At 59.5% G+C, this 56226-nt stretch carries 59 protein-coding genes, 2 pseudogenes and 1 other annotated feature (2 of these 62 running past the window's edge); of the genes and pseudogenes, 24 read left to right on the top strand and 37 right to left on the bottom strand.

The window, feature by feature from the left end:
- Positions 1-127, bottom strand: the 5' portion of a protein-coding gene (locus GF111_RS04180) for an ogr/Delta-like zinc finger family protein (protein WP_071845399.1). It extends 89 nt beyond the left edge of the window; the window shows 127 of its 216 coding nt (coding positions 1-127); its start codon is at positions 125-127; its stop codon lies off the left edge, out of view.
- Here GF111_RS04180 and GF111_RS04185 point away from each other — a divergent pair.
- Both GF111_RS04185 and GF111_RS04190 read left to right on the top strand, forming a co-directional pair.
- Positions 111-1186: pseudogene (locus GF111_RS04185) on the top strand (terminase large subunit domain-containing protein). The gene GF111_RS04180 and the pseudogene GF111_RS04185 sit on opposite strands and share 17 nt — an antisense overlap.
- Positions 1186-2208 (top strand): phage portal protein, encoded by a 1023-nt coding sequence (locus GF111_RS04190; protein WP_047728002.1) that lies wholly within the window; start codon positions 1186-1188, stop codon positions 2206-2208. Before GF111_RS04185 ends, GF111_RS04190 begins: the two are co-directional and overlap by 1 nt.
- Before the next feature lie 37 nt (positions 2209-2245).
- Here GF111_RS04190 and GF111_RS04195 read toward each other — a convergent pair whose 3' ends face one another.
- From GF111_RS04195 to GF111_RS04210, 4 genes are all read right to left on the bottom strand, one after another.
- Positions 2246-3451, bottom strand: coding sequence for an ISL3 family transposase (locus tag GF111_RS04195; RefSeq protein ID WP_071845277.1), 1206 nt, complete (start codon positions 3449-3451; stop codon positions 2246-2248).
- Between the two features lie 119 nt (positions 3452-3570).
- Positions 3571-3915 carry a type II toxin-antitoxin system HicB family antitoxin gene (locus tag GF111_RS04200; protein ID WP_223294898.1) on the bottom strand — a complete coding sequence of 115 codons (345 nt, stop codon included), beginning with the start codon at positions 3913-3915 and terminating at the stop codon, positions 3571-3573.
- Positions 3912-4166, bottom strand: coding sequence for a type II toxin-antitoxin system HicA family toxin (locus GF111_RS04205; protein ID WP_071605322.1), 255 nt, complete (start codon positions 4164-4166; stop codon positions 3912-3914). Before GF111_RS04205 ends, GF111_RS04200 begins: the two co-directional genes overlap by 4 nt.
- Positions 4167-4819: 653 nt before the next feature.
- Complete coding sequence (locus tag GF111_RS04210) at positions 4820-5521, bottom strand: hypothetical protein (protein ID WP_038881175.1); 702 nt, start codon at positions 5519-5521, stop codon at positions 4820-4822.
- Between the two features lie 156 nt (positions 5522-5677).
- Here GF111_RS04210 and GF111_RS04215 point away from each other — a divergent pair, with 156 nt between their 5' ends.
- Positions 5678-5938 (top strand): hypothetical protein, encoded by a 261-nt coding sequence (locus GF111_RS04215; RefSeq protein ID WP_139145145.1) that lies wholly within the window; start codon positions 5678-5680, stop codon positions 5936-5938.
- Positions 5939-5970: 32 nt separating this feature from the next.
- Here the strand turns inward: GF111_RS04215 and GF111_RS04220 are convergent, their stop codons facing one another.
- The 10 genes and pseudogenes from GF111_RS04220 to GF111_RS04260 all read right to left on the bottom strand — a co-directional run bounded on the left by GF111_RS04220 (position 5971) and on the right by GF111_RS04260 (position 14009).
- A complete protein-coding gene (locus GF111_RS04220) occupies positions 5971-6153 on the bottom strand; it encodes a hypothetical protein (protein WP_370633538.1) in 183 nt (60 codons plus the stop codon).
- A gap of 80 nt (positions 6154-6233) precedes the next feature.
- Positions 6234-7209: pseudogene (locus GF111_RS04225) on the bottom strand (replication endonuclease); the annotation flags it as partial.
- 166 nt (positions 7210-7375) lie between these two features.
- Positions 7376-8119: an ankyrin repeat domain-containing protein gene (locus GF111_RS04230; protein ID WP_224217814.1), complete on the bottom strand. Its 744-nt coding sequence runs from the start codon at positions 8117-8119 to the stop codon at positions 7376-7378.
- 89 nt (positions 8120-8208) lie between these two features.
- Complete coding sequence (locus GF111_RS04235; protein WP_038881165.1) at positions 8209-8982, bottom strand: ankyrin repeat domain-containing protein; 774 nt, start codon at positions 8980-8982, stop codon at positions 8209-8211.
- Positions 8979-10067, bottom strand: a complete 1089-nt coding sequence (locus GF111_RS04240; RefSeq protein WP_224217815.1) for a phospholipase — start codon at positions 10065-10067, stop codon at positions 8979-8981. The genes GF111_RS04235 and GF111_RS04240 overlap by 4 nt, the downstream gene beginning before the upstream one ends.
- A gap of 53 nt (positions 10068-10120) precedes the next feature.
- Positions 10121-10249, bottom strand: a complete 129-nt coding sequence (locus GF111_RS26695; protein ID WP_255606627.1) for a hypothetical protein — start codon at positions 10247-10249, stop codon at positions 10121-10123.
- A 380-nt stretch (positions 10250-10629) separates the two neighbouring features.
- Positions 10630-10980 (bottom strand): hypothetical protein, encoded by a 351-nt coding sequence (locus GF111_RS04245; protein ID WP_134267038.1) that lies wholly within the window; start codon positions 10978-10980, stop codon positions 10630-10632.
- A gap of 184 nt (positions 10981-11164) precedes the next feature.
- On the bottom strand, positions 11165-11857 hold the full coding sequence (locus GF111_RS04250; RefSeq protein ID WP_038881156.1) for a 4-hydroxythreonine-4-phosphate dehydrogenase: 693 nt from the start codon (positions 11855-11857) through the stop codon (positions 11165-11167).
- A 38-nt stretch (positions 11858-11895) separates the two neighbouring features.
- Entirely contained in the window at positions 11896-12897 is a 1002-nt protein-coding gene (gene pdxA / locus GF111_RS04255; protein ID WP_048233216.1) for a 4-hydroxythreonine-4-phosphate dehydrogenase PdxA, read from the bottom strand.
- Positions 12894-14009 (bottom strand): four-carbon acid sugar kinase family protein, encoded by a 1116-nt coding sequence (locus tag GF111_RS04260; RefSeq protein WP_038881149.1) that lies wholly within the window; start codon positions 14007-14009, stop codon positions 12894-12896. Before GF111_RS04260 ends, pdxA begins: the two co-directional genes overlap by 4 nt.
- A 112-nt stretch (positions 14010-14121) precedes the next feature.
- Between GF111_RS04260 and GF111_RS04265 the strand changes: the two genes are divergently transcribed.
- The gene (locus tag GF111_RS04265) at positions 14122-15027 is read left to right on the top strand and encodes a LysR family transcriptional regulator (RefSeq protein WP_050572064.1); all 906 of its coding nucleotides are present in this window, start codon (positions 14122-14124) and stop codon (positions 15025-15027) included.
- A gap of 55 nt (positions 15028-15082) precedes the next feature.
- On the opposite strand, the gene eco is transcribed toward GF111_RS04265, so the two are convergent.
- Complete coding sequence (gene eco, locus GF111_RS04270; protein ID WP_038881146.1) at positions 15083-15595, bottom strand: serine protease inhibitor ecotin; 513 nt, start codon at positions 15593-15595, stop codon at positions 15083-15085.
- A 140-nt stretch (positions 15596-15735) separates the two neighbouring features.
- Positions 15736-16581 (bottom strand): 5'-methylthioadenosine/S-adenosylhomocysteine nucleosidase, encoded by an 846-nt coding sequence (locus tag GF111_RS04275; protein WP_038881209.1) that lies wholly within the window; start codon positions 16579-16581, stop codon positions 15736-15738.
- 147 nt (positions 16582-16728) lie between these two features.
- Between GF111_RS04275 and GF111_RS04280 the strand changes: the two genes are divergently transcribed.
- Positions 16729-17463, top strand: a complete 735-nt coding sequence (locus GF111_RS04280) for a phosphatase PAP2 family protein (protein ID WP_038881142.1) — start codon at positions 16729-16731, stop codon at positions 17461-17463.
- A 5-nt stretch (positions 17464-17468) separates the two neighbouring features.
- Entirely contained in the window at positions 17469-18074 is a 606-nt protein-coding gene (gene ybjG / locus GF111_RS04285; protein ID WP_038881139.1) for an undecaprenyl-diphosphate phosphatase, read from the top strand.
- A gap of 37 nt (positions 18075-18111) precedes the next feature.
- Here the strand turns inward: ybjG and GF111_RS04290 are convergent, their stop codons facing one another.
- Positions 18112-18948 (bottom strand): hypothetical protein, encoded by an 837-nt coding sequence (locus tag GF111_RS04290; RefSeq protein ID WP_038881136.1) that lies wholly within the window; start codon positions 18946-18948, stop codon positions 18112-18114.
- Between the two features lie 213 nt (positions 18949-19161).
- On the opposite strand from GF111_RS04290, the gene deoC reads away from it, so the two are divergent.
- The 4 genes from deoC to GF111_RS04310 all read left to right on the top strand — a co-directional run bounded on the left by deoC (position 19162) and on the right by GF111_RS04310 (position 24498).
- Positions 19162-19842, top strand: a complete 681-nt coding sequence (deoC, locus tag GF111_RS04295) for a deoxyribose-phosphate aldolase (protein ID WP_038881133.1) — start codon at positions 19162-19164, stop codon at positions 19840-19842.
- Between the two features lie 153 nt (positions 19843-19995).
- The gene (gene deoR / locus GF111_RS04300) at positions 19996-20760 is read left to right on the top strand and encodes a DNA-binding transcriptional repressor DeoR (protein ID WP_038881131.1); all 765 of its coding nucleotides are present in this window, start codon (positions 19996-19998) and stop codon (positions 20758-20760) included.
- 979 nt (positions 20761-21739) lie between these two features.
- Positions 21740-23038, top strand: a complete 1299-nt coding sequence (locus tag GF111_RS04305) for an HAAAP family serine/threonine permease (protein WP_038881129.1) — start codon at positions 21740-21742, stop codon at positions 23036-23038.
- 92 nt (positions 23039-23130) lie between these two features.
- Positions 23131-24498: an L-serine ammonia-lyase gene (locus tag GF111_RS04310; RefSeq protein ID WP_147191452.1), complete on the top strand. Its 1368-nt coding sequence runs from the start codon at positions 23131-23133 to the stop codon at positions 24496-24498.
- Between the two features lie 54 nt (positions 24499-24552).
- On the opposite strand, the gene GF111_RS04315 is transcribed toward GF111_RS04310, so the two are convergent.
- The 9 genes from GF111_RS04315 to GF111_RS04355 all read right to left on the bottom strand — a co-directional run bounded on the left by GF111_RS04315 (position 24553) and on the right by GF111_RS04355 (position 32926).
- Positions 24553-25218 carry a helix-turn-helix transcriptional regulator gene (locus GF111_RS04315; protein ID WP_047728013.1) on the bottom strand — a complete coding sequence of 222 codons (666 nt, stop codon included), beginning with the start codon at positions 25216-25218 and terminating at the stop codon, positions 24553-24555.
- A complete protein-coding gene (locus GF111_RS04320) occupies positions 25215-26603 on the bottom strand; it encodes an FKBP-type peptidyl-prolyl cis-trans isomerase N-terminal domain-containing protein (RefSeq protein WP_147191455.1) in 1389 nt (462 codons plus the stop codon). Before GF111_RS04320 ends, GF111_RS04315 begins: the two co-directional genes overlap by 4 nt.
- On the bottom strand, positions 26600-27022 hold the full coding sequence (locus GF111_RS04325) for a hypothetical protein (RefSeq protein ID WP_046686746.1): 423 nt from the start codon (positions 27020-27022) through the stop codon (positions 26600-26602). The genes GF111_RS04320 and GF111_RS04325 overlap by 4 nt, the downstream gene beginning before the upstream one ends.
- Positions 27023-27046: 24 nt before the next feature.
- Positions 27047-27601, bottom strand: a complete 555-nt coding sequence (locus tag GF111_RS04330; protein WP_033642504.1) for a fimbrial protein — start codon at positions 27599-27601, stop codon at positions 27047-27049.
- 50 nt (positions 27602-27651) lie between these two features.
- Positions 27652-28290 carry a fimbrial protein gene (locus GF111_RS04335; RefSeq protein ID WP_033650638.1) on the bottom strand — a complete coding sequence of 213 codons (639 nt, stop codon included), beginning with the start codon at positions 28288-28290 and terminating at the stop codon, positions 27652-27654.
- A 74-nt stretch (positions 28291-28364) separates the two neighbouring features.
- Positions 28365-29129 carry a fimbria/pilus periplasmic chaperone gene (locus GF111_RS04340; RefSeq protein ID WP_080350172.1) on the bottom strand — a complete coding sequence of 255 codons (765 nt, stop codon included), beginning with the start codon at positions 29127-29129 and terminating at the stop codon, positions 28365-28367.
- A 79-nt stretch (positions 29130-29208) separates the two neighbouring features.
- Positions 29209-31743 (bottom strand): outer membrane usher protein, encoded by a 2535-nt coding sequence (locus GF111_RS04345; RefSeq protein ID WP_147191457.1) that lies wholly within the window; start codon positions 31741-31743, stop codon positions 29209-29211.
- A gap of 46 nt (positions 31744-31789) precedes the next feature.
- Complete coding sequence (locus GF111_RS04350; RefSeq protein ID WP_047728021.1) at positions 31790-32326, bottom strand: fimbrial protein; 537 nt, start codon at positions 32324-32326, stop codon at positions 31790-31792.
- 78 nt (positions 32327-32404) lie between these two features.
- Complete coding sequence (locus GF111_RS04355; RefSeq protein WP_025302212.1) at positions 32405-32926, bottom strand: fimbrial protein; 522 nt, start codon at positions 32924-32926, stop codon at positions 32405-32407.
- Positions 32927-33589: 663 nt separating this feature from the next.
- Between GF111_RS04355 and GF111_RS04360 the strand changes: the two genes are divergently transcribed.
- The 3 genes from GF111_RS04360 to GF111_RS04370 all read left to right on the top strand — a co-directional run bounded on the left by GF111_RS04360 (position 33590) and on the right by GF111_RS04370 (position 35480).
- A complete protein-coding gene (locus GF111_RS04360; RefSeq protein ID WP_047728024.1) occupies positions 33590-33910 on the top strand; it encodes a hypothetical protein in 321 nt (106 codons plus the stop codon).
- 141 nt (positions 33911-34051) lie between these two features.
- The gene (locus tag GF111_RS04365) at positions 34052-34969 is read left to right on the top strand and encodes a fimbrial protein (RefSeq protein WP_071934072.1); all 918 of its coding nucleotides are present in this window, start codon (positions 34052-34054) and stop codon (positions 34967-34969) included.
- A gap of 13 nt (positions 34970-34982) precedes the next feature.
- The gene (locus GF111_RS04370; protein WP_060435260.1) at positions 34983-35480 is read left to right on the top strand and encodes a fimbrial protein; all 498 of its coding nucleotides are present in this window, start codon (positions 34983-34985) and stop codon (positions 35478-35480) included.
- A gap of 101 nt (positions 35481-35581) precedes the next feature.
- On the opposite strand, the gene GF111_RS04375 is transcribed toward GF111_RS04370, so the two are convergent.
- Positions 35582-36787, bottom strand: a complete 1206-nt coding sequence (locus tag GF111_RS04375; protein WP_038881127.1) for a serine hydrolase — start codon at positions 36785-36787, stop codon at positions 35582-35584.
- Between the two features lie 466 nt (positions 36788-37253).
- On the opposite strand from GF111_RS04375, the gene GF111_RS04380 reads away from it, so the two are divergent.
- Positions 37254-38621, top strand: a complete 1368-nt coding sequence (locus GF111_RS04380) for a cystathionine beta-synthase (protein WP_147191079.1) — start codon at positions 37254-37256, stop codon at positions 38619-38621.
- Between the two features lie 12 nt (positions 38622-38633).
- Positions 38634-39779 (top strand): PLP-dependent aspartate aminotransferase family protein, encoded by a 1146-nt coding sequence (locus GF111_RS04385; RefSeq protein ID WP_047728035.1) that lies wholly within the window; start codon positions 38634-38636, stop codon positions 39777-39779.
- 59 nt (positions 39780-39838) lie between these two features.
- Here GF111_RS04385 and GF111_RS04390 read toward each other — a convergent pair whose 3' ends face one another.
- Entirely contained in the window at positions 39839-40861 is a 1023-nt protein-coding gene (locus tag GF111_RS04390; RefSeq protein WP_047728039.1) for an isopenicillin N synthase family oxygenase, read from the bottom strand.
- Complete coding sequence (locus GF111_RS04395) at positions 40806-41042, bottom strand: hypothetical protein (protein ID WP_071605323.1); 237 nt, start codon at positions 41040-41042, stop codon at positions 40806-40808. Before GF111_RS04395 ends, GF111_RS04390 begins: the two co-directional genes overlap by 56 nt.
- A 107-nt stretch (positions 41043-41149) precedes the next feature.
- Here GF111_RS04395 and GF111_RS04400 point away from each other — a divergent pair, with 107 nt between their 5' ends.
- Positions 41150-41806 (top strand): HAD family phosphatase, encoded by a 657-nt coding sequence (locus GF111_RS04400; RefSeq protein ID WP_004938759.1) that lies wholly within the window; start codon positions 41150-41152, stop codon positions 41804-41806.
- A gap of 89 nt (positions 41807-41895) precedes the next feature.
- The gene (locus tag GF111_RS04405; RefSeq protein ID WP_048233208.1) at positions 41896-42516 is read left to right on the top strand and encodes a glutathione S-transferase family protein; all 621 of its coding nucleotides are present in this window, start codon (positions 41896-41898) and stop codon (positions 42514-42516) included.
- Between the two features lie 13 nt (positions 42517-42529).
- Here GF111_RS04405 and GF111_RS04410 read toward each other — a convergent pair whose 3' ends face one another.
- Positions 42530-43630: a PQQ-dependent sugar dehydrogenase gene (locus GF111_RS04410; protein WP_147191078.1), complete on the bottom strand. Its 1101-nt coding sequence runs from the start codon at positions 43628-43630 to the stop codon at positions 42530-42532.
- Positions 43631-43761: 131 nt separating this feature from the next.
- Here GF111_RS04410 and GF111_RS04415 point away from each other — a divergent pair, with 131 nt between their 5' ends.
- Together GF111_RS04415 and GF111_RS04420 are read left to right on the top strand one after the other, a co-directional pair.
- Positions 43762-44181, top strand: a complete 420-nt coding sequence (locus GF111_RS04415; RefSeq protein WP_055312327.1) for a GNAT family N-acetyltransferase — start codon at positions 43762-43764, stop codon at positions 44179-44181.
- Positions 44182-44192: 11 nt separating this feature from the next.
- A complete protein-coding gene (locus GF111_RS04420; RefSeq protein WP_055312326.1) occupies positions 44193-45176 on the top strand; it encodes a magnesium and cobalt transport protein CorA in 984 nt (327 codons plus the stop codon).
- 63 nt (positions 45177-45239) lie between these two features.
- On the opposite strand, the gene GF111_RS04425 is transcribed toward GF111_RS04420, so the two are convergent.
- From GF111_RS04425 to speB, 4 genes are all read right to left on the bottom strand, one after another.
- Complete coding sequence (locus GF111_RS04425) at positions 45240-46052, bottom strand: nitrilase-related carbon-nitrogen hydrolase (protein WP_147191076.1); 813 nt, start codon at positions 46050-46052, stop codon at positions 45240-45242.
- Positions 46049-47476, bottom strand: coding sequence for a cytosine permease (locus tag GF111_RS04430; protein ID WP_147191073.1), 1428 nt, complete (start codon positions 47474-47476; stop codon positions 46049-46051). The genes GF111_RS04425 and GF111_RS04430 overlap by 4 nt, the downstream gene beginning before the upstream one ends.
- 34 nt (positions 47477-47510) lie before the next feature.
- Complete coding sequence (locus GF111_RS04435) at positions 47511-48896, bottom strand: sodium:solute symporter (protein ID WP_055312324.1); 1386 nt, start codon at positions 48894-48896, stop codon at positions 47511-47513.
- Positions 48897-48973: 77 nt separating this feature from the next.
- Positions 48974-49906 (bottom strand): agmatinase, encoded by a 933-nt coding sequence (gene speB, locus GF111_RS04440; protein ID WP_033637774.1) that lies wholly within the window; start codon positions 49904-49906, stop codon positions 48974-48976.
- 248 nt (positions 49907-50154) lie between these two features.
- Between speB and GF111_RS04445 the strand changes: the two genes are divergently transcribed.
- Complete coding sequence (locus tag GF111_RS04445; RefSeq protein ID WP_047728053.1) at positions 50155-51060, top strand: LysR family transcriptional regulator; 906 nt, start codon at positions 50155-50157, stop codon at positions 51058-51060.
- Here the strand turns inward: GF111_RS04445 and GF111_RS04450 are convergent.
- Positions 51051-52241 (bottom strand): MFS transporter, encoded by a 1191-nt coding sequence (locus tag GF111_RS04450; RefSeq protein WP_147191071.1) that lies wholly within the window; start codon positions 52239-52241, stop codon positions 51051-51053. The genes GF111_RS04445 and GF111_RS04450 overlap by 10 nt on opposite strands.
- 137 nt (positions 52242-52378) lie before the next feature.
- Between GF111_RS04450 and GF111_RS04455 the strand changes: the two genes are divergently transcribed.
- Complete coding sequence (locus GF111_RS04455; protein ID WP_055312322.1) at positions 52379-53263, top strand: LysR family transcriptional regulator; 885 nt, start codon at positions 52379-52381, stop codon at positions 53261-53263.
- A gap of 15 nt (positions 53264-53278) precedes the next feature.
- Here GF111_RS04455 and GF111_RS04460 read toward each other — a convergent pair whose 3' ends face one another.
- Positions 53279-54103, bottom strand: a complete 825-nt coding sequence (locus tag GF111_RS04460; protein WP_038881095.1) for an SDR family oxidoreductase — start codon at positions 54101-54103, stop codon at positions 53279-53281.
- Positions 54104-54332: 229 nt separating this feature from the next.
- Here GF111_RS04460 and hisL point away from each other — a divergent pair, with 229 nt between their 5' ends.
- From hisL to hisD, 3 genes are all read left to right on the top strand, one after another.
- Positions 54333-54380: a his operon leader peptide gene (hisL, locus tag GF111_RS04465; protein WP_100396937.1), complete on the top strand. Its 48-nt coding sequence runs from the start codon at positions 54333-54335 to the stop codon at positions 54378-54380.
- Positions 54356-54482 (top strand) — a sequence feature (His leader region). It overlaps the preceding gene by 25 nt.
- A 71-nt stretch (positions 54483-54553) precedes the next feature.
- Positions 54554-55453, top strand: a complete 900-nt coding sequence (gene hisG / locus GF111_RS04470; RefSeq protein WP_004938793.1) for an ATP phosphoribosyltransferase — start codon at positions 54554-54556, stop codon at positions 55451-55453.
- A gap of 4 nt (positions 55454-55457) precedes the next feature.
- Positions 55458-56226: the 5' portion of a histidinol dehydrogenase gene (hisD, locus tag GF111_RS04475; RefSeq protein WP_147191499.1), read on the top strand. The gene runs 539 nt beyond the window's last position; the window shows 769 of its 1308 coding nt (coding positions 1-769); it begins with the start codon at positions 55458-55460; its stop codon lies beyond the right edge, outside the window.

Consider the following 56226-nt stretch of genomic DNA (forward strand, 5'->3'; position numbering starts at 1 on the left):
ATTCCAGCGTCACAAAAGTACAACTGCAATTTATGTTTTGGCATTGATGATAACGCTCTTTAGTGTTCTCACTGAGAGATCCGATGGTGCTGCCGAACGGCGCCCGGCTGATGTTCCTCGGCACCAACGTGCGCACCGCGCAGAGCTACACCGGCAATCTGTATCTTGATGAGTATTTCTGGATACCGAAGTTTCAGGAGCTGCGCAAAGTCGCCAGCGGGATGTCGCTGCACAAGCGGTGGCGCACTACCTACTTTTCCACGCCGTCGAGTCTGGCGCACTCCGCTTATCCGTTCTGGTCGGGGGAACTGTTCAACAAAGGCCGCCGCAGCAAAGCCGATCACGTTCAGCTCGACCTCAGCCACAGCCACCTGTCAAAAGGCGTGCTGTGCGGCGATGGGCAATGGCGCCAGATTGTCACGGTTGAGGATGCGCTGACCGGCGGCTGTAACCTGTTTGACCTCGATCAGCTGTCGCTCGAATACAGCCCGGCAGAGTATCAGAACTTGCTGATGTGCGAATTTGTGGATGATACCGCGTCGGTATTCCCGTTCGCCGAGCTGCAAGGCTGCATGGTCGATTCGCTGGAAGAGTGGGAGGATTTCAACCCTTACGCCGTGCGGCCATTCGGCTATCGCCCGGTGTGGATCGGCTACGACCCATCGGAAGCAAACGGCGGCGACAGCGCCGGATGCGCGGTGATCGCGCCGCCAATGGTGGCCGGGGGCAAGTTCCGCGTGCTGGAGCGCCACCAGTGGCAGGGCATGAACTTTGCCGCGCAGGCCCAGAAGATTAAAGACCTTACCGAAGAATACTGTGTGGAGTACATCGGCATCGATGCGACCACCGTCGGCCAAGGTGTTTTCCAGCTGGTGCGCGAGTTCTTCCCAGCCGCGCGGGAAATCGAATACACCCCGGAAATCAAAACCGCCATGGTGCTGAAGGCAAAAGACACCATCGTGCGCGGCTGTCTGGAATACGACACCAGCCACACCGACATCACCGCCTCCTTATGGCGATACGCAAAACCATGACCGCCTGCGGTGCGCGCTCCACCTACACCGCCAGCCGCAGCGAAGAAGCCAGCCATGCCGATGTCGCGTGGGCGATCATGCACGCCCTTCTAAACGAACCGCTGACCGCAGGCAGCGGCCACAGCAGCCCGAACATTTTGGAGTTTTACTGATGAGCAAGCGCAAAGGCCGCAAGGCATTTACCCCCCCGGCGCCAGCCCCGACAGCAGAGCAGAAGCAGGATTTTGAGGCGTTCACCTTTGGCGAGCCGTCCGCGGTGCTGGATAAGCGGGAAATTCTGGATTACATCGAATGCACGACCAATGGCAAGTGGTACGAGCCGCCGATCTCATTCGACGGGCTGGCGCGCAGCGTGCGCGCCGCCGTGCATCACAGCTCGCCGATGTACGTTAAGCGCAATATTTTAGCGTCAACGTTTATCCCGCACCGGCTGTTAAGTCAGCAGGGGTTTAGCCGCTATGCGTTGGATTATCTGGTGTTCGGCAACGCCTATTTAGAGGAGCGTCAAAACATGCTCGGTGCCCCGCTGCAGCTGAAATCCTCCCCGGCCAAGTACACACGGCGCGGTGTTGAGCGCGGCGCTTACTGGTTTGTGCAGAACTGGAAAGAGGCGCACCGCTTCAAGACCGACAGTGTTTTTCACCTGATTGAGCCGGACATCAATCAGGAACTGTACGGCCTGTCGGAGTATCTCAGCGCGCTTAACTCCGCTTGGCTGAACGAGGCGGCGACGCTGTTCCGCCGCAAGTATTACCAGAACGGCGCACACGCGGGTTACATTCTGTATATGACCGACGCGGCGCAGAGTACAAGCGACGTTGACAGAATGCGCCAAGCCATGCGCGACACCAAGGGCTTGGGGAACTTCCGCAATCTGTTTATGTACGCGCCGGACGGCATCAAAATCTTGCCGCTGTCCGAGGTCGCCACCAAAGACGACTTTTTCAACATCAAGAACGCCAGCCGCGACGATCTGCTGAGTGCGCACCGCGTACCGCCGCAGATGATGGGGATTATCCCGAACAATACCGGTGGCTTCGGGGACGTGAAAAAGGCCGCTCAGGTGTTTGTGCGCAACGAGCTGACGCCGCTGCAAGAGCGCATGAAGGAGGTGAACGGCTGGATCGGGGAAGAGGTGATTAGATTCGCGCCGTATGAGTTACCGACTGAATAAGCAAAAAGCCGCCAGTGATTGGCGGCTTTTTTGTGGTTCATCGCGCTTTACCGGGGAACGCTGCTTTGATTTTCAGGAAGAAGTAAGCGTTATCCCGGTATCCATAGGCCATCCGCTTCATCACTTTTATCTTATTGTTCATCCCTTCCAGCACGCTGGTATTCAACCTGTGTCTGGCACTCGCGATGATGCCACCGGCATACCCTTTCAGTTTCTCGGCGAAGTGTTGCAACGCCTTGATTCCGCTTTCCTGAGACTGCCTGTACCAGCTTGTCCAGCGTCTCTGCGCCTCTTGTTCACTCGGGGCGTACCACAGTTCTTTCAGCGCTGTTTTCATCAGCCAGACCACATTCAACGGCTGATTCGCCTCCAGCAACTCCGTGAGCTTTACCTCATGCCCTTCGGGCAGGTTTTCGGGGTTGCGCAGCAGCAGCCAGCGGCTGCGTTTGATGACCTGACGCGATTTTGGGTTATCACGGAGTTGATTGGCCTGGTCGACGCGGACCCGGTCGATAACCTCCCGGCCATACTTTGCCACCACATGGAACAAGTCATAGACCACTTCCGCCTGCGGGCAGTGATGCCTGACTTCCAGGTCTAACGCCGTATTCATATCCATGGCGACAGACTGGATAGCGGCACAGCCTTCAGCGCCCAGCCAGACGAAGAAGGGGCGGAAGGCCGCTCTGCTGCGGCCTTCGCCCACCCACAACACCTGTTGCGTATCCGCATCCATCACCACGGTGGCATAACGATGTCCTTTGAACAGGGCGAACTCATCCATCACCAGACGGCGGAGGGTATGGCGCTGCGGCTCTGTCCGTTCCCGCAGCAGACGCCGGTAGTCGATATTCTTGACCGTATGCCAGTGCAGTCCGGTGAGTTGTGCAACATGTTTAATCGGCAGTAAACGGACCAGTGACTCAACCCATACGGATAGCGTCGTGGTATATCTCTGGCGTTCAGGCAACCAGCTGATTTTTTCGGTGGTGACCCCGCAATGGGGGCAACACAGGCGCCGGACGGGGACGTTGAGCCAGACGACCCAATCGAGCAGCTGGCGTTCACGCACTCGGCGGAAGGAAACATCATGCACAACAGGCACCCGCCGCTCACAACGACGACAACAGGGCATGACGGCAGCGTCAGGCTGGAGCTGGATAAGCAGGGAGTTGGCAGAAGGATGCGAGAAGGAATTGACGATAAAGCCTTCCCAGAACAGGGAGCAAAGGTTAGCATTCATAGTGACGGCAGTTTTGAAGGTTTAGGGTGTGTTTTGGCGAATACAAACCTAAACGTTCTGACTGCCGTTTTCTATTGGTTCACGCTAAAGCGCGATGAACCTTTTTTGTTGGCGCTGGATCAGGAATGCTTTTCGATAACCAGATCAACACCTTCATTCAGCAGTTCATTAATCGACTGCCCGGTGGCCTGAGCGGCAATGGCTAACGCCTGATGGCGTTCCGGCGACAGGCGGGTGGTTACTTTGCCGCTGTACGACTTGTAAGGCTCGATGCCGTCTTTATGGCACTCATCGAGAAAGACCGCGAGTGAGATCGCGCCTTCTTTCTTCAGCTCGTCCACGCTGTAGGCGTAGAAGTCGGCGCCACCGTTCAGCCCGACAAACTCGCCCCGGAACATTTCAATTTCTGGGTCGAAGTTGATGACGGCCGTATGGCCGTCAATTTTCAGTGTGTTATTCATCATGGTTTTATTCCTAAGCTATCCAACCAGATCCGAATAGAGTTAACCGCCCCCTTGTCAGTGGTAGGTCTGGGGTGTGGCCGGTGAAAGACTCTTTTTTCACCTTTCAACAGCACCGCGATCCTAGAACCTTCCCTTTCGTGAATCTCCGCCCCTAATGCGGTAAAAAGCGCCTCAATATCAGACCACTTTATAGAACCGTTGACAGGCCGGGCAAACACATCTGACAGCGTTTTTTGGTGTCGTTTGTTCATGGGGTTTATAGTATCACTTTATGACACCATTGCAAGAATATTATGGTGTCGTTTTTTGGTGTCATTGATTAGCAATGTTATGCAGTGCGCTGTAAGCGCCTGAGAGCGCCATCATGGCGCCACGACATCAAACCCCATTCTCATGCAAGTATTGCGATAAATCGCCATGACGGGACGCTGGCGGCTCTTTTGGGAGGGGTTCAACACGGCTTGCGCGCAATGCTATCCCCGCCTCGCCTGCCCGCTTCATGTATCGCTTTTCATGCAGTTGCATGATCCGGCGCGATCCGCGCCAATGCTGGAGCTGCGGGGGTAAAAACAACACTGGATCGTCATGCGATTTCATGCACTCAATGCATGCATGGGCTATCAGCAGACAAAAAGATATGTATTGTGCTGATAACGCCCCTCGTCAATCAGCCTGAAAACGTGGCCGGACTGGTGCTTGATGTAACAATTCGCCTCTTCAGTTGGGTACTTACATTCCTTTGGGCATATCAGATAAACAATAAGGCAAGTCACGTACTTTGTTAACAGGTAGCGAGGAGCGGACATTCTTCTGGTATACAAGTGACAATGCGGCTTACGTCATAGGGACTGCTTCTGTAATCTCGAGATATCTCTATGCCACATTATATCCTGGGCTAGGTGTTTCACTTCAACACCCCCCACTTTTTCAGTAACCAGTCCATCAGTGCGGCCTCATCTTTAAAAGAGTGATAACTAGGGTCCTTTCGGCCGCCACGCGGGCCAATCGTCACGACAGACACGGAAAACCCGTCGCTAGTTTCCGATTTACTGATCCAAATATGCAGGGTGTCGCCGTAGTTATAGCTATAGTGTGCATCACCATACTTACTGTTCTGACTAGGTTCCTGATAGTTCCAACTTCCTTTAAACTGCTCATTCTGCGCAGCCAAGTCACCAGACAGGCGTCTCGTGGCTTTTGCTTTCGGGTGATTAGCCAGATCCGCCGTGACATTCTTCATTTTACGGATTTGATCAGCAATAGATCCCTCATGTTGCTGCTCAGGGCCCTCCTGCGTCTCTGCGGTGCCATTTTCGGACAACGACTCTAGAGCTGCAATCTTCTCACCACGGGCCTTATAGGCACGTACAACAGTGTTATAACGGTCTACCATGCCGTTGTAATCTGTTTTCAGAACGGAAAGTTCACGACGTAATTCCACTACCAGCGCGCTGCTGGCCGAGTCGTTCTTCATTTGGAGTAAGCTGGCCGGGTTTACACCCTGCTCCTGCATCGTAATGGCCAGCATTTTCAATGCCTGCGCGGCCTCATTGCCGTTGGCATTGTTAAAAGCCATTTGAAGGTACTTGTTTAGTTTGGCATGCATGATCTATCTCACATCAACCCAAAGAGTTGCATCGTTGATATTGTGCTGATGACCGTCTATCGAATGTTTGATAACAATCGTTTTCATTCAGTCGGGGACACGGGGCGCTAGGTTATTGCTCACGAATTAAGCCCATGAAGCGGCAACGGTAAATTCATGTACTTGGCACACATCAGACCATTATACGAAATTATTTCACCTTTGGGTCTACAGTCAGGATTTGTTGGCGGCGGCCAAACAATTTTCAAACGGTCGCAAAGTAAAATGCAAATGGGTAATCAAGTCAAATGCAATTACGCTCTCAGACGTAATGTGCGTGCCGAGCCGGTTTGCGGCGTGAATGAAATCAACGGTCTTTATGCGGCGGCCTTTGCCGTTCTCGTTGAAGTTCAGCGCCTCCATAAACGCCCCGGCTAAGTTTAAATCTCGTCTCATACGTCACCTATGGATTAAGAGATCGCGGCAAGCTGCCTGATCACCTCTGCTTTTTCAGGGGCAATGCTGCTTTTCATCTCCCCCGCAAGTTCTGAAATCCATATCAGTGCAATGTCTTTGTCTTTCGCTTGGCTCTCATAACAACCCCCCAGACGGGCGATGAGTTCAATTCTTTCTAAAACAACCACTTCATCCACTGCTTGCACCCTTTCCCTCCGATGCTTAATTGCTGTGTGCATATACAGCACATGCCTATCGGATTTAATTGCGCAAGAAATTATTGGAAGCCCGCCCAATCGTTAACCGCCGGATAGTGCATTGAAATATCACCAAATTTAACTTTAGCGCCGCGCGCCAGTGCCTCAAGTTCCCATCGCGTCGGCTCTATGCCGTGTAGTGCCAGCTCTGAGTAAATTTTGGATACGCGATCGCGCTCGGCAGTGGTCAATCTGGCCGATGCAGCAGGCTCTATACGCTTATATGGGTCAATTCCTCTTTGCTGCCTGTTTATCTGTGGGGCATTTGCCCGTAAACGCGTCATAACAGACCGTGCAACGGTCATGTCATCCCAGTCAATCTGGGTTTCCGGTGCATGTTCCATCACCGCCACGGCCTCTACAGGCTCGCCATCCTGCGCATTTTCGGCGCCACCGCTGCCGACCAACCCACAGTTATTGACAGGACTCCGAGGCGCGCCGGAGGCGCTTTTCAAAGTCAAAGGCTCAACGGCAACGGCTTTAGCGACGATGCGCCATTGCGTGGTGCGGGTTTCATAAACGCGATCGGCGCCGATGTGAGGGGCAAAAATCCCCGCAGTTTTTCTGCACTTCTTCGTCATAGGCGTTGCGCTCGTCGGCAACCCGGCGGGCTACACGCACAGTCTGATCGTCACGGGCAACGTTAGGCCCCCCCTGCGCCAGAATGTAAGCGGCAAAGTCACCGGCATCAGCAGCAGCGCGCACCGCCTCAACGGTTTCGTCAAACTCATCGGCCAGACTGACAGAGCGGATCTTGCGGCACTCACGCCATGCGCCGCGCGACGGCAGGCCGATAAAGTGAAATTGAGGGATACGCCATGTTGACGCCCACGCGGTGACGGCGGCCGCCGTATCAGTCAACAGCTCGCCGGTTTCATGATCGCGTTCGCCGTCCAGCGCGTAGCCGTCGATGTTTTTTGCAATGTATTTGGCGATATAGCCCGCCGCACCGCCTTTGTTCAGGTGCTTGCAGTCAAACCGGTTTTTGGCGGCGCCGCTGTTCAAATAGATGGCGTCACAAACGATACTTAACAGCACCACTCTCGTCACCACCGGCTGGGTGCTCTTTGGTGGCACATCCCATCATCTTCCTGTATGCCATCACGTCATGGTACAGCTCTGGAGGAAGGCCGGCATTGTCCCCCATGAAAGTCGAGGCTAACTAATTCACCTGTTTTATTTTTTCTTTAATTTTAGTTAGCTTTTTTATGTACGCATTGCTCTTATCCCCTTTGGCTATTTCCGCAGAAATCAGAGAGAGGAAGCTGTCATTAAAATCATCTTTGGCTAAGGGGTTAGCGCCATGAGCCAAAAGAACCTCAATGTGCTCTGGGCAACTATTATACAACGCATTAATTAATGGCGTTCTGTTCATAGCACCTTTGAGGTCAACATCAACTTGGTATGCAATTAACATCTTTAATGTTTCGGTGTTCGCCGCATCAAAACTTTCAAATATAATGGGTTGATTATGAACCTTATCCCTGGCATTTGGAGAGAGCCCGCCCTCCAACATAGCTTGTATCCATACACCTTTATTCGCCTTCATAACAAATTCAGCCGGGCTACTTCGCCCTTCCGGCCTAGGCTGCAGTGGGTCTGCCCCCGCCTTGACCAAATCTGTAATGATCTTGAGCCGCTCTGGCGTGTTCTTGTCAAAGATAGCGTTATTTATCGCCCAGAATAGCAACGTCATCTCCGCCTTGGCCGGCCGATTTAACGTTTCTTTGCTTACCGTCGGTAAAACCTTATCCAGCTTTTGCCTGTCACCCTCGTAGATGATGTTGGCGATGTCCAGCTGCTTTCCTTCAAAGTAATCCTGTGGCTGTAGATCCCTACCTTGTTCGCATCCCTGCATCATGAGCATCGACAGCAACATGATAATGATAAGAGCGCTGTGCCTCATGCCATCTCCATTTTTAACATAACCACGGCCCAACTTTGCTTTATTACCGTCTCAGTATCCCTCTGCACCCTTGGGATACTGAGAACGGCTTATTTACTGACAGGAGCAGGCGGCCATTTCCCACCACGCTTAATTAGCTCGTCTCTGATGCGTTCAAGAGACTCTTTCGCCTCACTGCCGTCCTGACTCCTATTAATCAGCCGTTGCAGCTGATTGCCCATCGTCCAACCCGAGTTGCCTCTTATATCGCTATCGGCGCCTTTTTCTAATAGAAGAATGACGTGGTCATAGGAGTGATAGTCTAAAGCATCGATGAGTAACGTATCACCCAGTGAATTTCTTATATTTATATCAGCACCATGCTCCAACATGACCTCTAATGTTTCTGTGTTTTTTGCAAAGATGCTATTAAAAATAATAGGTTGATTATGAACCTTATCCCTAACATTTGGAGAAAGTCCGCCCTCTAACATAGCCTGTATCCAGATGCCTTTATCCGCCTTCATAACAAACTCAGCGGGGCTACCTGGCGTGTTGGGTTGAGGCTGTAAAGGATCTGCGCCGGCTTTTACCAAATCAGTGATAATTTTCAGCCTTTCAGGTGTGGTTTTATCATAGATGGCATTGTTTATTGCCCAGAACAATAAGGTCATTTCTTCCTTAGCTGGACGATTTAAGATCTCTTTGTTTACTGATGACAACAGTTTATCCAACTGCGGCCTATCACCATCATAGATGGCTTTGGCAATGTCCAATTGCTGACCGTCAAAATAATCCTGCGGTTGTAAATCCATACCTTGTTTGCACCCTTGCATGATGAGCGTAGACACTACCATCGTGATAATGAGAATAAGCTTTTTCATATTCTTCCCTTGATTGTGGCAATGTCATCGTCTTTTTCATTTTCAATGCACTGTATCGCCTGGTCTATACCGTGCTTATCCAGCAGTGAACCTGTTCCACCGGAAAGCGTGTGTTTTACTCCCACGGCGTCAGGCGCCAACATGGACAACCGTTCTTTCGCCACCACTGCGGGCGGATAAAATTTGAGGTCTTTAGCATCCTCCCACAAATCAACCTCCTGCAGCTTGGTCAACAGCTCCCCTTTCACGCGATACGCCTGAATATTATCGGTACTGCCTATAATCGAACCGCCGTATTTTTCTACGGTTCCCGCATGCAATCCAGCGGCATTAAACGTCCAAGCCGGCTTGCCGCTGGCCATGGAGGCAGCAGACGCCATGCCACCGCCTAATGAGTGACCTGCAACGTCGATATTGGATACCTTTGAAATTATCGCCTTACCAAAGACACTTTCGTCTGGCTGATAAACTCGGGCTAAAAAGTCAGGATTCATTGGTTTGTCATAAAGCATGTTACTGCTCAAACCAAGCCGGCCCAGCGCCCCATCATTGTTACTGATGTCCTTCCAGCCTTCAGGGATGTCTATCGTGTCCTTGAGCGGATTAGTGGTCTTGTAAACATTCTCAGCCAGCTTCGCCTTTTCGACCGCGACGTTGTTCTCCGCCAATCGCTGTGCCGCCATGCGCGCATCCGGGTAAATGCTGCGGTTGCCTCGCCCTATCAGGTACTGGCGTTCTTGCCAACGTTCCGCCTTGGTCATCGGACGGATGGCCTGCACCGTGGCGGCAACGGTTGCCACTGCGGTAGCGATGGCTTGCTGCAGAGGGGGATTCCGGGTCGTATTCTGCCTCGCCGGCAGCACCGTCGGTTTTGCCCGATGACCATAGCGGCTGACCATTTCTTCATAGCGGGCGATCACGCGCCCAGTAGGATAAAAGGCAGGAAGAGAGCTACCGGGATAGCGCTGTAATCGGCCTTCCGCGTCGATGTAAAACGCGTATTTGGTCGGCGTCCAGGCGCCCATTCCCTCATCAATCGCCAGCAAACCGCCCCGATTGAGATCATCGAACACGCTGCGCTTCACAGCCGCGTCCTCACGATAACCGGTGACGCCAATACCGGATTGAGTATTACGGGTTATGGAATACCGGCTGCGCCGCCGAACAGATAATGCCGTTCCAGCTCATGGCACGCTTGTGTCGGGGTGAGTATCCGGGAGAAGCTTTCCGGCGCCGTGTGTTCAGAAAAGAGAGAGAGCAGCTTCATACGGCACCAGCCCGTACGTCGCTTCCCTGGAGCGGCGTTCCGGCCCCTTTCCTTGTCATCTCGCCGAGATTTAGCGAACGATAACGCATTGGATATCCTTATCTTGCAAGTCACTGCATGTCCGTGAATGTTCGAAAAACTAGCATAATTCAGCAAAGATTGCTTTGTTGTCTTGCTGTTCACACCGTAACGCTCGGTGGAGGAAATCCATGCATGGCGTTTTTCGGCAGCGGCGTCTGGCAAACGCCATAGGAAAATAAATCTCAGATAAAAGCCTGGCGGAAAATCAGAAGGGATATAGAGAAAAAGAAAAATGGCACACCCGACGTTGCTGGGCTGCTTTTGCTGCGCCGGCCCCAGGCCGGCGCAGCAATGCCCGTCTAGAACCGCTGTTTGATAGGTTCATCACTGTTCAGGTTGCCGTTGGCCTGCGCTTCCCCGCAGGTGGTGGGGCCAAAGGCCACCACTTTGCCGTCGCTGTTTCTGAAGCCGACGTAGAACGGCGTCACGGTGCCGTTCGGCAAGCGGTGGTTGTAGTCGTGGCACACGCCCTGACCGTTCAGCGTCGGCCGAGTGGCGATCGGCGCGCCGAAATCCCGGCTGACCGAGCGCTTGTCGGCGCCGACGTGAAAGGCGTCGGCGATCTTTTGATCGCGCAGCAGGCTGAAAGTATCGCAGCCGGTTAACAACAGGCTCAGCGCCACAACGGCACTCCCTAACCCTTTACTCATTTTTCACTCCCTCTATATATATTGAACCTGGCGGCAATTACGCTATTTTGCCGGGTAAACGTCGGCGAGCGCCCAAGGGCGTGCCTGCTCGCAAGAGCATTAAAAAAGAGAAGCCATGCAAATTAACTCTTCAACGAATGAGATAACCATCCCATCGCCGTGGAAAGAACCGGATGGAGACGCGTTACAGTTTGCGGATCACATTGCCAATCAGGCATTTCACGGCGTTGATTTGCGCCGTCAGCCCCGGCTTGTCGGCGGGAAACACGCCGTCCAGCGCCGCGGTACCGACGGTGAAGCCAACCGCATTGCCCGTCACCACGGCGGCGATGCGATCTTCCCGGTCGATGGACCCGGCGATATAAACCGGTTTGTCGACCGCATCGCACACCCGACGAATCAACGTCGGCACGTCGCCGGCGAAGCGGTAGGCCAGCAGATCCAGCCCTGTCACGCCCGGTAAAGCGGCGCGCTGGCGGGCGCTGGCGACAATATCGTCAATGTCACCTTCCAGCACGCTGGGGTGGCCGCTGATGCGGCCGGCGAACGGATAGTAGCGCAGGCCAGACTGACGAATGATCGGCAGCACGCTTTCCGGCCGCGTTCCCCCCATCAATACATCAACGCCCAACGCCAGCGCCGCGCGCGCCGAATTCATCTCGCTGTCCTCATCCAGGCTAACCACTTCCAGATAAGCGGTGGCGCCGCCGGCGTGAATTGCCCGCGCCAACAGTTTGAGTTGATCCAGCGGCAGACCAATATCCTTAAAGCCGATATGCTTCACGCCGGCAGCCAGCACTTCTGGTAGCCGCGCTTGCGCATCGGGCACCGTACTGTCGTTGCGCGTCAGCATGAAAATAAACTCGGGTGTGTGCATGGTGTTTCCTTATTGTCATTGTCTTCAGGTGATGTGAGTTATTGGGCGCGCAGCATTTTTTCCGCCTGCCGGAAGGCGTACAGCAGGCTGGCGTGTTCCGCCCGTCCGCTGCCCGCGATATCGAACGCCGTACCGTGGTCGACCGAGGTGCGGATAAACGGCAGGCCGACGGTGACGTTAACGCCGTGATCCACCCCGAGATATTTCACCGGGATCAGGCCCTGGTCGTGATATTGGGCGACCACAATGTCGAACTCCCCGCGCCGGGCACGCATGAAAACGGTATCGCCCGGCCAGGGGCCGCTGACGTCCAACCCCTGTTCCCGCGCCAGGGCGATGGCGGGCACGATGACATCAAGATCTTCGCGGCCGAACAGGCCATTCTCCCCGGCGTGCGGATTCAGGCCGGCCACCGCAATGCGCGGTTTCGCTATGCCCAGCGCCCGACAGGCCGTTTGCGCCAGATGAAACGCGCGCAGCTCGTTTTCCACGGTCGCCGCGTCGATGGCGTCCCGCAGCGAAACGTGAATGGAAACCAGGATCACCCGCAGCTCGTCGTTGGCCAGCATCATGGCGAAGTCCTGGGTGCCCGAGCGCGCCGCCAGGATCTCGGTGTGCCCCGGATAATCGATCCCCGCCAGGCGCATCGCTTCCTTGTTCAGCGGTGCGGTGACGATGCCGGCGATGCGCCCCGCCAACGCCAGATCGATGGCGGCAACCACCCAGGCATAAGACGCCGCGCCCGCGCGCTTATCGAGCCTGCCGAGAGGCAAGTCCCCCGGCAGCGCAACGCCGGCGGAATAGACAGCGGTCTCCCCCCGCCGCCAGGCTTCGTCCCATCCCGCCAGCGAGGCGGGCAGCTCGCGGATAGGCAGCGTCAGCCCCAGACTGGCCGCCGCGCGCGCCAGGGCACCGGCATCGCCAATCACCACATAAGGCGTGCTCAACCGCTCTGTGGCCGCCAGTTTGGCAATGATCTCCGGCCCGATGCCGGCGGGATCGCCCATGGTTATCGCCAGCGGCAAAGTGGAAAGGGTCATCGTTCTTCTCCTTCTCGGTCAGCGCGCAACCGGGTTACGCAGTTCAACAACGTGGCAGCCCGGCCAAAACCGCCCGCCTTGGTGGCGAACGGCAGCCTGCGGCCCGGCAGATTCAACAACCCGAAAGGCACGCCGGGTTCCACCTCACCGAACAGCGTCAATGAGCCGGCCGCCATAGCGTCGACGATGCGCCGCGCGGTATCCCCGCCGGTCGCCACCAACCCGTCGAAAGCTTCCGTGCAACGGCTGACGACCGCGCCCAGCGCAGCGGCATGATCCGCCACGGCCGCTCGCGCCCGGGGCGATATCAGGCAAACCACATCGGCACGCGCAAACGCCGCGCGCACCTCTTGCGCTACCGCCTCGGGATCGGCCGCTTCAGGCAGCGTGACCAGAACCGCGCCCGCCTGCCGCAGGCTTGCCAGCTGGGCGGCATTCGCCGGATGCAGGCTGCCAATCGCCACCAGCACCTTGCGGGCTCTCAGCGGTGGTTGAGCGGGCGGCGCGTTATCCCCGGGGGACAACGCACGCGACAGCGCCGCCGCCAGGCCCGGCGATCCCACCCACACCACCGGTTCGGCAATGCCGATCCGCCTCACGACCTCATCCAACTCGCCGTTGTCTGCGGCGTCGAATACCTGAAAGCGCGTCTGCTCCAGCCCCGCCATGCGCTCCATGACGTAGCCGGTGACGATCGGGTTCTTCGGATCGCGCGCAAAGGCGGTCTGCTCCAGCGCGACGCCGTCGACGTATTGCCGGCCATCCACCGTGGTGCGGCCGGCATCCGGGAAGGCCGGCGCGACGATGGCGAGACGGCGCCCGCTGCCCGTCAGCGCCCCGCGCGTTTCCGGCCCCAGATTGCCGCGCAGCGTGGAATCCACCGTTTTGTAGATGAGGCGCGCCCGCTTCACGCAGGCGGCGGCATGACGAAAACGCTGCTCCGCCTGCTCCGGCGAAACGAAGCGGGAATCTAAATCGAAGGCGACGATCTCAGCGCCCTGCAACGCGGCATCGGGCAGGCGCAGCATGACGCAGGCATTCAGTCCGCGTGCGGCGAACGGAGCCGCACCGTCGAGCGCGCTGGTAAGATCATCGGCGAGAATGGCAATCATCGCAGTTACCCGTAAGTGGAAAGTGATGCACACTTTGGCTGATTTGGCTGGCAATAAAAAACGATTTGCGTAGTATCGATGATTGAAAAAAACTCAATCAAAAGGGGGTGCAGTGCGTCAACGAAGATTGCCTAACCTGGCGGTATTGCGAGCTTTCGAAGCTACGGTGCGGTACGGCAGCGTGTCGAAAGCCGCCAAATCTCTCAACGTCACCGACGGCGCCGTCAGCCGCGCGGTGCGCGAATTCGAGCAGACCCTGGGATTCGCGCTGTTTCAACGCACCAGCCGCATGGTGCATCCGACGCCGCAGGCGCAAGAGCTGGCGAGCGAGATCGGCCGGGGGCTGGACAACCTGCAGTCGGCGATCGACCGCGCCTGTCGGCATCATCAGAATCGCCCGTTGGTGATCTCCTGCGAGCCGACCTTTCTGATCCGCTGGCTGATCCCGCGTCTGGCCGGTTTGCAGCAGGCGGTGGGGAAAGAACGCGATTTGCAGCTGGTCTCCGCCGGCGGCGCCGTCGCCTTCTCGCGTGAAGGCATCGATCTGGCGATTCGCCGCAACGATTTCCCGATCGCCGACGACGTGGTCGCCCGCCCGTTCCTCAAAGAACGGGTCGGCCCGGTATGCCGCCGGGAGCATGCCGCGACGGGGCGTGAACTGCGCGGCACCCTGCTCCACACCGAGACGCGCCCGCACGCCTGGCGTGACTGGTGTGCCCACAGCGGCATCGAGATCCGGCCGGGCAACGAGCTGCGTTTCGAACATTTCTATCTCAGCCTGCAGGCGGCGGTCGCCGGTGCCGGTATCGGCATCGGCCCGTTGGCGCTGGTGGCGGATGATATCGTCAACGGCGCGCTGGTGGCGCCATATGGCTTTGCGCCTGACGGGACGGATTATGTGCTGATGACCCAGGCCGACGGCCAGGACGATGCGATATTCTCAACGGTATTGGCCTGGCTGGTCGCCATGGGCGAAGAAACCGAACGGGCGGTGTTGGCGAGCGAAGGGAAGGCGTAACGGGGAAAAGTCTCCGCCTGCCGCGCAGGGCAAGCGGAGTGGCATCAGGCGGCGATTACTTCTGCTCGGCCTGGCTTACGGTATCTTCGGCTTTCCAGATGCGGTATTTTACTTCCGCGTCTTTCGGCGCATACACCACGATCGGCAGGCGGCTGTTGTAGCGCTGCATCGCGGCGTCGCCCAGATTAGCGGCGATGAATTGCTTGGTCTTGGTGTTGTCCGGGCAGGCCATCATGGTCGAGGCTGGTTCGGACAGCTTCTCCAGCACCAGGTAATCATAGCCCCAACCGGAGAGGGTTTTAGTCTCCAGCGTACCGCCGATCATGTGGCGGTTGCAGTCCACTTCCAGCACCTTGCCGATCAGCAGTTCTACCTTGTAGTTCTCTTCATGCTCTTGCTTCGGCAGGTAGATCACCTGGCGATTCATGCCCTTCTCGGCTTTCGGGTAAGGCGCGACCTTTTCCAGCGGCTGTTTGCTGATATCCGCATCATCGCCAGAGGTAGCCGCCATGGCGCCGGCGGAAACGGCCATCAGCAGGCCGGAAAATACAACGGATGCCTTGTTCATGTTTTATCCCTACACTTTGTCAAATAATCCGCCTATAAACTAATACACTACCGCCAAGCTCGCCACAGGTTTAATCTTCTTTACAATAAGCTATCAGTAGTGACAATCGCCTAATATCGTCAATTAACCGGAGCAATGACTCAGTGTTTCTTCAGGTTGGCGATATAGGCCTTCACCACCTGATAGACATAATCCTGGCATGCCAGCCCGGTTTGCGGATCGTACTTGCCTTGGTTGGTGATGTTGTTGGACAACACGCGAATGCCGACAAACGGCACCTTGAATTCGGCGGCGATCTGCGCGGCGGAGGCGGTCTCCATCTCTTCGACCGACGTCCGGTAGCGGTCGTGGAAATAACGAATACGGTCCAGCTCGCTGTTCCACACGTCGGCCGAGCCGATCACCCCTTCCACGACCTTGCCCTGTCGGTAATCGCTCTTAACGCTTTGCGCAATCGCCAGCAGGTTGGGGTCGGCGGGAAACTGACGCAGGCTGTGCGCCTTTTTGTCCTCGCCGGCGCTGCCCTTGGAAGCCAACAGATCCATCGGCTGCCACTGCCGCGAGTCGCTGCCTTCCCCCAACGCCTTGGCCGGCGTTTTGAACGCGCCGAGATTGACCGAATATTTGCCCAGCACGATGTCATACACTTTTAGTGCCGGGTCATGGCCGCCGGCGGTACCCTGGTTAATGATCGCCACCGGGTGAAACTGCGTGGCGGCAATCGCCGTGGCCGCCGCAGCGTTGGACATGCCCTTCAGCGTCTCCGACACCACCACCGGGTAGCCGTCTACGGTGCCGTGCCAAAAGCGCCAGCCACCGATCTGCTCCTCGCGCGGGTTCACCAACCGCTGGGCGAAACGTTCCGCCTCCACCGGCATGGCGCCCTGCACCACGATAGGCCCAGCGGCCGCCGGTTGGCCAAAGCACAGCGGAGAAAAGGCCGCACCGGCGGCCGCCAACAGTAAGACACGCGCTTTATTCTTCATCATCACCCTCTCATCCCGAAAAAAAGCAAACGATTACCTTAGCCGAAGGCGGTAGCGTCGGACAGGGTTTTCTTACCGGTGGACTAAGGTTTTCTTAAGACAGAATTATTACAGTGGCCTTATTCAATCCTGTCACCGAGCCTGCGCGTGAATCCAGAATCGTCATTAAATCAATCCTCAACGACACCGCAAATTAAGACAACCGCCCTTTACTCCCTGCCGGCATCCTTTTACCGTTGGCAGGTTTTTGGCCTGCTGATCAGCGGCCTGGTATTCCTGTGGCTCTCCCGCAACGAACAGCTGGACTGGGCGATCAGCAACTCTTGGTACGATCCCGCCAGCGGGCATTTCCCGTGGCAAAACAATTATTGGCTGGATCTGATCAACCACCGCCTGCTGAAGCAAATAGTGATCGTTGGGGCGGTACTGACGCTGTTTTGGGGCATCTATCGCCGCAGCGCGCGCCTGATCGTGACCATGCTGTTGATCGGGATCGGCCCGTTGGTGGTAGGCATTCTCAAGGCCACCAGCGCGCACTCCTGCCCGTGGGATCTGATCGAGTACGGCGGCAAGGCGATGTCCTTCCCGCTGTTCGGCGCGGTACCGGCGCTGCCGGGCCCCGGCCGCTGCTTCCCCGGCGGGCACGCCTCGAGCGGTTTCGCGGTCATGGCGTTGTTTTTCCTGTTTTATCCGCAGCGTCCGCGCCTGGCCTGGTGGTGCTGGTGCGGCGGCATTGCGCTCGGCATGGTGATGGGCTTTGGCCAGATCATGCGCGGCGCCCATTTTCTTACCCATAACCTGTGGGCGGGTTGGTGGGTTTGGTTAAGCCAGTTGGCTATTTATTGGACGGTTAGCGGCTATTGGCGCCGCAAGACGAGGTAACGGTTATGGAACAGTTGAACCATTTTCTTTTCGCCTGGATCAATGCGACCCCGGCGTCTCCCGAGTGGATGATCGATTTCGCCACCTTTTTGGCGCGCGATCTGATCATCATCGTGCCGCTGCTGATCGTCGGCCTGTGGCTGTGGGGGCCGCAAAGCCAGCTGGCATCGCAGCGCCAGGTGGTGGCGAAAACCACTATCGCGCTGCTGTTCGCCATGCTCGCCGCCGCCACCATCGGCGCGCTGCTGCCGCATGAGCGCCCGTTCGTCGCCGGCGTTGGCTATACCTTCCTGGCACATGCGCCGGACAGCTCGTTCCCGAGCGATCACGGCACCGCCATCTTTACCTTTGCGCTGGCGTTCCTGTTCTGGCACCGGGTCTGGTCCGGCGTGCTGCTGATGATCGTCGCCGTCGGCATCGCCTGGTCACGCGTTTACCTCGGCGTGCACTGGCCGCTGGATATGGTCGGCGGTTTCCTGCTCGGCCTGGTCGGCTGCCTGTTCGCCCAGCTGGTGTGGAATCTGTTCGGCGATGCCATCGCCGACAAGCTGTCGCGCCTGTATCGTTTCCTGTTCGCCTTCGCCATTCGCCGTGGCTGGGTGAAAGAGTAACCGCACAACATGACCGGGGCGTTACCGCCCCGTTATTTCACACCACGCCGGTGGTCACGCAAAACGCCCGCGTTTTTCCCGCTCCCAGCATCACCTCTGCCTCTCCTTCCGGCGCATTCGGGCGACAGTTCGCCGGCTGGATAAAAGCCAGCAGCCGCCGGTTGCCCTGAACGGCGATGCGTCGAAGACCATAGTTGAATTGCCCGGTGGCGAAGCGCGTCACATAGCGCCGGCCTTGCGGCGCCAGCATAAAGAACTCGGCCTGATCCACGTAGCGCGACAGATCGTCGGAGCACAGCAGCTCCCGCCCGAGCGCATCCCCCAACAGCGCCGGCGCCGGCAGATTCTGGCGGAATACCGCATCGGGAATGCAATCGTAATTGAGGCGGCACACATACTGCAGCGGTTGCGGCCGCTCGGCCAGGTTGGTGACCTGCATCTCAATGGCGAACTGCGCGCTCTGCGCCGCCAGACGCAGCGCCGGGCCGATGCGCCAACGCCCCCCCGCCCGCTCCCCCTCGCCGTGCAACGACAGCTCATCGCCCGCCAGTTGGAGCCACACGCGTTGCATCTGCAGCGGCTCACCGTCCTGATTCGGCCAGGCAGGACAGAACGCGGCATCGCCAGCGCGCTTTCTTCCGGCGCCCTTTACGCTGCGGCGGCCCGACTTCAGCGAATAACCGTCAAACTCGGCGTCCCAGATCGCGAGGCCCTGATACGGCAAAACCGTCAGTGCGCCACGATGATTTGCCAACGTCAGCATCGGCCCGCGTTCTGTGCAGCGATGCGTGCTCACCGCGAAATCCGCATTGCGGAACAGTTCCTGCCGATGCGCCCCGAAAGCTTCAGGAGCCAGATCGATGTTGATCTTCATCTTTTTTCCCTCGACGTTGCGCCCGCGCAGGCCGCGAGCCCTGAAATGTTATTTAAATAACAAATGAAACGCCTTTAAGTTATACCTATAACAGCATGATAGCGACGTTCGAATCGACATTTTTTAAACATCACTAGGTTTATCGGCATCTAAATGTTATTATTCTCACATTATCCATCCCGCTTACTGTCTTAACCTCACTAAGGAATCGCGATGACCACCGAAACCATCGATTACGCCAGCTATGTTGACCACACCCTGCTGGCGATGGACGCCACCGAACTGCAGATCGCCAAACTGTGCGAAGAAGCGCAGCAGCACAACTTCTATGCGGTATGCGTCAACTCCGGCTACGTGCCGCTGGCAGCCCAGCTGCTGCAAGAAAGCACCGTGAAAGTCTGCTCGGTGATCGGTTTCCCGCTGGGCGCCGGCCTGACCGTCGCCAAAGCCTTTGAAGCCAAAGCGGCAATCGCCGCCGGCGCGCAAGAGATCGATATGGTGATCAACGTCGGCTGGTTGAAAAGCGGCCTGCTGGACGAAGTGAAAGCCGACATCGCCGCCGTGCGCGAGGTTTGCGCGGCGATCCCGTTGAAGGTAATATTGGAAACCTGCCTGCTCAGCGATGCACAGATCGTCCAGGTTTGTGAAATGTGTCGCGAACTCGATGTGGCCTTCGTGAAAACCTCCACCGGCTTCAGCACCGGCGGCGCTCGGGAAGAGCACGTCAAACTGATGCGCGAGACCGTGGGCAGCGAAATGGGCGTGAAAGCTTCCGGCGCCGTGCGCGATCGCGCCACCGCCGAGAAGATGATCAACGCCGGCGCCACGCGTATCGGCACCAGCTCCGGCGTCGCCATCGTTTCCGGCGCTCAGCCGGCGGCGGGCAGCTACTGATCGTCGGCATGCCCTGACGGGCACAGCCAATCCACTCCGATGCGGGACAATACGGGCGGCCAAGGCGGCCCGATATTGCCCCGCATTGTTGTGTTTAGCGCCGGACACGCCGGCACGCCCTTTTACCTCTACTACCTGTGGGAAGACGGACCTATGGAAACGCGGCGCGAAGAACGTATCAACCGGCTAGTTCAGGCGTTAAAACGCGCTGACAAGATCCACCTGAAAGAAGCCGCCGCGCTGCTGGGGGTCTCGGAGATGACCATTCGCCGCGATCTGAGCGCCGAACCGGCGGCGGTGGTGCTGCTCGGCGGCTATGTGGTGACCGATCCGCGCAGCAACGGCGTGACCAACTACTTCGTTTCCGATCAAAAAGCCAAGCAGGTGATGGAGAAACGGCGCATCGGCCTGCTGGCGGCCCCCTTGATCAATGAAAACGACACGGTGTTTTTCGACTGCGGCACCACTACCCCGGCGATCATCGACGCCATCGCCGACGAGCTGACCTTCACCGCTGTCTGTCATTCGCTGAACACCTTCCTGGCGCTGCAGGACAAACCGAACTGCAAGGTGGTCCTGTGCGGCGGTGAGTTCAAGCCGAACAACTACATCTTTTCCAGCGTCAGCGGCCGTAACGAGCTCGATCACATCTGCCCGAACATCGCCTTTATCTCCGCCGCCGGCCTCAGCCTGCAGCACGGCGCCACCTGCTTCAACTTCGACGAGCTGGAGATGAAGCATCGCGCCATGGCGATGGCGCAGCAAAAGATCCTGGTGGCAGACCACAGCAAGTTCGGCAAAACCAAACCGGCCTGCATCGGCCCCCTGACGCAGTTCGATCGGGTGATCAGCGATCGCCAGCCGGACGCCGACTTCATGGCGTTCTTCAACGACAACGCCATCGCTACCCGCTATTAATCCGCCTTCTGCGCCGTCGAAACCGACGGTGCACTGCCGCAATCCCCTTCTTTCCCTGCCTGAAAATGTACAAATAATGCGCAATCGATTCGCGTTTTTCGCTTATCCGCACGCAACATCAGGTTAATAAAATGCAACAGGTCACCCGAGTGATTATTTTCTCGCAGGCTAAACACGCTGTCGGCTGTGTGAATTAACGACTATTTATGGCTTTTATATGATAAATCGCGCCAAAGGCCGGGATGTTTAAATAAACGGCGGTTTACGCGATTGCAGCAAATCTCGCCAATACCTGTTAGGTATCTGTTATTTATATGATGAATGGTTACGCATTTTTATCCGCTAACCACGTAAGTAATTTCCCTTCGTTATTAGCGGTACTTTTCATAAAAAATCATTTAAAAACAAAAATATAAATTCAATTTTACTTAAAAATACAATGTGATCTACGTCACTAAAACTGCTTAATCCGGGTTTTTCGCTAGATCCAAAACCACGCATAAAATATATTGCTCGGCTTGCTGCTGAGCACAGCGCTTTATCCGGCTAATTATTGTACAAACCGCATAATCGCAGAAATTTTTATGAGAGCGTTCTCAGCACAAAATCTTACACAAATGTGCAACAAATGCGCTAAAAATCGATGAAAAAGCGGATAACTGCACATATTACGCATTTGAGAGCAGGATCACGGTTGTTTCTACTGTAAATCGTTATCTTGCCGCCAACAAAAATCGACAGGCAAAGACCTGTCGGCAGCGGTAACGACTTTTATCGCCCGTGACGGTGAAAAGTCTTTAGTGAATTACCCGGCGCTGTGCCTTGGTAATGAACGCAATAAACAACCAGGGGGACGCCAAAACATCCCCGCAAGCAACACCTGATTCTTACCGCAAGCGTTGCCTGAATAGGACGTTTGACGGTTTAACCTTAAGTTTTGCCTTTTAATTTTAAATTCGTGTTCACTTCGGAGATATTTATGGACACTACACAGACCGGCACAATTGCCTCTGCGGCCTCGGGCTCCAGCAGTACCTGGCGTAAAACGGATACCATGTGGATGTTGGGCCTGTACGGCACCGCCATCGGCGCAGGCGTCCTGTTCTTGCCAATCAACGCCGGCATCGGCGGTTTGATTCCTCTGATCATCATGGCCATCATCGCTTTCCCGATGACCTTCTTTGCCCACCGCGGCCTGTGCCGTTTCGTTCTGTCCGGCAAAAATCCCGGTGAAGACATCACCGCAGTGGTAGAAGAGCACTTCGGTATCACCGCCGGTAAACTGATTACCCTGCTGTACTTCTTCGCCATCTACCCGATTCTGCTGGTTTACAGCGTGGCGATCACCAACACCGTCGACAGCTTCATCACCCACCAGTTGGGCATGACATCGCCACCGCGCGCCATCCTGTCGCTGATCCTGATCGTCGGCCTGATGACCATCGTGCGCTTCGGTGAGCAGGCCATCGTGAAAACCATGAGCATCCTGGTCTTCCCGTTTGTCGCGGTGCTGATGCTGCTGGCGGTGTATCTGATCCCTAACTGGACCGGCGCCATCTTCGAAAACGTGTCGCTGTCCGGCAGCGGTACCGGCATGGGCCACGGCCTGATCATGACCCTGTGGCTGGCGATCCCGGTAATGGTGTTCTCCTTCAACCACTCGCCGATCATCTCCGCCTTCGCCGTTGCCAAACGCGAAGAGTACGGTGCAGACGCCGAGAAAAAATGCTCCCGCATTCTGGCTTATGCACACATCATGATGGTGCTGACCGTGATGTTCTTCGTGTTCAGCTGCGTGCTGAGCCTGACGCCGGAAAACCTGGCGGAAGCCAAGGCGCAGAACATCTCGATTCTGTCTTACCTGGCTAACCACTTTAACAACCCGATGATCGCGTACATCGCGCCGGTTATCGCCTTCGTCGCCATCACCAAATCGTTCCTGGGCCACTACCTGGGCGCGCGTGAAGGCTTCAACGGCCTGGTTGCCAAGTCGATGAAGAGCCGCGGCAAAACCGTCAGCACCGCCAAGCTGAACCGCATGACCGCTATCTTCATGCTGGTGACCACCTGGATCGTCGCCACCCTGAACCCAAGCATCCTGGGCATGATCGAAACCCTGGGCGGCCCAATCATCGCCATGCTGCTGTTCCTGATGCCGATGTATGCCATCCGTAAAGTGCCTGCCATGCGCAAGTACAGCGGCCACATCAGCAACGTGTTCGTGGTTGTGATGGGTCTGATTGCCATCTCTGCTATCGTGTTCAGCCTGCTCGGCTAATCACGTCCGGCCGGCGCCGCTGCGCGCCGGCCCTCCCGCACTCCCCCATTTCCCGTATTCACCGCCTGAAACCTGAAGAAGGAGGCGAGACCATGGTCAGCGTTTTCGATATTTTCAAGATTGGCATCGGCCCATCCAGCTCCCACACCGTTGGCCCGATGAAAGCCGGCAAACAGTTCGTCGACGATCTGATCGCCCACCAGCAGCTGCAGGACACCACCCGCGTGGTGGTCGACGTGTACGGTTCGCTGTCGTTGACCGGTAAAGGCCACCACACCGATATCGCCATCATCATGGGCCTGGCCGGCAACCTGCCGCACGACGTGGACATCGACAGCATTCCGGGCTTTATCCGCGACGTCGAACAGCGCGGCCGCCTGCCGCTGGCCAACGGCCACCACGAGGTGGATTTCCCGCCGCACGGCGGCATGAACTTCCACAGCGACAACCTGCCGCTGCACGAAAACGGCATGCGCATCCGCGCCTTCGCCGGTGAACGCCTGCTGCACAGCAAAACCTATTACTCGATCGGTGGCGGTTTCATCGTCGACGAAGAGCACTTCGGCCAATCCGCCGAGGGCGCCACGCCGGTGCCCTACCCGTTCAAATCGGCACACGATCTGCAGCAGCATTGCAAAGACACCGGGCTGTCGTTGTCCGGCCTGGTGATGCAGAACGAACTGGCGCTGCGCAGCAAGGCGGATATCGACGCACACTTCGCCGACGTCTGGCAGGTGATGAGCGCCGGTATCGAACGCGGTATCAACACCGAAGGCTTGCTGCCCGGCCCGATGAAAGTGCCGCGCCGCGCCGCCGCGCTGCGCCGCATTCTGGTGACCGGCGACAAGAACAATATCGACCCGATGAACGTGGTCGATTGGATCAACATGTTCGCGCTGGCGGTTAACGAAGAGAACGCCGCCGGTGGCCGCGTGGTCACCGCGCCGACCAACGGCGCCTGCGGCATCATCCCTGCGGTGCTGGCTTACTACGACAAGTTCATCCGTCCGGTAAACGCCAACTCCTACACCCGCTATTTCCTGGCGTCCGGGGTGATTGGCGCGCTGTACAAGATGAACGCCTCGATCTCCGGCGCCGAAGTGGGTTGTCAGGGGGAAGTGGGCGTAGCCTGTTCGATGGCGGCGGCCGGGTTGACCGAGCTACTGGGCGGCAGCCCGGCGCAGGTGTGCATCGCGGCGGAGATCGCCATGGAGCACCATTTGGGGCTGACCTGCGATCCGCTCGCCGGCCAGGTTCAGGTGCCCTGCATCGAACGCAACGCCATTTCCGCCGTCAAGGCGGTCAACGCCGCACGCATGGCGATGCGCCGCACCAGCGAACCGCGAGTTTGTCTGGATAAGGTGATCGAAACCATGTACGAAACCGGCAAAGACATGAACGCCAAATACCGCGAAACCTCCCAGGGCGGGCTGGCGATCAAGGTCGTGGCCTGCAACTGACCGCCACGGCGAATCACTAAAAGCGCCGGCCGTTCCGATCTGGCCGGCGCCGTTTCAATGCCGCTCTTTCCCTGCCGCAACGCCCGGCTGAATGCCGGCTCGAGCCCCCACGGCGCCGGGACGGGCGCTGTGCCGCAGCCAACCGTAAAGTTCGGCATTACGCCGGAATCCCATCTTGCGCATAACGCTCATCTTGTGATTGCTGACGGTTTTCACGCTGATGTCCAGCATCCGCGCAATTTGCGTCACCCCCATCTCCCGCGTCATGCAGCGCATGATCTCCTGTTCGCGCAGCGTCAGGCCTCGGTGCTGGCATACGCAGTTCATGCCACAACCCGGCCTGCCCGGCCATTTGCCGCGCCGCTCCAGTTCGGCGCTCACCTGATACAATGCCGATACCAGCGGCGTATCGTGGTAGATGACGCCGGCCTCCAGCGAGCAGCGGGTGCCGACGGTGCGTTTATGCCGCCCCTCCGGCGTTCGCAACGAGAAATACAGCGTTTTGCGCCCTGCGGTCTGCGCCTCAAAGAAGTGACAAAAGCAGCTTTGCACGCCGGGAGGAAAATAGCAGAACACCAGATCGGCTTCATGAACCTGCTGCGCATCCAGTAACAGCGTACGCTTGCCGTAAGTGCTGAAATGCAGCGCCAGGGCCTCCTGCCAACCGGCGCTGAAGTAACGGTTTTCATCAAATAGCGCGATTTTTATCATGGTGTTCATCCCTGCCCTCCCGCCGTTCCGGCTTCCCGTTTAACCGCCTGGGCCCCCTTTGTCGGAGCCTGACTGTTGTCGATGCGTAATTCATAAATCATGGTGGCGTTAGGTGGCACTTTCGGCGGGTAGCCGGTTTCGCCGTACGCCAGCGCCGGCGGCACGACCATCGTCAGCGAACCGTGGTTGTGCAGATGGCTTATCGCCTCCCTGAACAGCGGCGGATACTCGGACAGCGGTTGCGACAGCACCTTGCCGCTCAGTTCCATATCCTGGATCACCGTGCCGTCGGTCAATTTCTCCTTCACGACCACATCGACCACCGCCGTTGGCGCCAGCGCGCCCTCACCGGCGTAATCCACCCGATACCAAAAGCCCATCGCCGATTGTTTTACGCCCTTTTGTTGACTGAACTGCGCCAGATAATCTTCATCATGCCGCTGCTGTTCGTTAACGCGTTTCTCACGCGCGGCCATGGCGGCGGCATCCGCCTGCGCCGTCAGCGTATTCAGTTCATCCGCCGGCAGCTGCAAACGCCCCGACACGCTATCGATGACGCCCGCCAACAGGCTGTCGCGGTCCACCGGTACGCCCCAGCTTTGACGCTCCGTCACTACCCCCTGAATATCCCGCCCCAGCGCACTGCCCGCCGCATAGGACAAACGCTTGCGTTCATCCTTCAACTGCTCCGGCGTCATCTCCCATTGCAGCCGCTTACGCAACGCCAGCAGGTCTTCGCGCGCCTGCTGAGTCGCCTTCTGCTCACCGGCCCGCTTCTGCTCGCTTTCTTCCAACGCGGCGCGCAGAGCGTGCAACGCCTCCTGGTGTTCGCGTTGGCGTTGTGCAAGCGTTTGTGCCGATGCCTGCGCGGCAGACTCAAGTTCGGTGACGCGCCGTTCGGCCTGCGCCGCCGTCGCTCTGCTTTTGGCGGTTTCCTGCGTCGCCTGACGCAACAGCGCCTCGGCGCGCTGCGCGTCGGGCGAACCACGCCAGGCGGCGCCCAGCCCGGCGATCCACTGTTGAAGCGTTGACGAGTCCGGCAACGCCGCGACGGGTGGCGCCGCTTTCTCCGCCCGCAGCGCGGCGAGCTCCTGGCGCAGCGCCGTCAGCGCCATTCGCTGGCGCGCCAGTTGTTGATCGCGCGCCAATAATTCCTGGCTCAGCGTAAACGTTTTGGCCGGTGAGGCGGATTGGCTGTTGTCCGACAGGCGCTTCGCCGGCTCACGCTTTTTTTTCCCTGACTCACGGTCGTCCGGCGCCGTTTTTTCGGTCGCCGGACCGATATTCTGCCGTTGATACTGCTCGGCAAACTGCAGCAGCGCCGGCACGCCGTCGTCCGCTTGCGCGACGCCGGTGAACAGCAAAGCGACACAGCCCAGCAGACGCAGCCTCATTTAACCTGCTCCCCGCGATCCGCCAGCCCGGTCAACACCGCCTGATTCACCCCGGCGCACAGATAGTTGACCTTGTAGCGATACAGCGCATCCACCGTCTCCTGCGTGTCACCGTTTACCCGGGCGCGCAGGTTGGCGTACTGGGAAGCGCCGCTCATCAGGCTGTCGAACGCCTGTTTGTAGCGCTGATACTGTTTCTCGTTGATCGTGCGCAACGCGCCCAGTTGCTCCTGACACTGGCGCAGTTGCTCGGCCTCACGCTGCTTGCGCAACACCTCTTCTGACGGAGGTTGCGCAGCCTGATTTTGGGTGTTCACGGCAGGCTTGCCCGGCTTTTGGCTTTGGCAAGCGGCGGCGCTCAACGCCAACAGGCACAGCATCCCCATGCGCAGGGCGTGATTGACGTGCTTTCTCATCATTGCGTTTCTTGTCCTTGTAGGCGCTTATTCGTATTCCAACGTGAAGGTGGCCACCGCGCTGAAGGTGCCGCGGCCGATGGACTTCGTCTGGATGGCTTCCGGCTCTCCCTGCACATAGGCTTGCAGCGTGAGTGTGGTGTTGCCGGCGTTCAGACGGAATTTATCGCTGGCGCGATTGAGCGGCAGCGCCTTGCCGCTGCTGTCCTCCAGCCCGATGCCGATCCCCGACGCCAGGCTGCCGCCATCCAACGCCAACAGGCCGGGCAGTTTGGCGTTCTCAGTACCGGTAAACGTAATGGCCACCGTATTGCCCAGGCTGAGATCGCACTCGGTCAGGTGCAACGCGAAGGTTTGGCTGTGGGTGCGGGTGTTCAGGTACAGGTATTTGTCGACGATGGTGCCGAAATCCAGTTGGATGTCCTCATCCCCCGGTTGTATGACACACGGCTCGGCCACCAGCGTACCGTGAAAGCGCATGTTTTCCGCCGCAGCCGCCGGCTGCGCCATCATGCCGGCCAGCATCACCATGCCGGCTCCCAGCAGCGCGCTTCGGCGCCGGTTCGTCTCTGTCGCGCGCATGACGCCACTCCCTTTGGTTATGCTTGCGCCTGCCAGGCGCAAGCGGCGTATTAGTCGTAATAAAGACGGAAATCGATCGCCGCGCGGTAAGCGCCGGCGCTCAGCGTCGCCGGAGTGCGCACCGGCGTCACCGTATACGTCAGGGTGTTTTGTCCCGGCGTCAGCAATACCGGTTTGTTGCGCGTGCCGAGGCGGACCGGCAGACCGCGGGCATCCGCCAACTGCAACCCCAAACCGGTGACGCCGGCGACCCTGACCAGACCCGGCGCGTCGTCATCCGTCGGCGCGGAAAACGCGACGGACACCGCAGGCTGGCTGCCGCTCCAGGCCAGAACCCCGGTCCAGGCGTCGCGGTTGCTCGCCGGCGCCCGCAGGCAGTCTTTCAGCGTCAGCTCGAAGGCGACCGGCGTGCCGCGATCGCCCGGGCGCTGGAAGTGCGCCGTTCCCGTCTCGCCCAGCCATACCTCCTGGCGGGCGGTGGTCATTTCCAGGCTGCAGGCGCTTTCCGTTAACGCGCCGTAGACGTGGAGCGTGCCGTTCGCCCCCTCAACGTCCCAGTTATCCACCGCGCGGGCCGGCGGCATCAGCATCAACATCGTGCCCGCCGTCAGCGGCACCATCAGCGCGGCCAACACCGTCAGGCCAATAGTGCGTCGCTGATGACGTTCATAGGCCTTTCCCAACAGCATGGGGTTCTTTCGTTGCATGATTCGTTCACTCCGCTGTGTTCATGACTTGGTCTTCCCTGCTTGCGCGCGGCGCGTCATTTGGCGACCGGCACGACCTGGCAGGCATTGCCGGCGCAGCGGAAGTTCAACTGCGGCCGACCACCGTAATCGTTGATGTACGCCAGCGACGGGCCGCTGCCGAGGCTCGCGGCTGAGACGTTCAGCGGGGCGCTGGCCTTCGGCGCCACCATCAACGGTTCAAAGCCGGCGGCCCCTTTCCCGCCCTTGCCAGCGCTCGCCTCAACGATCGTCACGTAATACGGGGTCGGATTGTTCACCACGTACTTGTCACCCTGCCGGGTCAGCGTCAGCTGCTCCTGCCACGGTGCGGCGTTCTTTTTCGGGGCGAGCGCCGCCGGGCGATAAAACATTTTGATGCGCGTCTGCAACGCTATCTGCAGCGTGTTCGGCTTATTGCTGCGCGGCGGGATCTCGCGCAGGTTGAAGTAATACAGCGTCTCCCTGTCCTGCGGCAGCTGACGCGCCGCCGGCAGCGACTGGATCTTCACCTGGCTCGGTTTGCCCGGCTCCACCCGCTGCACCGGCGGCAGCACGGTGAAAGGGCTTTGGATCTTGTTGCCGCGATCGTCTTCAATCCACCCCTGGGCCAGATAGGGCAATTGCTTATTCTGATTGCTGATGTTGAGGCTGACCGTTTTCTGGTCGCCGTCGAAAATCACGCGCGTGCGATCCAGCGCGATAGCCGCATGGGCGGGCAGGCCGATCGCGCCGATCGTCAGCGCGGCGGCGAGCGAGCTCAAAAGGGAAACGGTCTTTCTGGTCATAGTCAGATTCATCATGTCTTCACGGTTCCAGTCAGCCGAAGGCGGGCGATTCCGCCCCGGCGGTTTAGCGGCGAAGCACGCTCCGCCGGGGGTATCAGTTGGCGTTCTCCGCCGGCTTGTTACCGGTGAGAGGACGGCAAGGCAGCAGCAACGTGTTCATCAGCATTTCGGCCGGCAACGGCGCCGGCAGCAGGATTTCACACTGCGCCGCGCCGTTCCAGTGCACGCTCATGCGCTCGCCGGGGTTGAGGCCGGACAGGTAAACGCTGCCGCCGTCATTGATGATGCCGGTCTCCTGTTTGCGGGCATTCAGCACCGTGGCGCCAAACGGCGGCTCACTGCCGTCCGCCAGCTTGACGATCGCCATCGCCTTCTCGCCGGCAATCACCTCGAACTTGCGGTAGCCGATGGCGCCCTCGGTCAACGTGGCCTGCACCACGGAACGCGTCGCCTCGACGTTGTCGCCCAGGCTGTTGAGATCGATGCTGGCCTTGTTGCGGTAGTAGCTGTTCACATCCGCCACCACCGCCTTGCCGTAACGGTTGGTCAGCACCGTACTGCCGTAGCCACGCACCGGCACGCCGGCGACGCCTTCGGTATCGAGCAGCAAGCGCGTGCCGCCCGGCGTATTGACGCGATGCAGCACCGCCCCTTCCGCCGCCATCGTCAGGCCGCCCTGCGCGCCGATGCCGACGGCGCTGTAGCGACCGGCCTGGTAGCTGGCGTTGGCGTTGATCTGCGCCATATCGCCCTGATGGCTGTAATACCCGCTGGCGGTCGCCCCACTGCGCGCGGCGCCCGCGCTGATCTGATAGTTGTTGTGTTCATCGACCCGGTTGTAGTAACCGACCCGATGAGCGTTCTCTTCACGATCGAGCGTCATGTTGTAACTGAGCGTCCCGGCGCTGCCCCAGGGCAGCGACAGCGACAGGTACATCCCGTCGTCGTTGCGCTCGTTGTAACGGTTACGATAGGCCGACAGCGATACGCTGACGTTCTTGAAATCGCCGATATCGAAGTAGCGCGATACCATCAGGTTGTAACGATCGTTCGGCGCCCGATCCCAATAGGTTTGGTGGCTGTAGTTGAGATAGGTGCTGAGCCCCAGATCGCGGAACTGTTTGTTGAAGGTGATGGTGTACATCTCCTTGCTCTTGCCGCTGCGTCCCCCTTCGTAACGCGCATCGAGATAGTCCCCCATGCTCATGAAGTCCTCCTGGGAGAAGCGGTAACCGGCGAAGGTGACCTGGCTGTCGTATTCATCGAAGTTCTTCGAATAGCTCAACCGATACGAACCGCCGGTAAGTGTGCCCTCCTGCGGCAAACGCGCGCGCGACTGCGTGGCGTCGAACGACAGCGCCCCCAGCGCCATCAGATCGCGCCCGATCCCCAGCGACAGCGCGTTGTAATCGCCGCCGGCGATGCCACCGCCGTACAGCGACCAGCCGTTGCTGATGCCCCAGGAGAACTCGCCGGTGCCGAACATCGGCCCGCGCAGATGGTGCCCCCACTCCGACGGTTTGCCCGTCGCCAGCTTGTAACGCACCGTACCCGGCCGCGTCAGATAAGGAATGTTGGCGGTGTTCATCTTGAACTCCTGCACGCTACCGTCTTGCTCTTCGACACGCACGTCCAGCTCGCCGGAAACTGCATCATTGATGTCCTGAATGCGGAACGGCCCCGCCGCTACCTGCGTTTCATACAGCACGCGCCCCTGCTGGCTGACCACCACCTTGGCGTTGGTTTTCGCCACGCCGGTCACTTCCGGCGCATAGCCGCGCAGGTTGGGCGGCAACATGCTGTCGTCGGATCGCAGACTGACGCCGGTAAAGCGCAGGCTGTCGAAAATGTCGGAGTTCAGGTAATCCTCACCCATCGTCAGCCGCGAACGCAGCGCCGGGATCGCCCGGTAGGCGTAATAGCGGCTCCAGTCGAACTGTTTATCGGTAGGCTGAGAAGAACCGGTCTGATGGTTGAGGTTGGCCTGCCAGTCGGCGCGCAGACGCCAGGCGCCCAGGTTGGCGCCGCCGGTGCCGTTGCCGCTCAGGCTGTAACTGCTGCCGCCTTTCTGATGCTTTTGCGTTTGGGCGTTGACGTTATAGTCAAACAGCAGCCCAGGAATACCGTCATCCCAGCGCGAAGGCGGGTCCCAGTTTTCCGAGCTGTATTCCAGATAGGCCTGAGGAATGTTGAGATACAGTGAGGAGCTGGCAAGATCGCCGCGGGCTTCCATCCCCGCCAGACTGGAAGCGTCAAGGCAACGGCCGCCGTGCGTCCAATTCAGCGTGCTTAACAGTTTTTCTTTCAGCCCCAGTTGGTTAACCAATTCCGGCGAAAGACAGGCTTCGCTGCCTTTTGGATCGTTCTCGGGCGCCATAAACGTCACCGGCTGTTCCGGCAGATCGTTCTTATTGACGTGCACCACCATGGTATAAACGCCCGGCATGATGTAGCCGCTGCGCGTAAATTGGCTCAGATCGATATTTTTACGATCGTTGATGTCCAATACGTCGGTATTGAATTGAATCACGTCGGCGGCATAGACCAACGCGATTGGATTTCCCAGAGAAAGGGCAACGCAAAGCCCCAAGGCCTGAAGACGAAATAACTTCCCTGCCGGTGAAAGCATAATAAAGTCCTTTCAATAACGAATTAACCGTCAGTACGAGAAAAAATCAAAAATAATCCAGCTTAAAACGCACTGTGGAAAAATACGCTCCCACCTTCAACGGCTGGTGATTCGGCATCAACGTCATGGAATAATTCAGCACTCGGTTTCCCGGTATTATTCCCTCCATCGGCAAAGGTTTCCCTGGAATAACCGCCGTGCCGCTGCTGTCTTTTATCTCCAAAGCAACGCCGCGCGCATCGCCCTGTACGCCAAACAGAGCGCCTTCCGCATAACCATCAAACGTGACCTGAAAGAATTTCCAGTCAGGCTTGTTTTCCGGCCGTTCCAAAATGCAATTGACCAATTCGATACTGAAAGGTTTGGTCATCCCCTGGCCGTCACGAATGATCTGTCCGAGAGGAATAGTGTCCATATCGATCGTCTGATCGCGGCTGCCGGCGGCAATGGCGCAGGCGGTGTCGATAATGGCGCCGTGCATGTTGACTTTGCCCCACCCCTGCGCGGCGGAAGTTGCATAGCCGGGCGCAAACGCCAACGACGCCAAAAGAACGGCACCCGCTCGATTCCTTGGTAAAAACATCGCGACATTCCTTTGACAGGGAGATTCACCAGGCATGCGGCGAACCCCATGCCTGGTTGATTAAGCCTTCGGACTCACTTACTGATAAGCCAGGGTGAAATCGGCTACGGCAGTGAAATCGCCCGGAACGATGGCGGCGGAAGCGCCTTCACCCTGCAGGTAGGCGGCGAAATGCAGGGTGTTGTTGCCGGTGTTCAGGGTCTGCGCGGTAGTCGCTTCACCCAGTTTGATCGGCTGACCATTGTAAGAGATGGCTACGCCGGCGCCGCTGGCGGTACCCGCGATACCCAACAGATCCTTGTCGGTGGACGACGCTACGCCGCTGAAGGTGGTTTTAACGGTTTTCAGCGTGGTGATATCACACTGCTCCAGTTTGATTTCAAACGGACGCGGGTTGGATTTGCCGCCGTTTTTCAACGCCACGTTGGAAACCTGGCCCAGATCTACGGTCTGATCGATCGACTCGGGTGCAATAGAGCATGGCGCATCAATAATAGAGCCCGTGAAGGTGACCTTACCGTGTCCCTGATCGGCTGCCTGTGCAAAAGAACTTGCGCCAAATGCAATCACTGCAGCCATCATGATTTTGTTAAGTTTCATAGAACCTATATTCCTTATAAGAAAAAATGCATATTCCAATCAAGAAAAAGAGCAACAGGAAACCCGCTCGCGCTTATATATGCGCAGCCCTGATTCTTTAGCATCTTGCTGGTTGGTTAACTGCCAAAACCCAAAGGCACCGACAATAAACATGTCGATTACGGCAAGTTCGCAGCGGCCCACCCATTAATGAATTCGTCATATAAAAATAAACGAAATCACAACAAGCAGAGACCAATACTTTCTAATCCGCCCTTCTTGTCCGGCGATGAATATTCTGGCAAATGCCTCCAAGCAAAAAAAGGTTTTTTTTGATCAAGGCGAACATTCGCAATTTATTTCCTAATTGAAGTTAATTTACTGTTATTTTTAGGCTCATAGATCGTAAAAGATGCTTTTATAGAGCAATATCCTGTTTTTCTGTGATTCCCAAGTAATCAGATCGCAAAGTGGCGCTTTGTGAATATAATAAACCAAAATTTTAGGTTTCAGCGTGACGCCCCCCAGCCTTGGTATAGGTAAAAACGGGGCGGGCAACGCCTTTTTTTCAATCCTGATAAATAGATAGGATTTTTCTTTGTTCGCGTTTTACCTCGTTGTTGGTAGGCAGCGAAAGTTTGTTTTTTCTTAGGAATACAGCAATCGGAATACAGAGGAAGTGCTATGGAAGCGTTATCTCCGAAACAAAAGGAAATACGGCAATTGCAGCACGATCTGCTGCAAACATTATTTGCGCAGTCACCCCGCAAGTGCCCCGTCGCCGGTCTGCCGCCGCCGCAGCAATGGCTATCGACACGGCAACTGGCCAATGCCGTCAACGTCGGTGTTTACCGGGCTCGGCGGCTGTTGTTGGATCTTGTCGCCCGGCAAAAAGTGATTGTGACGGACGGCTCTATCAATAACTCGTTGAGGTGGTATCCCACCGCGTTGCTGAACGGTGATAACGACGGCATCCCCAACAGAGATGCCCTCACTCCCCTTTAACGGAATAAATATGGCCAACCGGCCTGATTGGCGATATTTCATTGCGGAGTAATGCCGCACACTATTTATATATATTGGGATATTATCGTGAGAAAAACAGCCCTGCTATTTTTACGTTGCTGCCTGGCATTATCTTTCTTCATGCTGCTTGGCAATGCCAACGCATTTACCTGCCGCACATCCGATGGCGGACTGATTCCACCCGGGGGCTCGACCACGCCGGTTGACGTCCGGGTACGCATCGGGCCACAGCTTTCTTATGGCAAAAACGAAATCGTCAACGTCAGCCAGGTCACCTGTAAAAACGACGTCGCGAGCTGGTATGACTATCTCAAAACCGACAGCCCGGCACTGTCGATGAACAGTGCGATTTTTGGCACCATCGGCAGCGGTGCCACCATCAACGGCAGCGATTACAACTCTCCGGTGCCATCAGGTATCAGCGTACTCAGCCTTACCGGGTTACAGACCCAGTCGGTCGCCATCCGGGTCTATATCGTGTTGAACCGTTTCCCAACGCCGGACATCAAGGTGAACAAGGGCGACGTCATCGGCCAAATCAACTTTATTCAGACCAACGATCAGCCGGGTTGCCCGCAGTGCGGCGTTTATCGCTGGCGCCTGATCGCCGACAACGACGCCTACTTCGTCACCACCAGTTGCACCATCAACAACGGCCAGCAAATTAATGTCGACTTTGGTCAGATCCGCCAGGACTTTCTGACTCAAAGCGCCAGCGACGCCCAAATCAAACAGGACAAGGCGCTCAGCTACCAATGCGACGACCAGAGCGCGACGCAGGATATTCTGATCCGCATGGTCAGCGACGCCAGTGGCTTCTCCAGCGATTTTATCAAGACCAGCAACCCTAACGTCGGCGTGGCCATGGTGTACAACGGCACGGTGGTAAAGCCCAACAATGCCTTCAGAACGCGCATCGTCAACGGGCTGGGCAACGACACCGTAACCTTTGTGCCGGTGAAGAACAATGTGCCTTACACCAGCATCGCTACCGGCCCGCTGTCAGGCTCGGCCACGCTGATCTTCAGCGCACCTTGAAACGGGAGCCAGAATGAACATGACGAAAAAAACGCGCTGCGCTCTGCTGTGGTCGCTGAGCCTGATCAGCGCCGCCGCCCAGGCCGCCGACCAGGGCACCAAGGTCAACATCACCGCCACCGTGGTGGCGCCTCCGCCTTGCGTGATCAATGACGGGCGCACCATCGATATCGACTTCGGCAAGGTCGGCATCAAGCGCATCGACGGCAATCGCTATATGCAACGCATCGATTACAGCATCAAATGCGAGTTTCTGGATAACAGCCGCCAGCTGAAAATGAAGATCATGGGCGGCGCGGCGGCCTTCGACGGCAGCGTGTTAACCAGCAGCGTCAATGGATTGGGCATCAAGCTGTTGGCCAACGGTAAGGCCTTCGCCATCAATACCCCGCTGAACATCGATTACGCCAATCCGCCGACGCTTGATGCGGTGCCGGTGAAAAACAGCGCCGTCACCCTGGCGGAAGGCGATTTCACCAGCGGCGCCACCATGCTGGTGGACTACTTTTAAACACCCGCATCCCAGAAACTCGCGAAAAAAAAGCCGCAACGTCTCCGTTGCGGCTTGGTCGAGAATCTTGCGCCCGGGGCGCGCTCCTCACATCAGGGTATTTAGCCGAAGATCCCGCCAAACCACTGGCTCAGCTTCATCATCACCATATCCCAGATGCGGCTGAAGAAGTTGCCCTCTTTCACCTCTTGCATCACCACCAGCGGGTGCTGTTCGATGGTCTTGCCGTCCAGCTGGAAATCGATAGTGCCGACCACCTGGTTTTTCGCCAGCGGCGCTTCCAGCGTCGGCTGGGTCAGCTTGTAGCTGGCCTTCAGGTTTTTCATCTGCCCTTTCGGAATGGTGACCGAGGCGTCTTTCGCCACGCCGAGCGGCACTTCGCTGACGTCGCCGAACCACACTTTCTGGGTGACGAACGGCTTATCGGCCTTGATCGGCGTCGCGGTTTCATAGAAGCGGAAGCCCCAGGTCAGCAGCTTTTCGCTTTCGCTGAAGCGCACGCGATCGCTCGGCGCGCCCAGCACTACCGAGATCAGACGCATCGGGCCGTCGGTGGCCGACGCCACCAGGTTATGGCCGGCGCCGCTGGTGTAACCGGTCTTGATGCCGTCGACGTTCAGGTTGCTGCTCCACAGCAGGCGGTTGCGGTTAATCTGGCGGATCTTGTTAAAGGTGAACTCTTTTTCTTTATGCAGCGCGTATTCGTCCGGCACGTCGCGGATCAGCGCCTGGCTCAGCAGCGCCATGTCGCGCGCCGTGCTGTACTGCCCTTCCGCATCCAGACCGTGCACCGTCAGGAAGTGGGTATTCTGCAGGCCCAGGGATTTGGCGTAGTTGTTCATCAGGCCGACGAACGAATCCTGGCTGCCCGCCACGTAGTCCGCCAGCGCGATGCTGGCGTCGTTACCCGACTGGATCACGATGCCCTTATTCAGCTCCAGCACCGGCACCTGATCGCCCGGCTTGATGAACATCAGCGAAGAACCGCGCAGCGCCGGGTTACCGGGCGCCCAGGCGTCTTTGCCGACGGTGACCAGGTCTTCCGGCTTGATCTTGCCGGCCTTGATCGCCTGGCCGATTACGTAGCTGGACATGATCTTGGTCAGGCTGGCGGGATCGAGACGGGTGTCGGCATTGCCTTCGGTCAGCACCTTGCCGCTGTTGTAATCCATCAGAATGTAGGCCTTGGCGTCTACCTGCGGCGGCGCCGGCGGCTCGGCCGCGTGCACGGCCGGGGCGGCCAGCAACAGGATGCCTACGCTGAAGGTCAGTTTTTTCAGGGAAGTGGATAAGTTTTTTTTCATCATGACGTCGCCAGAGTGTCCATTCAAACCATTGAAATAGCGTTAACTTTCAAACATGTTCACGTTTTAAGCCAACCAGCGAGAGTGGCCCGGTGCGCGCGTGCCGGCCGCAACCCCCTGCGGCGCCCATAGCGGGTAACGCAACGCACCGAAAATGCCCATGCTGTGAGTTTATGTGATTTATCTTATTTTTGCAGGGTTTAGCGTGAATTTTCAGCATTTTTACATAACTGTACGCAGGCCCCCGCTTATCGTTCAAAAAATCATCGCGACGCGCATTTTTGCATCCACCCACGGCTACACGGCCAAGCATCTGCACCGCTAAACATCTGCGCATCTATACGTCTAAAAAAGATTAATATATTCCATAATGGCATATAGAGCCGTTATTTGTTCTTTTTAAAGCGCTTATCATCAGCGCTATCATCCATATAACGACTTTTATACCGAATAATCCTGGAGATAAGTCATGACGATCCCCCATTCCGTCATCGAGATGATTGGCAATACCCCGATGCTGGAACTGACCCAGTTCGATACCGGCCCGTGCCGGCTGTTCGTCAAGCTGGAGAATCAAAACCCCGGCGGTTCGATCAAAGACCGCGTGGCGCTGTCGATGATCGAACAGGCCGAGCGCGACGGCAAGCTGCAGCCGGGCGGCACCATCATCGAAGCCACCGCCGGCAATACCGGCCTGGGACTGGCGCTGGTGGCGGCGCTGAAAGGCTATAAGCTGCTGCTGGTGGTGCCGGACAAGATGAGCCGCGAGAAGATCTTCCACCTGCGTGCGCTGGGCGTGGAAGTGCTGTTGACCCGCTCGGACGTCGGCAAGGGGCATCCGGCTTACTATCAGGATTACGCCCAACGCCTGGCCGGGGAGATCCCCGGCGCCTTTTATATCGATCAGTTCAACAACCCGGCCAACCCGGCGGCCCATACCACCACCACCGCCCCCGAACTGTGGCGGCAGATGGAGCATGAGGTAGACGCTATCGTGGTTGGCGTCGGCTCCGGCGGCACGCTGGGCGGGCTGAGCCGCTACTTCGCCGACATTTCGCCGCAGACCGAATTCGTGCTGGCCGACCCTGCCGGCTCTATCCTGGCGGACTATCTCGATAACGGCCACATCGGCGAAGCGGGCAGCTGGCTGGTGGAAGGCATCGGCGAAGACTTCGTCCCGCCGCTCAGCGACTTTGACCAGGTCCGCAACGCTTACCGCATCGGCGACGCAGAAGCCTTCACCACCGCGCGCGATCTGCTGCGCAAGGAAGGCGTGCTGGCGGGCTCGTCCACCGGCACCCTGCTGGCCGCCGCACTGCGTTACTGCCGCGCACAGACCGAACCCAAGCGGGTAGTGACCTTTGTCTGCGATAGCGGCAACAAATACCTGTCTAAAATGTATAACGATCACTGGATGCTGGAACAGGGTCTCCTGAGCAAACCGCAGCACGGCGATCTGCGCGATCTGATCGCCTACCGCCACGACGAAGGTGCGGCCGTTTCTGCCGCGCCGGACGACACGCTGGCGATCGTGCACGCCCGCATGCGGCTGTACGACATCTCGCAGCTGCCGGTGCTGGAAGGCGATCGGGTGGTCGGCCTGATCGATGAGTGGGATCTGCTGAACGCCGTCCAGGCCGACGCCGCCCACTTCAGCCTGCCGGCCAGTAGCGCAATGACCAAGCGGGTCCATACGCTGCAAAAAGAAGCCGGCTACGAAGAATTGCAGGCCACCTTCAACCATGGCCACGTCGCGGTGGTGCTCGACGGCGAGCGCTTCCTCGGCCTGATTACCCGCACAGACGTGCTTAACGCCTGGCGCCAAAAATTACGTTAATAAGGACCCATTATGGCCAAGTTTGATACGTTGACCGTTCACGCCGGTTACACCCCGGATGCCACCGGCGCCGTGATGCCGGCAATTTACGCCACCTCCACCTACGCCCAACCGGCGCCGGGCGAGCATACCGGCTACGAATACTCCCGCAGCGCCAACCCAACGCGCACCGCGCTGGAAAGCGCCATCGCCGAACTGGAAGGCGGCAGCCGCGGTTACGCCTTCGCCTCCGGCCTGGCGGCCTGTTCCACGGTGCTGGAGCTGCTCGATAAGGACAGCCACCTGATCGCGGTGGACGACCTGTACGGCGGCACCTATCGCCTGCTGGAAAAGGTGCGCAGCCGCACCGCCGGCCTGCGCGTCACCTACGTGTCACCGGCGGATCTCGCCGGGCTGGAACAGGCGATCGAGCCGGATACCAAAATGATCTGGGTGGAAACCCCGACCAACCCCTTGCTGAAACTGGCGGATCTGAGCGCCATCGCCGCGATCGCCAAAAAGCATCAGCTTATCAGCGTGGCGGACAATACCTTCGCTTCGCCGTATCTGCAGCGTCCGCTGGATCTGGGCTTTGACGTGGTGGTGCACTCCGCCACCAAATACCTCAACGGCCACTCCGACGTGGTGGCCGGCGTCGCGGCGGTGGGGGATAACCCGGCGCTGGCGGAGCAGCTCGGTTTCCTGCAAAACGCGGTCGGCGGCATTCTCGATCCGTTCAGCAGCTTCCTGACGCTGCGCGGCATCCGCACCCTGGCCCTGCGCATGCAGCGCCACAGCGACAGCGCGCTGCGCATCGCCCAGTGGCTGGAAAGCCAGCCACAGGTGGAAAACGTCTACTATCCCGGCCTGCAGAGCCACCCGCAGCATGAACTGGCGGCGCGCCAGATGACGCGCTTCGGCGGCATGATCTCGGTGCGGTTGAAAGGCGACGACGCCTATGCGCGCCGGGTCATCCAGCGCTCGCGCCTGTTCACCCTGGCGGAAAGCCTGGGCGGCGTGGAAAGCCTGATCAGCCAGCCGTTCAGCATGACGCACGCCTCCATTCCGCTGGAACAGCGCCTGGCAACCGGCATCACGCCGCAGCTGGTGCGCCTGTCGGTGGGGATTGAGGATGTGGAAGATCTGATCGCCGATCTGCAGCAGGCGCTGGCGGAATAATCGCCCGAATCAATCGCCATCAGCCCGGCCGGCGCGCCGGGCTTTTTTGTGCCTGATGTTCAGACGCCGATGACGTCCCGATAAAAGCGCTGTGCCACATCGGGGTGGGAACGGATGCGGCCTTTCAGGTAGTTATACCCCACGTCGCGCAGCAGCGGGTTGAGCGGATCGCTGGCCGGGCCGCGCGCCTGCGCCGCCAGCGGCGGCGGCAGTTGATACAACGGCACCACCGCGTCCAAGCGCGCGCCGAGGAAGAAGGCGATCGACAGCCTGTCGCGCCCCGCCGGCGGCGTTTCCACCCGGTGCACCGTGGCGCGCAGGTAGCCATTGGTCGCCAGTTCCAGCAGCTCGCCGATGTTCACCACGAAGGTGTCTTCACGCGGCTGGGCGTCAATCCACCGCCCTTCGCTCACCTCCACCTGCAGCCCTTTTTGCTCGTCCTGCAGCAGGAAGCTGAGAAAGCCGGAGTCCTTGTGCGCGCCGACGCCCTGCGCGCTGCCGGTAGCGTCCCGCCCCGGGTAGCGAATCAGTTTGATGTGTTCGTTGGGCTTCTCGCCGTACAAGCGATCGAAAGCCTGCTCCGGCAGCGACAGCGCCAAAGCGAAAGCGCGCAGCAGCCGCAGCGACATGGCGGTCATCGCCTGTTGCCACTGCAGCAGCAGCGGTTTCAGCGTCGGCAGCGCCGCTGGCCACTGGTTTGGCCCCTGCAGGCGCGCCCAGCGCGGGGTGTCGTCAGACAGCGTCAGCGCCGGGCGTTCGGCGCCGATATCGAACTGCTCGCGCCAGTCCGGCTGGCCACGCGTCAGCTCCGCCGCCGCCCGGTTGTAACCGCGAAAGTGCGGCGAATGCACCATCTGCACCGCCAATTTGTCGGCCTCCGGCAGCGCGAAAAATTGCCGCGCGCCCTGCTGCAGCCGCGCATTCAGCGCACTGTCCACGCCGTGCCCGCGCAGATAGAAAAAACCGACGTCGCGGGCCGCCGCGCGCAAATCGTCAAGAAAGGCGCGCCGCCGGCGCGCATCGCCGTCAAGCTGCGAAAGATCCAGCAGCGGCAGCGTCTTCAGCGTCGTCAGGTGCGTCATCATGCGGTTCCTCTTCTTCCCCGATCGCGATCGGGCTGCCGTACAGGCGAATAATCAACATTGTCTCTCCCCGGCGGGTGGCTGCGTTTGCCTCATAGTTATCACCGCGCTCGCCGGGGCGGCCAATATTGTTGCGTTCTAAGTTATGCAAACGTTCAACAAACTGTCGCAAAACCGTCATCAATGTTTCTTATGCTCTGCGCAATTTCGCCGACGCCGCTGGCTGGCGATGGGCGCTATCCGCTATCCTGTAAACGACCTCATACCCTGCCTGCCGGAGAAATACTGATGGATTTAGCCTTATTCGACCTGGATGAAACCCTGATTGACGATGACAGCGCCAGCCTGTGGATCCGCTGGCTGGTCGGCCAGGGCTTCGCGCCGGCGGAGCTGGAACTGCAGGAGCAGCAGCTGATGCAGCTCTATTATCAGGGTAAGCTGTCGATGGAGGACTACATGCAGGCCACGCTGGCGCCGCTGACCGGCCTGAGCGTGCAAACCGTGGCCGGCTGGGTGCAACGCTACATTCGCCGCGATATCCTGCCGCGCGTCTACCCCGCCGCCCGTGAACGCCTGCAGTGGCACCGCGAGCGCGGCGACTGCATCCTGGTGATCTCCGCCACCGGCGAGCACCTGGTGGCGCCGATCGCCGAACAGCTCGGCGCCGACGATGCGCTGGCGATCGGCGTGGAAATCAGCGACGGCCGCTTCACCGGCAACACCTACGGCACCATGACCTACCAACAGGGCAAGGTGATCCGCCTGCAACACTGGCTGGCGCAGCATCCGCACCTGAAATTCGAACACAGCCACGGCTACAGCGACTCCCTCAACGATAAGGCGATGCTGCAATTCGTCGACAGCGCTACGGTGATCAACCCCGACAGCGAGTTGAGCGCGCTGGCGGCGGAGCACGGCTGGGAAGTGTGCCGCTGGGAGCGCTGAGCGGCAGGCAAAAAGTGCCCTGCGGTGTGACAAAAAGCGCATTGTGGCGTAGGTATTAAGGCTCTTTAATCCGCTAACGGAGTTATCCCATGCTGACCATTTGGGGTCGTGAGAATTCGAACAACGTCAGGAAGGTGCTGTGGTGCGCCGCCGAACTGGGACTGAGCTATACCCACATCAACGCCGGCGGCGCGTTCGGCAAGGTTAACGAAGAGAGTTACCGCGCGCTGAACCCGAACGGCCTGGTGCCGTTGCTGCAGGATGATGACTTCGTGCTGTGGGAGTCCAACACCATCGTGCGCTACCTGGCGGCGAAATTCGGCGATGCGACGTTCTATCCGCAAGATCTGCAGGCGCGCGCCGCCGCCGAGAAATGGATGGACTGGACCACCTCGACCATCGTTCCGGCCTTCACCATCGTCTTTTGGGGCCTGATCCGCACCGCGCCAGAGCTGCGCGACATGGCGAAAATCGAAGCGGCGATCGCCACGCTGGAAAAACACTTCGACGTCATTGAACAGGCGCTGGCGCATCAGCCTTACCTCTCCGGCGACGCGTTCGGCTTCGGCGATATTCCGCTCGGCAGCTTCGCCTACGCCTGGTTCGAGATGCCGATCGCCCGCCGCTCGCGGCCGAACATGGAGCGCTGGTATCAGCAGCTGCGCGCTCGCCCGGCCTACCAGCGCGGCGTGATGAGCGAACTCACCTGATCGCTGCGGGGCGTTACGACGCCCCGACTTTCAGCAGCTTGCCGTCCCGCTCGTCCGTCAGCAGATACAGGTAGCCATCCGGCCCGCTGCGTACCTCGCGAATGCGCTCGCCGCGATCGCCCAGCAACCGCTCCTCCGCCACCACCTTGTCGCCTTCCAGCGTCAGGCGAATCAGCTCCTTTTGCGCCAGCGCGCCGATGAACAGCGAGTGCCGCCAGGCGGGGAAGCGCTGCCCGTCATAAAACGCCATGCCGCTGAGGCCGGGCGAAACCCGCCAATAGTGCAGCGGCTGTTCGGTGCCGGGCACCCGTTCCCCCCGGGCCTCCGGGATCGGCTGGCCGGAATAATTGATGCCGTAGGTGGCCAGCGGCCAGCCGTAGTTTTTACCCGGCTGCGGGATGTTGAGCTCATCGCCGCCGCGCGGGCCGTGCTCGTGTTCCCAGATCGCACCGCTCCACGGGTTCATCGCCAGCCCTTGCGGATTGCGGTGGCCGTAGGACCAAACTTCCGGCCGTTTGCCGGCCTGGCCGACCCAGGGATTGTCCGGCGGCACCGCGCCTTCGGCGGTCAGCCGCACCAGCTTGCCCTGCAGCTTGTCGGTCTCCTGCGCCGTCGGCCGCTGGTTGTTTTCGCCCAGCGCGATAAACAGGTAGCCCTGCCGGTCGAACGCCAGCTTGCCACCGAAGTGATTGCCGACCGACAGCTTGGGCTGCTGGCGGAAGATCACCTTGAAGTTTTCCAGCCGCGCGCCGTCGTCGCTCAAACGGCCGTAGCCGACCGCCGTACCGGCTTTGCCGCCCTCGCCCGTTTCGGCGAAGCTGAGATACACCCGGCGGCTGGCGGCGAAGTCGGGGGCCGGTAACACCTCCAGCAGTCCGCCCTGCCCCTCGGCGTAAACCTGCGGCACGCCGGCGATCGGCGGCGACAGGCCTTTGCCCTGCTGCCACAGCCGCAGCCGGCCGGGCCGCTCGGTGATAAGCAAACCTTGTTCCGCCGGCAAAAAGGCCAGCGACCACGGGTGTTCCAAGCCGTCCTGCAGTTGGCTGACCGTCGGCGCGGCGTGCAGCAGGCCGCTGCACAGCAGCAAACCGGCCAGCAAAGTCAATCGGGGCATGGCATCCTCCTGAGGGTGAAATGACCCGTTTAGTGTAGCCCACTCAGCGGGCGCGGTCGTTTGCATTACATTTCAACAGGTTGCCTTTTGGCCGCAGTGTGCTTAAGTTAACGCATCACCCAGGAGGAATCATGGACATTACCGTTACCGACGCGATTGACGAACACACCCTCGATGCGATCAGGCAAGGCCTGCGCGCTTACAACCTGCCGCATATCGACGCCAGCCACCGCAAGCCGCTCAGCGTCTATGCGCGCGACGAGGCCGGCACGGTGATCGGCGGGCTGACCGCCGAAACCTGGGGCAACTGGCTGAGCGTCGAGTGGCTGTGGGTGGCGGACTCCCAACGCGGCAGCGGCCTCGGCGGCCGGTTGATGCGCGCCGCCGAACGCGAGGCGCAGGCGCGCGGCTGCCGCTACGCTCGCCTGGATACCTTCAGCTTCCAGGCGCGGCCGTTCTACGAAAAACTCGGCTATCAGCTGCAAATGACGCTGAAAGATTATCCGGTGGAACATGAGTGTTATTTTCTCACCAAAACCCTGACTGATTAATGGATGGACGGATGGACAGCAAAAGCATGGTGGTGAACTGTGTGGCGTACAAAGCCGGCCAACGGCTGGGCGAAGTGACCATCGACGATATCAGCGAGGTGGTCAAACAGCCGGACACCTTCGTCTGGCTGGGGCTCCGGCAGCCGGAACCGGCGTTTATGCGCAAGGTGCAGGAGGAGTTCGGCCTGCACGATCTGGCGATCGAAGACGCGCTGTGCGCGCACCAGCGGCCGAAGCTGGAGACCTACGGCGATTCGCTGTTCATCGTGGTCAAAACCGCGCAGTGGGGCGAGCACGACGAAATCGAATACGGTGAAACCCACTTCTTCGTCGGCAAAAACTTTCTGGTGACGGTGCGCCACGGCGCCTCGCCCAGCTACGCGCCGATCCGCGCCAAGGCGGAAGAGAACCGCAAGCAGATGTGCCGCGGGCCGGGCTTTGCCCTCTATTCGGTGTTGGACTTCGTGGTGGACAACTACCGCAGCGTGGTGGCGCGCTTCGAGAGCACCATCGAGAATATCGAAGCCAACATGTTCCAGTCGGAGTTCGATCAGGCGGCGATCGAGAACGTCTATACCCTGCGCCGCCATCTGCTGGCGCTGCGCAACGCCGCGCTGCCGATGGATGAAATATGCAACCAGCTGATCCGCCTGCACGAAGAGGTGATCCCAAAAGAGCTGCGCGCCTATGTGCGCGACGTGCAGGATCACGCGCATCAGGTGGTCAGCAATATCGACGACATGCGTGAAATGCTGACCAACGCCATGCACGTCAACCTGGCGCTGGTGACGGTCAAGCAGAACGAAGTGGTGAAACGGTTGGCGGGCTGGGGGGCGATTTTGGCCATTCCGACGGTGGTCTTCAGCCTGTATGGCATGAACTTCGCCGACATGCCGGAGCTGAAGTTCCCGTGGGCCTACCACGCCACGCTGGGGGTGACCGCCGTCGGCTGCATTTTCCTGTATCAGAAGCTGAAGAAATCGGGCTGGCTGTAAGCGCCAAAACGGTGGCTGTTTCCGCCGGAAAAAGCCCCCTGCGGGGCAGCCCGCCCCGCCGCTTCAATACAGCATCGGCCGCCGATCGCGATGCACGTGATTGTGGCGGCCGATGTGCTTGTCATCGGCTGCGCCGATATCCATCGATGCCAGCACCATGCCTTCGCCCGCCAAACTCTGCGTCAACGGGTAACCGTCGGCGTCGACGATCACCGAGCCGCCGATCCACGCAACGCCGCGCTCCGTTTCGCAACGATCGCACACCGCGATGAACAGCCGATTGACGGCGGCGTTGGCCTGCGCCTTCACCATCTCCGCCGGCCGTTCGCCCTGCGGGCGCGGCGCCAGCGGCCAGTTGACCGGCGCGCACAGCAGCTGAGCGCCGGCCAGCGCCGGCAGCCGCACCCACTCAGGGAATTCGAGATCGTAACAGATCATCACCGCCAACCGGCCGAAGCGGGTCTCGATGACCGGCGGCGGCCGATCGCCGGCGGTAAAAATGGTGCTCTCTTCGTGCCACAGGTGCGCTTTGCGATAAATCGCCCTCACCCCCTGCGCATCGATCAATGCCGCGCTGTTGGCCACCTCGCCATCGAGCAGGCGTTCGCAGAAACCGGCGACGATCGCCACATCCAACTCGCGCGCCAGGCCCCGCCACAGGCTGAGGCTAGGCCCGTCTTCGGCCTCGGCCAACGCCCGCGCCTCCGCCTTATCGCGCAGCACGTAGCCGCTGTTCACCAGCTCCGGCAACACGATGACGTTGGCGCCGCGCTGCGCCGCCCGGCGGATCGCCTGGGCGGACAGCGCCCGGTTATGTTCCGCTTCCCCTACCCGCAACGCTAACTGGCAGCATGCGACGCTGATTTTTTCCTTCACTCCCGTTCTCCTTCCAATAAACCCTCGCAGCACAACGCCACCCGCCGTTCGGCTTCAAGATCGAGCTTCCGGCACATCACGACATACACGCTCCCGGCCACCAGCAGGCCGACCAGAAAAGCGATATCCGCGCCGCCCAGTAAAACAGCAAAGGGGCCGGTGTAAAAGCCCAACGTCATGAACGGCACCATCGCCAGCAGGCCGATCGCGTAGGCCGTCAGGCCGGAGCGCCCCCAGCGGCCGTAGATCCCCGCCGGGTTGAAGATTTCACCGATCGCGTAATGCCCACCGCGCACCACGTAAAAGTCCATCAGATTTACCGCCGTCCAGGGCACCAGGAAATACAGCATCAGCAGTACGAAGGTGTTGAAGCTGGCGAGATAGCTCGCCGGGATAGCCAACGCAACCGCAAACACCGTCAGGGCGACAACGCCAATGCCGGTCATGCGTAATCCCAACGTCGGCGTCACTTTACAGAACGCGTCGATCGCGCTGAGGCTGGTCAGCATTGCGCCATAACAGTTGACCGCCATGATGCCGACCAGCGAGGGCACGGCGATCAGCACGGCCAGCGTGCCAAACCCCGGATAGACGGCATTACCCACTGCCTGTACGCTGCCGATCGCATCGGGGGCCGGTAAGGCTGAGGCCAGAAATGCGCCCAGCGACATCAGCCAAAGCGCCGATCCGGCCGCCCCCAGATAAGTCCAAAAGATCACGTTGGCAGACGGCGTTTCCTGCGGCAAATAGCGTGAGTAGTCGGAGACGTACACCGCGTAGCTGATTTGATAACCGGCGGCGGCCGACAGCTGAATCAAAAAGGCCGCCCACGAGAAATGCCCGGCGCCGACGGCGGCGTCCATCCGCAGCGACAACACGGCGCCGATCGTCAGCACGCCGAACACCGCCATCATCACATAGGTCAGCCAGCGCTGCACCGCATGCAGCATATCGTGGCCGACGATCGCCAACAGCACGGCCACCGCGATCAGCAACGCATACCAGGGCAGACGGTGGCCCGGCAACACCGTGTTGATCGCATCGGTCGCGAGAATAACGTTGAACACGTTGAAGCCGATGTAAACAAACACCACGGCGGCAAAGGGAACGATGGCCCCACGCAGGCCGAATTGGGCCCGCGACTGGATCATCTGCGGCAGCCCCATGCGCGGCCCTTGGTTGGCATGGCACGCCATGAAGAACGTGCCGAACCCTACGCCGGCGGCAATGGCCAGCATCGAATAAAGCGCACCCAGCCCCAGCGCCGGGCCGGTGAAACCGACCACCATCGTCGTCAAAACGAAATTGCCGGTGAACCAAAACGGCGCCTGATGCCAAACCTTGCCATGCCGCTCGTGACGGGGCACATAGTCTATCGAGCGCACTTCAATTTTTGGGCGTGACGCCACATTGCGATTGTTCATGTTCCACCTCGTCGCGGTCATTAGCCTCGTCGTCTCAGCGCTCGGTTTGCGGTTGCAGCTGCGCTGCCGGGCGGCTCAACAGGCTGCCCAACACGAAGGCGACGCCGCCGCCCAGCAGGCCGCCGTAGATTGGGCTGTTGGCGTCGATGCCGTGCCAGGCCATCAGCCCCACCACGCACAGGCTGCCGGTCAGCATGCTGGCAATGGCGCCGGCACTGGTGGCGCGCGGCCAGAAGATCGCCCCCACCAGCGGGATCAGCATGCCGCCCACCAGCAGGTTGTAAGCCAGCGTCAGCGCCGCCAGCACGTCGCGTACCACAAACGCCAGCCCCAGCATGGCCATGCCCATGAGAAGCGTGGTGAAGCGCCCGGCCGCCAACCCGCCGGAAGGTTTGCGCCGGATGGCCGGCAATACGTCCTCCAGCGCGATGGTGGAAGAGGCCAGCAGGCAGGCGCTGGCGGTGGACATCAGCGCCGCCAACGCCGCGGCGGCCACCAGCCCGCTGACGCCGACCGGCAACACCGCCTGCGCAATGGCGGCAAAGGCGCCGTCGGTGTTGCTGAGCGACGGCAGCACGATCTTGCCGGCCATGCCGATCAGCGCACCGGTCACGCCGTACAGCACGCAATAGACGCCCGCCCCCAGCCCAGCGAAGCGCGCCACATTGGCGCTGCGGGCGGTAAACACCCGCTGCCAGATGTCCTGGCCGATCAGAATGCCGAAGAAGTAGATCAGGAAGAACACCAGAATGGTGTCCAACCCGATCGACGACAGCCGGTAGTAACCGGCGGGCAGCAGGCTGGTGAAGGCGTCCCAGCCGCCGGCCTTGACGATGCTCATCGGCATCAGCACCAGCATCATGCCAACGGTCATGATGATGAACTGAATGATGTCGGTCAGCGTCAGCGACCACATCCCCCCCAGCGTCGAATACAGCACCACCAGCCCGCCGCCGAGCAGGATAGACGCGCTGAACGACAGGCCGAACATCACCTGCATCACGCTGCCGATGGCGATGATCGAGGTCACCGCCACCATCAGGTCATACGCCAGCATGATCGCGCCGCTGGTGACCCGCGCGGCCGGGTGATAGCGCCGCGACAGCACCTGGCTGACGGTATACAGCTTCAGCTTGAGCAGCGGCTTGGCCAGCACCAGGCTCAGCACCACGATGCCCAGCCCGAGCGCGCCGCACAGCCAGACGCCGGAGATGCCGTAGGTATAGCCGAGTTTGACGCTGCCGATGGTCGACGCGCCGCCGAGCACCACCGCCGACAGCGTGCCCAAATACAGCCCCGGCCCCAGATTGCGCCCGGCGACCAGATACGCCTCTTTGGAATTGGCGCGGCGAATGCCCATCCACCCCACCGCGCCTATCACCAGAAAGTAAAACACCACGACCAGCAGATCGAGATTCATGGGTACCTCCACTCCGTTGTTATTGTTATCAGGGGCCCCGACGCAACCGCTCCGCCGGTAGGGTCAGCGCACCGGCCTCAGCGGGCCGGCAGCACGCACAACATTTCAAACAGCAGGTTGGCGGCCAGCAGCGCCGTGTTGCCGGAGCGATCGTAAGGTGGCGACACCTCCACCACGTCGCCGCCCACCAGGTTCAGCCCATGGCAGCCGCGCACGATTTCCAGCCCCTGCCAGACCGACAGCCCGCCGACTTCCGGCGTGCCGGTGCCCGGTGCGAAGGCCGGATCCAGTCCGTCGATATCGAAGCTGAGGTAAACCGGCGCATCGCCCATCTGTTCGCGGATCTCCGCCATCAGCGGCGTCAGCGATCGGTGCCAGCAGGCCTCGGCCGGCACCACGCGGAAGCCCTGGCGGCGTGACCAGTCGAAGTCGTCCGCCGCATAGCCGCTGCCGCGCAGGCCAATCTGCACCACTTTTTCGGGTGCCAGCAGCCCCTCCTCGAACGCGCGGCGGAAGGTGGTGCCGTGCGCCAGCTGTTCGCCGAACATCTCCTCGTTGGTGTCGGAATGCGCATCGACGTGGATCAGCCCGACCGGGCCATGCCGACGGGCGACGGCGCGCAGCACCGGCAGCGTCAGCGTGTGGTCGCCGCCGAGCGTCAACGGCATGCAGCCGTGCGCCAGGATCTCGTGGTAAGCCGCCTCGATGCGCTGCACGCTGTCCGCCAGGCTGTAAGGGTTGATGGCGACATCCCCCAGATCGGCCACCTGCAGCCGTTCGAACGGGGCGGAGCCGGTGCCCATGTTGTAAGGGCGGATCATCACCGACTCCTGGCGGATCTGGCGCGGGCCATAGCGGGTGCCGCTGCGGTTGGAGGTACCGATATCCAGCGGAATGCCGACAAAGGCGGCATCCAGACCGTGCGCCTGATCGGCTGCGGGCAGGCGCATCATGGTGGGAATACCGGCAAAGCGCGGCATGTCGTTACCGCTTTGGGGTTGGTTCAGCATGGCGTTTCCTTGTCTTGATCTGCGATGAATTGAAACATTTGAGCAACATTCGCAGACTACCCCGTTGGCCATCCCGGCTACCATTCCCGCTTTTGCATGTAAACATCGAAAAACGCGATGCAACTAACTTATTGAAGTATTGATTTTTATTTCCACCTCATGCCATAAAGAAGGCCATATCTTCAGCGCCGCCCCTATTTCTTCGATGTTAAAAATGGGTTAACCGGCCGACGTTCTGCGGAGGGGGAATGCTCACCAACCTAAGCGATATCGATCTGAAACTGCTGCGGGTGTTCGTCGCGGTGGCAGAAGCCCAGGGCGTCAGCGCCGCGCAGGAAACGCTGCTGATGAACCAATCCACCATCAGCACCCACCTGGCCTCGCTGGAAACCCGGCTGGGTTTTCGCCTGTGCCAACGCGGCCGCTCCGGCTTCCGGCTGACGCCCAAGGGCGAACGCATGCTGATCGCCTGCCGCTCGCTGTTCAACGCCGCCCGCGACTTCACCCGGGTCAGCCAGTCGCTGAACGGCCTGCTGACCGGCGATCTGCAGATCGGTCTGGTGGATAATCTGGTTTCGCTGCCGGGCAACCCGTTCAGCCAGGCCATCAAACACTTCCAGCGCCGACATCAGGACGTGCAATTGCAGTGCCGCATCTGTTCACCGAACGAGATTGAGCAGGGGCTGCTGCACCGGCAGCTCGATCTGGGCATCGGCTACTTCGGCCAACAGTTGGAGGCGTTGCGTTATCAGCCATGGCTGGAGGAGACGCAGGCGATCTACTGCAGTGCGGATCACCCGCTGTTCGCGGTGGAAGAACCGGAGCGCGAGCAGATTGAAAACGCGCGCTGGGTCAAGCGCGGCTACCTGCTGGCGCAGCAGCTGTGCCCGATCGCGCCGCCTCACCTGGCTGCGGTAGCCCATCATATGGAAAGCGTCGCCCATCTGGTGCTGAGCGGCTCCTGTCTCGGCTACCTGCCCACCCACTACGCGGCGCGCTGGGTGGAACAGGGGCTGCTGCGGCAGCTGGGCGGCGCGGCGCTCTCTTACCGCGCCACGCTCAGCCTGGTCAGCCGCCCTGTCCAGCCCGACGAGGCGTTGAACGCGCTGCTGGAGGATTTGGCGCGCGCCGCACGCCAATCACCTCATCGCTGAGAGGCCAGCGCCCGATTCATGGCAAACAGCGTGCCGGTTAAAGACAGGATGAGGAGCCCGATGATGGCCCAGGCAAAAGAGGCCGCTCCGCCCTTGTCGAGCAGCATGCCGCCGATCGCGCCACCGGCGGCCACGGCGGTATTCCAGCCCGTCGTATACATGGACTGCGCCACGTCGGCCGCGCGGCCGGAAAGGCGTGACAATGCCGTCTGCGTGAGGGTGGCAAAGCCACCGAAAGCCACGCCCCACAATGCGACGGAGAGATAGACCATCGGGGCTATCCTTCCCCCACTTGCCAGCAACACGGCGGCGAGGGCAAAGATGACGATACTCATCACCGTAAGAGATTGGACTCGCCGATCGACCAGCATCCCGGCGACGCCCAATCCGGCAATCGCCCCCAGCCCAAAGATAAACAGCACGATATCGACCCGCTCGGATAATCCCGACGGCGTGAGGAAAGGCTCCAGGTAGATATACAGAATGTTGTGGGCAACGATGAAGGTGAACACCACGAACAGCACGGCGCGGATCCCGCATTGCAAGAATACGCCGCTCAGAGACGGGCGATGCGCCTTAGCCTGGCCGGGGAAATCCGGCACGATGGCGATGATCCACACCACGAGCATCACCGCCATCAACGTCATCAGGCCAAAGGCGCCCTGCCAGCCGATGGCTCGGCCAAGCAACGTGCCGAGCGGTACGCCGAGCACCAGCGCCAGGGTGGCGCCGGCGCCGGAGATCGCAATAGCGCGGCCGCCAAGATGGGCCGGTGACATGCGCACGGCGTAACCGGCCAGCAAGGACCAAACGATGCCGCCGAAAACGCCGGCGAAGAAACGCGTCGCCAATGAGACGTGGTAATCATGCGACAGCGTCGTGACGAGGTTGACGATGGCAAAACCGCAGATCGCACTCAAGAGCAAGGGGCGGCGCCGCATGCCCTGCGTCAATGCGGTGAGCGGAATGGCGGCGACCAACGCCCCCACCGCATAGGCGGTGATGAACTGCCCCGCCAGGCTTTCAGACACCTTCAAATCGCCCGCGATCGAAGAAAGCACGCCCGCCGGCATGATCTCGGTCAACAGCGTGATGAAAGCGGCCATCGCCAACGCCAGCAGGCCCCCCAGCGGCAACCGTTCGCTGCTCCCGGCAGGCGCAGATATCGTCGTTTGATTCATCAATCACTCCCCATTCAAAGATGTTTCCGCCCATTGCGGATGACGTTTGCATCATGCTGCCCACTCGCCGATAAAAGAAAAACAGGCTAAAGTGAACAACACTCATGACGTAAAGGTCATCAATAGAATGGAAGCCTATGGAAAGCTTGGGTTCTCTCGACGTTTTCGTGCGGGTCAGTGAAAGCCGCAGCTTCACGGCGGCCGGGCAACAGCTGGGGATCTCCGCGTCGGCGGTCAGCAAAACCATCGCCCGGCTGGAGGAACGGCTCAGCGTGCGGTTGTTTCACCGCTCCACCCGCACGGTCAACCTGACGCCGGAAGGCGCCTTGTTCCTGGAAAGGTGCCGACGCATTTTGAGCGAGGTGAAAGACGCGGAAGCCGAACTGTTGCAAACGCGGGGAACGCCCCAGGGTAAGCTGCGCATCAGTCTCCCGTCGCTGGGCACGCTTTTCATGCCAAAACTGGGGGACTTCAAGCGCCGCTATCCTGAGATCGAGCTGGATATTGATTATTCGGATCGGTTGGTTGACGTGATTGAGGAAGGTTTCGATGCCGTTATCCGCAGCGGAACCCCGAGCGATTCACGGCTGGTTGCCCGCCGGTTGGGCACCTGCCGCAAGGTTTTCGTTGGCGCGCCGGGCTATTTCAACAAAGCGGGTATGCCGAGCAAGCCCGAGGATCTGACAAGCCATGCCCGTTTGCATTATCGCTTTCCCAGCACCGGCAAACTGGATGTCTGGCCGCTGGGGGACAAGACGGAGATGCTCCCCGAACGGCCGGCCAGCATGGTGACAAATACCCTCGATCCGCAGGTGTGCTTCGCGGAACAAGGGCTCGGCATCGCTTATTTGCCGGAGATCGCCGTGCGCAGACAGCTGGAACAGGGCAGCCTGGTGACGGTTCTGGATGAATACGACCGCGAGAACATGGTTTTTCATGTCCTCTGGCCGTCGGGCCGCCACCTGTCTGCCAAAATCAGGCTGTTCGTCGACTTTGTGACGAGCCACCTTTTCCCGCTTTAAACGACGTATGCTGCCTTAACTGACCGGCATGCGCGCCGGATCGGGATACTGGTACTCAAAACCCAGCTCGTTGCAGATGCGGTTGCCGTCCACCAGCCGCTCATCCTGCTCCGCTTCGTCGGCGAACTGCGGCGGCTCCAGGTGCAGCTGCTCGGCCAGCGCCGGATAAAATTCGCGTTTGGCCGGATGACGCGGCGCGCACAGGTTGTACACGTGACCGCCCTTCGGCAGCTTCAGCAACAGCTGGATGGCGGCGATGACGTCGTCCTGGTGCACCAGATTCACCCCCTGCGCCCCCCCCTTCACATCGAGCTTGCCCGCCAGGAAACGGCCGGGGTGACGATCGACGCCCACCAGTCCCGCCAGCCGCAGAATGTCCACCGAGGTGTTCGGCAATTCATGCAGCCAGCGCTCCAGCTCGGCCAGCACCCGGCCCGACGGCGAGACCGGCCGCAGCGGCGACTCTTCGCGCAGCGTGCCGGCGGTTTCGCCATACACCGAGGTGGAACTGGTAAAGATTACCCGCGGCACGCCGAAGGCCATCGCGCTGTCCACCAGCATGCGCACCGCATTGAAATAGTTCTCGCTGCCTTCGACGGTGCGGCGTGCGGGCAACGTCACCACCAGCGCATCCACGCGCAGCAGCGATTCCAGATCGTCCGGATCGCACACCAGCTCCGGCGTCAGCTCCAGTTGATAGCATTCGATGCCACTCATGCGCGCGGCCTCGACGCCGTCCGGCGTGGTTTTGCTGCCGACCACGTCATACCCGCGGCCCATCAGCGCTAACGCCAACGGCATGCCCAGCCAACCCAAACCAATAATGGCTACCTTTTTCATCCTCTTCCTCTCCTGAAGATCGCAGCGCCCTACCCCTAAGGCTACGCCACTGCGCACAGCGATACAATCTGCCCGGCTTAAGGTTAGGTAAAGCCGTCTGCGGCTAATAACCTAACCTGTTTCAATAAATTAAATTTATGACGTTAAAAAAGGGTTGCGTGGTGGACAGCGGATAGTTTAGCTTAATTGGCATACGGTTTTTACCGGCTTTTGATTAGAGAAAAACACCATGACACGCGTTCAGTTCAACCACCATCATCACCATCACCCTGACTAGTCTTTCAGGCGATGAGTGCTGGAAGACGGTTTGTTAATCTTCCAGTGGCGCGCAGAACGCAAGAGAGAGCCCTCGGAAGATTTCTTCCGAGGGTTTTTTTTTGGCTCCGGACGGACAGAAAAGAATAGTTTTTACAATAAATTCATAAAATTACAGATTAAACAGAGGTTACCATGCTGGACAAGACACGTTTACGGATCGCAATGCAGAAGTCGGGCCGCCTGAGCGATGAATCCCAGGAGCTGCTGGCGCGCTGCGGCATCAAGATCAACCTGCAGCAGCAGCGCCTGATCGCCTTCGCGGAAAACATGCCGATCGATATCCTGCGCGTGCGCGACGACGACATTCCGGGCCTGGTGATGGACGGCGTGGTCGATCTGGGCATCATCGGCGAAAACGTGCTGGAAGAAGAGCTGCTCAGCCGCCGCGCTCAGGGCGAAGACCCGCGCTACTTCACCCTGCGCCGCCTCGATTTCGGCGGCTGCCGCCTGTCGCTGGCCACCCCGCTCGACGCCGAATATACCGGCCCGCAAAGCCTGCAGGACGCCCGCATCGCCACGTCTTACCCGCACCTGCTGAAGCAATACCTCGACAAGCAGGGCGTGCGCTTTAAATCTTGCCTGCTGAACGGCTCGGTGGAAGTGGCGCCGCGCGCCGGCCTGGCCGACGCCATCTGCGATCTGGTCTCTACCGGCGCCACGCTGGAGGCCAACGGCCTGCGCGAAGTGGAAGTGATCTACCGCTCCAAGGCCTGCCTGATTCAGCGCGACGGCGAAATGCCGGAAGCCAAGCAGCAGCTGATCGACCGCCTGATGACCCGCATTCAGGGCGTGATCCAGGCGCGTGAATCCAAATACATCATGCTGCACGCGCCGAGCGAGAAGCTGGACGAGATCGTCGCGCTGCTGCCGGGCGCCGAGCGCCCGACCATTCTGCCGCTGGCCGGCGCGCAGAACCGCGTGGCGATGCACATGGTGAGCAGCGAAACCCTGTTCTGGGAAACCATGGAAAAACTGAAAGCGCTCGGCGCCAGCTCGATTCTGGTGCTGCCGATTGAAAAGATGATGGAGTAACGCCATGTCGACCTTCAACACGCCGATCGATTGGGCAACGTGCAGCGCCGAACGCCAGGCCGAGCTGCTGATGCGCCCGGCAATCGCCGCTTCCGACAGCATCACCCGCACGGTGAGCGAGATCCTCGACAACGTGAAGGCCAACGGCGATCGGGCGCTGCGCGATTACAGCGCCCGTTTCGACAAGGCGGACGTCGCCGCGCTGCGCGTCAGCGCCGAGCAGATCGCCGCCGCCTGCGCCCGACTGGGCGATGACATCAAACAGGCGATGGCGGTGGCCGTCGCCAACGTGGACACCTTCCACAACGCGCAGCGACTGCCGCCGGTGGACGTCGAAACGCAGCCGGGCGTGCGCTGCCAGCAGGTGACCCGCCCAATCGACTCGGTGGGCCTGTATATTCCCGGTGGGTCGGCGCCGCTGTTCTCCACCGTGCTGATGCTGGCGACGCCGGCGCGCATCGCCGGTTGCCGCCGGGTGGTGCTGTGCTCGCCGCCGCCGATCGCCGATGAGATCCTGTATGCGGCGCAGCTGTGCGGCGTGCAGGAAGTGTTTCAGGTCGGGGGCGCGCAGGCGATCGCCGCCCTGGCGTTCGGCACCGAAAGCGTGCCGCGCGTGGCGAAAATCTTCGGACCGGGCAACGCCTTCGTGACCGAAGCCAAGCGGCAGGTCAGCCAGCGTCTCGACGGCGCGGCCATCGACATGCCGGCCGGGCCTTCGGAGGTGCTGGTGATCGCCGACGCCGGCGCCACCCCGGCGTTCGTCGCTTCCGATC

This window comes from Serratia sp. HRI, from assembly GCF_010119335.3.
Classification (GTDB): Bacteria; Pseudomonadota; Gammaproteobacteria; order Enterobacterales; family Enterobacteriaceae; genus Serratia; species Serratia nevei.

Coding starts and splice junctions, on each gene's coding strand:
- GF111_RS04190 (WP_047728002.1), top strand. CDS start 1,186: ATGAGCAAGCGCAAAGGCCGCAAGGCATTTACCCCCCCGGCGCCAGCC.
- GF111_RS04195 (WP_071845277.1), bottom strand. CDS start 3,451: ATGAATGCTAACCTTTGCTCCCTGTTCTGGGAAGGCTTTATCGTCAAT.
- GF111_RS04200 (WP_223294898.1), bottom strand. CDS start 3,915: ATGATGAATAACACACTGAAAATTGACGGCCATACGGCCGTCATCAAC.
- GF111_RS04205 (WP_071605322.1), bottom strand. CDS start 4,166: ATGAACAAACGACACCAAAAAACGCTGTCAGATGTGTTTGCCCGGCCT.
- GF111_RS04210 (WP_038881175.1), bottom strand. CDS start 5,521: ATGCATGCCAAACTAAACAAGTACCTTCAAATGGCTTTTAACAATGCC.
- GF111_RS04215 (WP_139145145.1), top strand. CDS start 5,678: ATGTACTTGGCACACATCAGACCATTATACGAAATTATTTCACCTTTG.
- GF111_RS04230 (WP_224217814.1), bottom strand. CDS start 8,119: ATGAGGCACAGCGCTCTTATCATTATCATGTTGCTGTCGATGCTCATG.
- GF111_RS04235 (WP_038881165.1), bottom strand. CDS start 8,982: ATGAAAAAGCTTATTCTCATTATCACGATGGTAGTGTCTACGCTCATC.
- GF111_RS26695 (WP_255606627.1), bottom strand. CDS start 10,249: ATGAAGCTGCTCTCTCTCTTTTCTGAACACACGGCGCCGGAAAGCTTC.
- GF111_RS04245 (WP_134267038.1), bottom strand. CDS start 10,980: ATGAGTAAAGGGTTAGGGAGTGCCGTTGTGGCGCTGAGCCTGTTGTTA.
- GF111_RS04250 (WP_038881156.1), bottom strand. CDS start 11,857: ATGCACACACCCGAGTTTATTTTCATGCTGACGCGCAACGACAGTACG.
- pdxA (WP_048233216.1), bottom strand. CDS start 12,897: ATGACCCTTTCCACTTTGCCGCTGGCGATAACCATGGGCGATCCCGCC.
- GF111_RS04260 (WP_038881149.1), bottom strand. CDS start 14,009: ATGATTGCCATTCTCGCCGATGATCTTACCAGCGCGCTCGACGGTGCG.
- eco (WP_038881146.1), bottom strand. CDS start 15,595: ATGAACAAGGCATCCGTTGTATTTTCCGGCCTGCTGATGGCCGTTTCC.
- GF111_RS04275 (WP_038881209.1), bottom strand. CDS start 16,581: ATGAAGAATAAAGCGCGTGTCTTACTGTTGGCGGCCGCCGGTGCGGCC.
- ybjG (WP_038881139.1), top strand. CDS start 17,469: ATGGAACAGTTGAACCATTTTCTTTTCGCCTGGATCAATGCGACCCCG.
- GF111_RS04290 (WP_038881136.1), bottom strand. CDS start 18,948: ATGAAGATCAACATCGATCTGGCTCCTGAAGCTTTCGGGGCGCATCGG.
- deoC (WP_038881133.1), top strand. CDS start 19,162: ATGACCACCGAAACCATCGATTACGCCAGCTATGTTGACCACACCCTG.
- deoR (WP_038881131.1), top strand. CDS start 19,996: ATGGAAACGCGGCGCGAAGAACGTATCAACCGGCTAGTTCAGGCGTTA.
- GF111_RS04305 (WP_038881129.1), top strand. CDS start 21,740: ATGGACACTACACAGACCGGCACAATTGCCTCTGCGGCCTCGGGCTCC.
- GF111_RS04310 (WP_147191452.1), top strand. CDS start 23,131: ATGGTCAGCGTTTTCGATATTTTCAAGATTGGCATCGGCCCATCCAGC.
- GF111_RS04315 (WP_047728013.1), bottom strand. CDS start 25,218: ATGAACACCATGATAAAAATCGCGCTATTTGATGAAAACCGTTACTTC.
- GF111_RS04320 (WP_147191455.1), bottom strand. CDS start 26,603: ATGAGGCTGCGTCTGCTGGGCTGTGTCGCTTTGCTGTTCACCGGCGTC.
- GF111_RS04325 (WP_046686746.1), bottom strand. CDS start 27,022: ATGATGAGAAAGCACGTCAATCACGCCCTGCGCATGGGGATGCTGTGC.
- GF111_RS04330 (WP_033642504.1), bottom strand. CDS start 27,601: ATGCGCGCGACAGAGACGAACCGGCGCCGAAGCGCGCTGCTGGGAGCC.
- GF111_RS04335 (WP_033650638.1), bottom strand. CDS start 28,290: ATGCTGTTGGGAAAGGCCTATGAACGTCATCAGCGACGCACTATTGGC.
- GF111_RS04340 (WP_080350172.1), bottom strand. CDS start 29,129: ATGATGAATCTGACTATGACCAGAAAGACCGTTTCCCTTTTGAGCTCG.
- GF111_RS04345 (WP_147191457.1), bottom strand. CDS start 31,743: ATGCTTTCACCGGCAGGGAAGTTATTTCGTCTTCAGGCCTTGGGGCTT.
- GF111_RS04350 (WP_047728021.1), bottom strand. CDS start 32,326: ATGTTTTTACCAAGGAATCGAGCGGGTGCCGTTCTTTTGGCGTCGTTG.
- GF111_RS04355 (WP_025302212.1), bottom strand. CDS start 32,926: ATGAAACTTAACAAAATCATGATGGCTGCAGTGATTGCATTTGGCGCA.
- GF111_RS04360 (WP_047728024.1), top strand. CDS start 33,590: ATGGAAGCGTTATCTCCGAAACAAAAGGAAATACGGCAATTGCAGCAC.
- GF111_RS04365 (WP_071934072.1), top strand. CDS start 34,052: ATGCTGCTTGGCAATGCCAACGCATTTACCTGCCGCACATCCGATGGC.
- GF111_RS04370 (WP_060435260.1), top strand. CDS start 34,983: ATGAACATGACGAAAAAAACGCGCTGCGCTCTGCTGTGGTCGCTGAGC.
- GF111_RS04375 (WP_038881127.1), bottom strand. CDS start 36,787: ATGATGAAAAAAAACTTATCCACTTCCCTGAAAAAACTGACCTTCAGC.
- GF111_RS04380 (WP_147191079.1), top strand. CDS start 37,254: ATGACGATCCCCCATTCCGTCATCGAGATGATTGGCAATACCCCGATG.
- GF111_RS04385 (WP_047728035.1), top strand. CDS start 38,634: ATGGCCAAGTTTGATACGTTGACCGTTCACGCCGGTTACACCCCGGAT.
- GF111_RS04390 (WP_047728039.1), bottom strand. CDS start 40,861: ATGACGCACCTGACGACGCTGAAGACGCTGCCGCTGCTGGATCTTTCG.
- GF111_RS04395 (WP_071605323.1), bottom strand. CDS start 41,042: ATGACGGTTTTGCGACAGTTTGTTGAACGTTTGCATAACTTAGAACGC.
- GF111_RS04400 (WP_004938759.1), top strand. CDS start 41,150: ATGGATTTAGCCTTATTCGACCTGGATGAAACCCTGATTGACGATGAC.
- GF111_RS04405 (WP_048233208.1), top strand. CDS start 41,896: ATGCTGACCATTTGGGGTCGTGAGAATTCGAACAACGTCAGGAAGGTG.
- GF111_RS04410 (WP_147191078.1), bottom strand. CDS start 43,630: ATGCCCCGATTGACTTTGCTGGCCGGTTTGCTGCTGTGCAGCGGCCTG.
- GF111_RS04415 (WP_055312327.1), top strand. CDS start 43,762: ATGGACATTACCGTTACCGACGCGATTGACGAACACACCCTCGATGCG.
- GF111_RS04420 (WP_055312326.1), top strand. CDS start 44,193: ATGGACAGCAAAAGCATGGTGGTGAACTGTGTGGCGTACAAAGCCGGC.
- GF111_RS04430 (WP_147191073.1), bottom strand. CDS start 47,476: ATGAACAATCGCAATGTGGCGTCACGCCCAAAAATTGAAGTGCGCTCG.
- GF111_RS04435 (WP_055312324.1), bottom strand. CDS start 48,896: ATGAATCTCGATCTGCTGGTCGTGGTGTTTTACTTTCTGGTGATAGGC.
- speB (WP_033637774.1), bottom strand. CDS start 49,906: ATGCTGAACCAACCCCAAAGCGGTAACGACATGCCGCGCTTTGCCGGT.
- GF111_RS04445 (WP_047728053.1), top strand. CDS start 50,155: ATGCTCACCAACCTAAGCGATATCGATCTGAAACTGCTGCGGGTGTTC.
- GF111_RS04450 (WP_147191071.1), bottom strand. CDS start 52,241: ATGAATCAAACGACGATATCTGCGCCTGCCGGGAGCAGCGAACGGTTG.
- GF111_RS04455 (WP_055312322.1), top strand. CDS start 52,379: ATGGAAAGCTTGGGTTCTCTCGACGTTTTCGTGCGGGTCAGTGAAAGC.
- GF111_RS04460 (WP_038881095.1), bottom strand. CDS start 54,103: ATGAAAAAGGTAGCCATTATTGGTTTGGGTTGGCTGGGCATGCCGTTG.
- hisG (WP_004938793.1), top strand. CDS start 54,554: ATGCTGGACAAGACACGTTTACGGATCGCAATGCAGAAGTCGGGCCGC.